At 47.1% G+C, this 57,671-nt stretch carries 50 protein-coding genes, 1 tRNA gene and 1 pseudogene (1 of these 52 running past the window's edge); 20 read left to right on the top strand and 32 right to left on the bottom strand.

The genetic code is table 11. The annotated features are described in order from the left end of the window. The 18 genes and pseudogenes from OEV79_05900 to OEV79_05815 all read right to left on the bottom strand — a co-directional run. Positions 1-1,896, bottom strand: the 5' portion of a protein-coding gene (locus OEV79_05900) for an FAD-dependent oxidoreductase (GenBank protein ID MDH4210962.1). Its footprint begins 1,353 nt before the window's first position; the window shows 1,896 of its 3,249 coding nt (coding positions 1-1,896); it begins with the start codon at positions 1,894-1,896; the stop codon falls past the left edge of the window. Further along, positions 1,889-5,068, bottom strand: coding sequence for an FAD-dependent oxidoreductase (locus tag OEV79_05895; protein ID MDH4210961.1), 3,180 nt, complete (start codon positions 5,066-5,068; stop codon positions 1,889-1,891). The genes OEV79_05900 and OEV79_05895 overlap by 8 nt, the downstream gene beginning before the upstream one ends. Positions 5,069-5,100: 32 nt before the next feature. After that, entirely contained in the window at positions 5,101-5,574 is a 474-nt protein-coding gene (nuoE, locus tag OEV79_05890; protein MDH4210960.1) for an NADH-quinone oxidoreductase subunit NuoE, read from the bottom strand. Between the two features lie 30 nt (positions 5,575-5,604). Further along, positions 5,605-5,982 (bottom strand): annotated as a pseudogene (locus OEV79_05885) (FAD-dependent oxidoreductase). Further along, positions 5,975-6,859 carry a CoB--CoM heterodisulfide reductase iron-sulfur subunit B family protein gene (locus tag OEV79_05880; GenBank protein ID MDH4210959.1) on the bottom strand — a complete coding sequence of 295 codons (885 nt, stop codon included), beginning with the start codon at positions 6,857-6,859 and terminating at the stop codon, positions 5,975-5,977. Before OEV79_05880 ends, OEV79_05885 begins: the two are co-directional and overlap by 8 nt. A 96-nt stretch (positions 6,860-6,955) precedes the next feature. Continuing rightward, complete coding sequence (locus OEV79_05875; GenBank protein MDH4210958.1) at positions 6,956-7,453, bottom strand: 4Fe-4S dicluster domain-containing protein; 498 nt, start codon at positions 7,451-7,453, stop codon at positions 6,956-6,958. A 1-nt stretch (position 7,454) separates the two neighbouring features. Then, complete coding sequence (locus OEV79_05870) at positions 7,455-8,252, bottom strand: response regulator (GenBank protein ID MDH4210957.1); 798 nt, start codon at positions 8,250-8,252, stop codon at positions 7,455-7,457. Continuing rightward, positions 8,252-9,361 carry a response regulator gene (locus tag OEV79_05865; GenBank protein MDH4210956.1) on the bottom strand — a complete coding sequence of 370 codons (1,110 nt, stop codon included), beginning with the start codon at positions 9,359-9,361 and terminating at the stop codon, positions 8,252-8,254. Before OEV79_05865 ends, OEV79_05870 begins: the two co-directional genes overlap by 1 nt. A gap of 243 nt (positions 9,362-9,604) precedes the next feature. Then, positions 9,605-10,291 carry an amino acid racemase gene (locus tag OEV79_05860; protein MDH4210955.1) on the bottom strand — a complete coding sequence of 229 codons (687 nt, stop codon included), beginning with the start codon at positions 10,289-10,291 and terminating at the stop codon, positions 9,605-9,607. Further along, positions 10,288-10,752: a GNAT family N-acetyltransferase gene (locus OEV79_05855; GenBank protein MDH4210954.1), complete on the bottom strand. Its 465-nt coding sequence runs from the start codon at positions 10,750-10,752 to the stop codon at positions 10,288-10,290. Before OEV79_05855 ends, OEV79_05860 begins: the two co-directional genes overlap by 4 nt. Continuing rightward, positions 10,730-11,659 carry a cation diffusion facilitator family transporter gene (locus OEV79_05850; GenBank protein ID MDH4210953.1) on the bottom strand — a complete coding sequence of 310 codons (930 nt, stop codon included), beginning with the start codon at positions 11,657-11,659 and terminating at the stop codon, positions 10,730-10,732. Before OEV79_05850 ends, OEV79_05855 begins: the two co-directional genes overlap by 23 nt. Positions 11,660-11,747: 88 nt before the next feature. Then, positions 11,748-12,482, bottom strand: coding sequence for a hypothetical protein (locus OEV79_05845; protein ID MDH4210952.1), 735 nt, complete (start codon positions 12,480-12,482; stop codon positions 11,748-11,750). Between the two features lie 336 nt (positions 12,483-12,818). Further along, positions 12,819-13,547, bottom strand: coding sequence for a polysaccharide deacetylase family protein (locus tag OEV79_05840; GenBank protein ID MDH4210951.1), 729 nt, complete (start codon positions 13,545-13,547; stop codon positions 12,819-12,821). Next, on the bottom strand, positions 13,510-14,865 hold the full coding sequence (locus tag OEV79_05835; GenBank protein ID MDH4210950.1) for an MFS transporter: 1,356 nt from the start codon (positions 14,863-14,865) through the stop codon (positions 13,510-13,512). The genes OEV79_05840 and OEV79_05835 overlap by 38 nt, the downstream gene beginning before the upstream one ends. Before the next feature lie 15 nt (positions 14,866-14,880). Continuing rightward, a complete protein-coding gene (locus OEV79_05830; GenBank protein ID MDH4210949.1) occupies positions 14,881-16,011 on the bottom strand; it encodes a glycosyltransferase family 4 protein in 1,131 nt (376 codons plus the stop codon). A gap of 54 nt (positions 16,012-16,065) precedes the next feature. Then, entirely contained in the window at positions 16,066-16,500 is a 435-nt protein-coding gene (gene dut / locus OEV79_05825; protein MDH4210948.1) for a dUTP diphosphatase, read from the bottom strand. After that, positions 16,497-17,354 carry a lysophospholipid acyltransferase family protein gene (locus OEV79_05820; protein ID MDH4210947.1) on the bottom strand — a complete coding sequence of 286 codons (858 nt, stop codon included), beginning with the start codon at positions 17,352-17,354 and terminating at the stop codon, positions 16,497-16,499. Before OEV79_05820 ends, dut begins: the two co-directional genes overlap by 4 nt. Positions 17,355-17,370: 16 nt before the next feature. Further along, positions 17,371-18,600: a pyridoxal phosphate-dependent aminotransferase gene (locus tag OEV79_05815; GenBank protein MDH4210946.1), complete on the bottom strand. Its 1,230-nt coding sequence runs from the start codon at positions 18,598-18,600 to the stop codon at positions 17,371-17,373. A 112-nt stretch (positions 18,601-18,712) separates the two neighbouring features. Here OEV79_05815 and OEV79_05810 point away from each other — a divergent pair, with 112 nt between their 5' ends. Next, a complete protein-coding gene (locus tag OEV79_05810) occupies positions 18,713-20,209 on the top strand; it encodes a leucyl aminopeptidase (protein ID MDH4210945.1) in 1,497 nt (498 codons plus the stop codon). A 51-nt stretch (positions 20,210-20,260) separates the two neighbouring features. Here the strand turns inward: OEV79_05810 and OEV79_05805 are convergent, their stop codons facing one another. The 9 genes from OEV79_05805 to OEV79_05765 all read right to left on the bottom strand — a co-directional run bounded on the left by OEV79_05805 (position 20,261) and on the right by OEV79_05765 (position 33,634). Next, complete coding sequence (locus OEV79_05805; GenBank protein ID MDH4210944.1) at positions 20,261-20,578, bottom strand: helix-hairpin-helix domain-containing protein; 318 nt, start codon at positions 20,576-20,578, stop codon at positions 20,261-20,263. An 8-nt stretch (positions 20,579-20,586) separates the two neighbouring features. Next, on the bottom strand, positions 20,587-21,411 hold the full coding sequence (locus OEV79_05800; GenBank protein MDH4210943.1) for a M28 family peptidase: 825 nt from the start codon (positions 21,409-21,411) through the stop codon (positions 20,587-20,589). Next, on the bottom strand, positions 21,390-26,780 hold the full coding sequence (locus tag OEV79_05795; GenBank protein MDH4210942.1) for a hypothetical protein: 5,391 nt from the start codon (positions 26,778-26,780) through the stop codon (positions 21,390-21,392). The genes OEV79_05800 and OEV79_05795 overlap by 22 nt, the downstream gene beginning before the upstream one ends. Next, complete coding sequence (gene dxs / locus OEV79_05790; protein MDH4210941.1) at positions 26,777-28,633, bottom strand: 1-deoxy-D-xylulose-5-phosphate synthase; 1,857 nt, start codon at positions 28,631-28,633, stop codon at positions 26,777-26,779. The genes OEV79_05795 and dxs overlap by 4 nt, the downstream gene beginning before the upstream one ends. 15 nt (positions 28,634-28,648) lie before the next feature. Continuing rightward, positions 28,649-29,491, bottom strand: a complete 843-nt coding sequence (locus OEV79_05785) for a polyprenyl synthetase family protein (GenBank protein MDH4210940.1) — start codon at positions 29,489-29,491, stop codon at positions 28,649-28,651. Positions 29,492-29,579: 88 nt separating this feature from the next. Beyond that, positions 29,580-30,644: a hypothetical protein gene (locus tag OEV79_05780; GenBank protein MDH4210939.1), complete on the bottom strand. Its 1,065-nt coding sequence runs from the start codon at positions 30,642-30,644 to the stop codon at positions 29,580-29,582. Positions 30,645-30,648: 4 nt separating this feature from the next. Further along, positions 30,649-32,079 carry a B12-binding domain-containing radical SAM protein gene (locus OEV79_05775; protein ID MDH4210938.1) on the bottom strand — a complete coding sequence of 477 codons (1,431 nt, stop codon included), beginning with the start codon at positions 32,077-32,079 and terminating at the stop codon, positions 30,649-30,651. A gap of 66 nt (positions 32,080-32,145) precedes the next feature. Then, positions 32,146-32,994, bottom strand: a complete 849-nt coding sequence (locus OEV79_05770; GenBank protein ID MDH4210937.1) for an NAD(P)-dependent oxidoreductase — start codon at positions 32,992-32,994, stop codon at positions 32,146-32,148. Positions 32,995-33,088: 94 nt separating this feature from the next. Further along, entirely contained in the window at positions 33,089-33,634 is a 546-nt protein-coding gene (locus OEV79_05765; protein MDH4210936.1) for a peptidylprolyl isomerase, read from the bottom strand. A 236-nt stretch (positions 33,635-33,870) separates the two neighbouring features. Between OEV79_05765 and OEV79_05760 the strand changes: the two genes are divergently transcribed. From OEV79_05760 to OEV79_05700, 13 genes are all read left to right on the top strand, one after another. Next, positions 33,871-35,535, top strand: coding sequence for a 30S ribosomal protein S1 (locus OEV79_05760; GenBank protein MDH4210935.1), 1,665 nt, complete (start codon positions 33,871-33,873; stop codon positions 35,533-35,535). Between the two features lie 11 nt (positions 35,536-35,546). Continuing rightward, positions 35,547-36,725 (top strand): MiaB/RimO family radical SAM methylthiotransferase, encoded by a 1,179-nt coding sequence (locus OEV79_05755; protein MDH4210934.1) that lies wholly within the window; start codon positions 35,547-35,549, stop codon positions 36,723-36,725. Continuing rightward, positions 36,722-38,011, top strand: a complete 1,290-nt coding sequence (gene miaB, locus OEV79_05750) for a tRNA (N6-isopentenyl adenosine(37)-C2)-methylthiotransferase MiaB (protein MDH4210933.1) — start codon at positions 36,722-36,724, stop codon at positions 38,009-38,011. Before OEV79_05755 ends, miaB begins: the two co-directional genes overlap by 4 nt. A gap of 442 nt (positions 38,012-38,453) precedes the next feature. After that, positions 38,454-39,029: a hypothetical protein gene (locus tag OEV79_05745; protein MDH4210932.1), complete on the top strand. Its 576-nt coding sequence runs from the start codon at positions 38,454-38,456 to the stop codon at positions 39,027-39,029. Between the two features lie 153 nt (positions 39,030-39,182). Continuing rightward, the gene (locus OEV79_05740; GenBank protein ID MDH4210931.1) at positions 39,183-39,689 is read left to right on the top strand and encodes a hypothetical protein; all 507 of its coding nucleotides are present in this window, start codon (positions 39,183-39,185) and stop codon (positions 39,687-39,689) included. Between the two features lie 63 nt (positions 39,690-39,752). Continuing rightward, complete coding sequence (locus OEV79_05735) at positions 39,753-40,322, top strand: hypothetical protein (protein ID MDH4210930.1); 570 nt, start codon at positions 39,753-39,755, stop codon at positions 40,320-40,322. Beyond that, complete coding sequence (locus OEV79_05730; protein ID MDH4210929.1) at positions 40,319-41,395, top strand: DUF362 domain-containing protein; 1,077 nt, start codon at positions 40,319-40,321, stop codon at positions 41,393-41,395. Before OEV79_05735 ends, OEV79_05730 begins: the two co-directional genes overlap by 4 nt. Before the next feature lie 225 nt (positions 41,396-41,620). Next, on the top strand, positions 41,621-41,833 hold the full coding sequence (locus tag OEV79_05725; protein ID MDH4210928.1) for a cold shock domain-containing protein: 213 nt from the start codon (positions 41,621-41,623) through the stop codon (positions 41,831-41,833). A gap of 104 nt (positions 41,834-41,937) precedes the next feature. Beyond that, entirely contained in the window at positions 41,938-42,945 is a 1,008-nt protein-coding gene (gene thiE / locus OEV79_05720) for a thiamine phosphate synthase (protein MDH4210927.1), read from the top strand. A 68-nt stretch (positions 42,946-43,013) separates the two neighbouring features. Next, complete coding sequence (raiA, locus tag OEV79_05715) at positions 43,014-43,331, top strand: ribosome-associated translation inhibitor RaiA (GenBank protein ID MDH4210926.1); 318 nt, start codon at positions 43,014-43,016, stop codon at positions 43,329-43,331. Continuing rightward, a complete protein-coding gene (gene hprK, locus OEV79_05710) occupies positions 43,328-44,308 on the top strand; it encodes an HPr(Ser) kinase/phosphatase (protein ID MDH4210925.1) in 981 nt (326 codons plus the stop codon). Before raiA ends, hprK begins: the two co-directional genes overlap by 4 nt. Next, positions 44,309-44,701 (top strand): hypothetical protein, encoded by a 393-nt coding sequence (locus tag OEV79_05705; protein MDH4210924.1) that lies wholly within the window; start codon positions 44,309-44,311, stop codon positions 44,699-44,701. After that, entirely contained in the window at positions 44,698-46,344 is a 1,647-nt protein-coding gene (locus OEV79_05700) for an AMP-binding protein (protein MDH4210923.1), read from the top strand. The genes OEV79_05705 and OEV79_05700 overlap by 4 nt, the downstream gene beginning before the upstream one ends. 361 nt (positions 46,345-46,705) lie before the next feature. On the opposite strand, the gene OEV79_05695 is transcribed toward OEV79_05700, so the two are convergent. Then, positions 46,706-46,960 carry a hypothetical protein gene (locus OEV79_05695; GenBank protein ID MDH4210922.1) on the bottom strand — a complete coding sequence of 85 codons (255 nt, stop codon included), beginning with the start codon at positions 46,958-46,960 and terminating at the stop codon, positions 46,706-46,708. Between the two features lie 480 nt (positions 46,961-47,440). On the opposite strand from OEV79_05695, the gene OEV79_05690 reads away from it, so the two are divergent. The 3 genes from OEV79_05690 to OEV79_05680 are packed head-to-tail and all read left to right on the top strand — an operon-like array spanning position 47,441 to position 50,292. After that, the gene (locus OEV79_05690; GenBank protein MDH4210921.1) at positions 47,441-47,683 is read left to right on the top strand and encodes a hypothetical protein; all 243 of its coding nucleotides are present in this window, start codon (positions 47,441-47,443) and stop codon (positions 47,681-47,683) included. Next, entirely contained in the window at positions 47,683-48,936 is a 1,254-nt protein-coding gene (gene thiC, locus OEV79_05685; protein MDH4210920.1) for a phosphomethylpyrimidine synthase ThiC, read from the top strand. Before OEV79_05690 ends, thiC begins: the two co-directional genes overlap by 1 nt. A 6-nt stretch (positions 48,937-48,942) precedes the next feature. Continuing rightward, on the top strand, positions 48,943-50,292 hold the full coding sequence (locus tag OEV79_05680; protein MDH4210919.1) for a sigma-54 dependent transcriptional regulator: 1,350 nt from the start codon (positions 48,943-48,945) through the stop codon (positions 50,290-50,292). A gap of 76 nt (positions 50,293-50,368) precedes the next feature. Here OEV79_05680 and OEV79_05675 read toward each other — a convergent pair whose 3' ends face one another. From OEV79_05675 to OEV79_05660, 4 genes are all read right to left on the bottom strand, one after another. Further along, entirely contained in the window at positions 50,369-50,695 is a 327-nt protein-coding gene (locus tag OEV79_05675; protein MDH4210918.1) for a four helix bundle protein, read from the bottom strand. A 97-nt stretch (positions 50,696-50,792) separates the two neighbouring features. Further along, positions 50,793-50,879, bottom strand: a tRNA-Leu gene (locus OEV79_05670). A 736-nt stretch (positions 50,880-51,615) separates the two neighbouring features. After that, complete coding sequence (locus tag OEV79_05665) at positions 51,616-52,584, bottom strand: glycosidase (protein MDH4210917.1); 969 nt, start codon at positions 52,582-52,584, stop codon at positions 51,616-51,618. Positions 52,585-52,587: 3 nt separating this feature from the next. Next, entirely contained in the window at positions 52,588-54,870 is a 2,283-nt protein-coding gene (locus OEV79_05660; protein ID MDH4210916.1) for a glycosyltransferase, read from the bottom strand. Positions 54,871-55,312: 442 nt separating this feature from the next. Here OEV79_05660 and OEV79_05655 point away from each other — a divergent pair, with 442 nt between their 5' ends. The 3 genes from OEV79_05655 to OEV79_05645 all read left to right on the top strand — a co-directional run. Beyond that, a complete protein-coding gene (locus tag OEV79_05655) occupies positions 55,313-56,308 on the top strand; it encodes an ATP-binding cassette domain-containing protein (protein ID MDH4210915.1) in 996 nt (331 codons plus the stop codon). Next, positions 56,308-57,057, top strand: coding sequence for an ABC transporter permease (locus OEV79_05650; GenBank protein MDH4210914.1), 750 nt, complete (start codon positions 56,308-56,310; stop codon positions 57,055-57,057). The genes OEV79_05655 and OEV79_05650 overlap by 1 nt, the downstream gene beginning before the upstream one ends. 274 nt (positions 57,058-57,331) lie before the next feature. Next, on the top strand, positions 57,332-57,671 hold a 340-nt coding region (locus tag OEV79_05645), incomplete at its 3' end, for a hypothetical protein (protein ID MDH4210913.1).

Raw genomic sequence — 57,671 nt, 5'->3', positions numbered from 1 at the left:
CGATGCTTGCTGCATGTGTATCCAGCTGCATTGGTCACGTATGTTCGCCATTTCAAAGAGATATGGATTCAAACCCGCCTCTCGAATTGTCTCCCTGAACAATGCTTCATGCGTTCGCGGCGTGCAAGATGCGACGACGACCCGGTTGACATGCTGTACCTTGATGATCTCGGCAATCTTTCTCTGCGTGTCCTCAGAACATGTGTATAGATTATGCTCCGCATACACGACGTTGGGAAGAGATCTGACGTATTCAACGACATGGGGGACATCAACATAACCACCAATGTTGATGCCACAGTGACAGACAAAAACACCAATACGAACCTCCTGCCCGCTGACATCCATTTCAGGTGGGTAGGATTTCATGACGGTAAGACTCTTGCGGGCTGAAGATAACAAGGACATGACTTTTGCGGCGGCCCCCGAGGCTTGCGTAACAGACTCAGGTATATCCTTGGGACCGGCTGCGGTACCGCACACGTATATTCCATCTCTGGTGGTGTCCATTGGCATGAACTCTGAACTCTTGAAAAAACCATATTCATTGCGGGCTATCCTTAGTTTTCTTGCTACCATATCGACATCAGATTTTGGCACCAGTCCAACTGAAAGCACTACCAGGTCGAATTCCTCCTTCATAATTTGGCCGTCCTCGTTTTCATAGTGCACAAGCAAATTCTTACTGTCCGGGACCTCGTCAATACTGGATATCCCTGCCCTCACAAAACGCACGCCGTATTCTTTCCTGGCACGTTCGTAATACGCTTCAAAACCCTTCCCAAAGGTTCTGATATCCATAAAGAATATCGTTGTATCTAACTCACCTCGTGCATGTTCTTTTGCGATAATTGCTTCCTTTATCGCATAAGTGCAGCAAACGGAAGAGCAATAACTGTTGCCTGATTTTGAATCTCTGGAACCTACACACTGAATGAAAGCTATTCTGCGTGGCTCAGCGTGATCGCTTGGTTTCGATACGTGACCCTCGTATGGACCTGAAGCTGACAAGATCCTCTCGAATTCCGTCGAAGTCACGATATTGGAATATTTGCCGTAGCCATATTCGCTTCTGCAAGTTGCATCATATTCATCGAAACCACAAGCAAGTATTATTGCACCAACGTTCAAATCCATGACTTCATCTCTCTGCTGGAAATCAATCGCCTTCGCCTCACAATATTCCTCACATACCCTACAACCATCACTTACCAAATGGATACACCGGTCTTTGTCAACGATTGCTACGTTGGGCACAGCCTGGGGAAAAGGAATATAAATAACCGATCGCGGCCGCAAACCTTCATCGAATTCATTTGGTATTTGCGCAGGTATTTTGTTCGTCAATTTGTTTAGCCTTTCTGCGGCAGTCGGACAAATGAACCTGCATGCACCACACGCCATGCAAATTTCCGAGTTGATATCGAACGGGGGGACTACTTTCCGGTTATCACCGCGATTGGCAAAACCCAAAACATTACGCCCCATACGCTCTCGGCACATGCGAACACAAAGACCGCAGAGAATACAGTCTTTGTTGAGCTTCACGAAGCGAGTCTCCTTGACACCCAGTGCCGATGCGATCTCTTTTACTTTCTTGGATTCTGGAGCACGCGCCATCAGCAGTTCGACAACCGTGCGCCGCATGTTCAACAATTCAGGAGTATCTGTTAGGACTTCGATACCTGGTTCTGCCTGGTAAGTGCATGAAGCCTGAATAGATTTCTTGCCTTGCCGGTTAATTTCCACGACACACAGCCGGCAAGCACCGTATGGACTAAGGGCTTTATCGTAGCATAGGGATGGAACAGGAATGTTATGCTTCCGGCAAACCTCGAGCAAGGTCTTGCCCGGTTCAAACTCCACAGAACGATTGTTTAACAACAACTCAACCATTCTTTTCCTTTCTTAACGCCTCAATGAATGCCCGTCCTTGTTCCGTATCCAAATCACATCGCAGACAACGACGTGCCTCCTTCATTGCCATTTCTGCCGAATAACCGAGCTCAATCTCACGAAAGTTGCCAATTCTTTCCTCAACACGCAGTCTCGGCATCTCGACATGTTCAAATGTACCTATCTCGTCATCGCTGATCTCAACCGGTGCAAGATATTCTGTCGGTCTGGTTATCTTGTATTCCACTTGCCAGACTTGTCCATTCAGGTAGTGATGTATGGATTCAGCAGCGTTCTTGCCATCAGCGATAGCTTCGATGGCCGTGCTCGGGCCCCTGACCGCATCTCCTCCTGCGAATATTCCTCGACGACTCGTCATTAGGTTGCGAGGGTCGACCTTAATCGTACCCCAGTCTGTCAATTCAACGTAACCGTTCAAAAACCCGACCCTTGGTCGCTCGCCGATAGCTGATATTATCGTATCAAAAGCCTCGACGAATTCAGACCCCTCAACTGGTATTGGGCGTCTCCTGCCAGACCGGTCAAAACTACCGAGTTGCATTCGCTGCACTTCGAGAAGTAACTCGCCATTCTGTGCCATAATCCTTTTAGGTGCGGCAAGGAGCACAAGTCTAATTCCCTCTTCGAGCGCACCATTTATCTCCTCGACGAATGCGGTCATCTCTGCTCTCGTACGTCTATAAAAGATGGTAACATCGCAACCCAACCGTCTGGCTACACGTGATGCGTCGATCGCTGAATTACCACCACCGATGACGCATACTCTTTTGCCCAAGTTGACATCCTTGCCGCTATGTACCTGGTCCAGGAATTTCATCGCCGGCAAAACATTTGGATGATTTTCTCCGGGTATTTTCATATTCATGCTATCATGAGCACCCACAGTAACGAATACGGCCTCGTACCCTTGTCCGAAAATCTCTTCAAGCGTGATGTCGCGACCCACCTCGGTATTTGTCTTTACATCAATCCCTGCCTTAATGATATTTTCGATATCATATTCAAGGATCGCTCTGGGTAACCTGTACTCAGGTACGCCAAGCCATAACATGCCGCCGGGTCGATCTTTCGCTTCGTAAACCGTAACTGCGTGGCCTTTTAGCCGGAGGTAATAACCAGCTGAAAGTCCCGCTGGTCCTGAACCGATCACCGCCACCTTCTTCCCAGTGGCTGGCAAAGGTTCAGTGGCATTCATCTCGATTCTATTGTCGCGCGCCCAATCTATGACGAAACGCTTGATGGCCCTGATGCCAATCGGTTCACCCAGCTCACTCGCCCGACACATTATCCGCTCACATGGATGATGGCAAATACGGCTTACCGTAGCGGGCATGGGATTTTCCTTGACTATGACCCTCAGGGCATCATGGAACTGATGCTGTGCAACGTACGTTATGTAGACCTGCGCCTCAGTGTTAATAGGACATGTATGCTGGCATGGCGACGAAATGATTTCCTTGCATACTACAGCAGGACAGCGCTTGTTCGAGATATGCGCATCATATTCTTCTCTAAAGTACCGGAGTGTCGAAAGAACAGGATTTGCTGCAGTCTTTCCTAATCCGCACAAGGAAACGGATTCGATTACAGTGCCGAGATTCTCCAGCAGATCAACATCACCTTGTTGGCCGTTACCTTCCGTGATTCTCTTGACAATCTCATACATCTGTAGAATGCCATCACGGCAAGAAGTACACTTGCCGCAAGACTCATCCTTGAGAAATTCAAGGAAATACTTCGCCACATCGACCATACATGTACGTTCATCCATGACGATCATACCACCTGAACCCATTATCGAACCAGCTTCTGCTAACTGTTCGTAATCAACCGGAAGATCAACCAACTCAAGTGGTATGCACCCGCCTGAAGGACCGCCTGTCTGAATTGCCTTGAACCGTCTTGACTGGAGTATCCCCCCGCCTATATCGATAATATCATTGAGCTTTATGCCCATTGGTACTTCAATTAGACCGGTATTTTTTATTTTACCAACCAACGAGAATACCTTTGTACCCTTGCTCTTTTCAGTGCCTATTTTTGAAAACCACTCACTGCCGCGCGCGATTATTACCGGGACATTAGCCCATGTCTCGACATTGTTAATGTTAGTGGGTTTACCTCGAAAACCAGATTCGGCAGGAAATGGGGGACGCAACCGGGGCTCTGGTGGTCTCCCTTCGATCGAAGCGATCAAAGAGGTTTCCTCGCCGCACACAAATGCACCGGCGCCTCGACAAATCGATAGTCTGAATGCGAAATCCGTACCGAACACATTCTGCCCTAACAAACCGTAAGCCTCAGCTTCACTTATCGCCCTCGCCAACCTTTCTATTGCTAATGGGTATTCGGCACGAACATAGATATGACCCTCGGATGCTCCAATAGCATAAGCACCGATCAACATACCTTCAATAACCGAGTGGGGGTCGCCCTCAAGAATGCTGCGATCCATATAGGCACCGGGGTCACCTTCGTCCGCATTGCATATAAGATATTTAGTTTCTCCCGGGGCGTTGCGGCATATCTCCCATTTCCTACCCGTTGGAAAACCAGCACCTCCCCTGCCGCGCAACCCCGATGCTTTCAATTCTTCTATCACATCGACCGGGCTCATCGCGCTGAGTGCTTTATACAGCGAATGATAACCACCGCGCGCAACGTACTCCTGGATATCCTCAGGATTGATATACCCGCAATTGCGCAAGGCGATCTTCAACTGTTTACTGAAGAAAGGAACATCCTCATATCTGGTGATTGCTTTTATATCATTATCCAAAGCCCCGTTGACCATGATCTTCTCTTCATCCAGAACTAACAAATTATCCCGGTCAGTTCGCCACGCGGCCGCTCCCATATCTAGTTTGCCCTTTGCTAAATCATAAAAAATAGTCTCCGTCCGGCTCTGATCCAACTGGGTGAACGTTACTCTCGGGCTACCGGGAATCAGAATATCAAGCAGTGGCTCCTGCTGACAAAATCCGATGCACCCGACCGGATTGACCACGAAATTTTTACCGTTGCCTCTTGTGGCCATGGTCAGGAAATCAAAGATCGGTCCAGCACCTGTGGCAATACCACATGTCGCCATACCCACGGTTATCCGTACCCTGTCGCGAGGATACAAGTGACCTTGTTTCTGCTGTCTCATTTTGACCAAATCATCATAATTATTCAATCGCATTATTTGTGTTTCCTCAAAATACTGGAGATTTGGTTGGGCCGAACATTGCCGTAGGTTTCGCGGTCTATGCGTACTGCGGGTGCAATGCTACAACAACCGATACACCGCACGTTCCTGATCGTGAATCGCAGATCATCTGTCGTTTCTCCGTCGATGATGCCAAGTTCCTGCTCGAGCCGATCCAGGATTCGCGCTGAACCACGGACATGGCACGCCGTGCCTCGACATACTGCTATCGTATGACGTCCCTTTGGTACAAGACTGAAGCTGTTATAGAAAGTAGCTATATTATAGACTTCGGACAGAGGCACATCGAGTTCAGTAGCCACACATCGTAATATGTCCTGTGGTAAATAGTTGTAATTCTCGTTGATCGTGTGCAATACGGACATAACGCTGCTGCGAGCCTTTTCATGACCCTTGAATATTTGCTCGACACGCTCTCGGTCATCAGGACTCAATTCCACCGCCATCTCTGCGCCGTCCATCTGCATCACCTGCCGTACCGGGCAGTTAGCCATACAAAGACCACAGCCGGTACATTTTGTTTCATCCACGAAACGTGGTTTTTTCCTGACCGTCACAAAGAAACTACCCGCCAAACCGCTCACTTTCTCAATTTCGGCATTCGTTACTATCTTGATATTCGGATGCCGCGCAACGCTCACTAATTTTGGAGCAAGAATACACATCGAACAATCATTTGTGGGAAAAGTCTTGTCCAGCTGTGCCATCACACCACCGATACTCGCGCTCTTCTCGAGCAGGTATACTTTATATCCAGCATCAGCCAAATCCAGGGCAGCCTGGATACCGCTGATACCGCTGCCAACAACCATGGCCGAGCCGACAACTTCGCTATTCCTGCTTGTATCAGACATAAGAAATTTTTTCCATAAGCTTCTTTGTTGAAACGCGGTTCATGCGTAAACCCAGCGCTTTTTCATCAATTCCTAAAGCTATCCCCAATAACTGCGGATAATACAAGACGGGCATGTTGTATTGCTCCTGAAATTTCTGTTCGATCTTCCTCTGATTATCGTCAAACATTATACTACAAAATGGACACACCACTACCAAGGCATCAACGGAATTTTGCGATAATTCCAGAAGTTTACTCCTGGCCATGGTGTACGCTAATTCTTCACTTATCGCCAAAACTCCGGCGCCACAGCATTTTGTCTTCTCACTGTAAGCAACAGATTCTGCTCCGGTCAGTCGTACGAGGTCATCAATTGAATGAGGGTTCTCTGGGTCTTCGGCACCATCATAGATATCGACCGGTTTCAAGTAGTGACAACCATAATGCACCGCAATTCTCAGCCCCAATAACTTCCTCGTTATCATTTTTCCTATGTTATCCAGGTCAAATTTCTCATAGAGTATCTTGGCAAAATGTTTAACCTCGATGGATTTGCTGAAATGAAAATCAAAGCCTTGCTTCCTAAGCGTTGCCACGACCTTTGCCTTCTCATCGAAGTGTTCGCCCAGATACTTGTTCACTTCAGTGAGCGAACCCGTGCACGCACTGCACAACGTACATATGTTTAAGCTTTGTTCTTCAGCAGCAAGTATATTATGGGCCGCCATGAGAACAAATGTGTCGTGGTGTATTGACTTAACCGGAAACCCGCAGCATTCGAAGTCGTCCAGATCAACGAATTCAATGCCAATCAATTTTCCAACCTGCCGTGCTGCCATCTCGTAGTTCCTTCCCCTACCAAGTACAGTGCAACCGGGAAAAATTGCATATCTCATGGACTGGACACTCCTTCTAGTACATGGCAGATGGAAAATCCCACGTCATATGTGTCAGACATGACGGCAAGGTGCCGGAAAATTGGAAAGCGCGCCTTATGCAGCATGGCCCTTTATCTTGTTAAGGATATCATCAAGACCGGTCAAGGCGCTGATCTTGGCAGTGAACATCTTTGCCTTAGCAACAACCGGCAGGCCAAGGGACGTCCTTTTGTTGTTATCGAACGAATCAATCTCGTAGAGCCGCCCAAATTTCTTTATGATACCTACCTGTAATAGATAGGCAGGATGAACAAAACCCGCCTTTACCGCAAGGTTCTTTATTGCGTTCATCACTTCAGTAAAACGTACGCCTTGAGGACACCGCTCGCTGCAAGCATAGCAGCTTGAGCATAACCAAATAAAATCGCTTTTCAATATACGATCTTTCATCCCCAAAAGGACCATACGGATTATTTTACGTGGATTATACCGGTTATCCACCTCCCGGATCGGACAACTGGCTGTGCATATGCCACAAGCAAAACACAACTTTATGTTCTCACCGCCCGGCTCGGTGGCAACCTCATACTTGAATCTCGGAACAAGTGGCATATTATCGCCCGTAGAATCTCAGATGCTTTTCGATCTTACGAATGAGCGTTTGCGTATCTACAGGTTTATCGATATAATCGTCGGCAAGGTGGTCAATGGCCATGTCCATTGCATACTCGGGTTTGGACAATTGTTGTCCAATCGCTGTCAGCATGATGATGGGTATCGGTCGTGTCTGTTCGACTTTTCTTAATTCGTAGCATACAGAATAACCATCCTTTCCAGGCATTATGACATCGAGCACAATCAAATCCGGCCTCTCGTATTTGGCCTTAGCAACACCCTCCTCCCCATCCTTGGCCGTTATGACTTCGTACCGATTCGCGACCAGTATATGACGAGTGGCTTCGAGAAAATCGGGGTCGTCATCAACGAGCAGAATCCGCGCCTTGGCCGACGGTGCCTTCGGCACAGGGGTAGTCTTGCTCAACAGCTCTTCAATCTTGGAAAGCAGCTGCTTTGCAGCGACAGGCTTCGCAAAGAATCCATCTGCCTTGTGCTCTTTAGCCATGTTAGCAAGGTAACTCTCGCCCGTTGTCCCGAGTGCGGTTACAACAAGAACCGGCATAACCTCATGCTTCACACTTTCCTTCAATTCACGACAGACAGATAAGCCATTTATATCGGGCAGCATTGCATCAAGAATGACCAGATCTGGATTTTCCTTACGGGCAGCTTCCAGCCCCTGCTTGCCGGTTTGTGCGATAATGACATCATAACCCGCTGCTTCTAGAATCTTCCTGTTGCTTTCGGCATATTCCAAATCACTATCGATGACTAGAATTCTTATATTCTTCATTATCGATCTCCTTTAATAGACGGTTCTATCTTAGGTAAGAAAACGCTGAACGTGCTTCCTTGATTCAGCACACTGGCAATTTCTAACTTTCCTTCATGAATATCTAGTATCTTCTTCACAATTGACAAACCGATACCGGTACCCGCCGCCACCCCTTCTCTCTTGACACGGTAAAACTCCTCAATCACATGAGGCAATTCACCTGCAGGAATACCAATACCGGTATCACGAATACTAATAACCCAGTGAACACCCTGCTCACCGATCGAAACGTCCACCTTTCCCCCGATGTGGTTGTATTTTACGCCATTGCCAATCAAATTCACAAGAACTTCCTTAATTAAATCACGGTCTCCCTTAATCGCAGCCTCAGAGGAGCAGGCATTGTATTCTACAGATACATTTTTTTCAGCAGCGATATTCTTGACAAGGTCAATTGCTTCGAGAATCACTGGCTCGATATCGAAGACTGCGAAATCTTCTTTCAACTTTAATTCCTCGAGCCGGGCAAGTTTTAACCACCGGTCGATCATCCTCAACAACTCAGTCATACGTACCTTCATCCGATCGATAATCTTACCCTGATCACCGGAAATGCTACCGGCAAAACTATTATTAAGTACCTCGAGGTATTGAATAACCGCAACAAGCGGTGTACGCAATTCATGCGACACCATCGAAATAAATCCCTGACGCATCTTCTCTTTCTCACATCTTAGGCGCTCAGCTTCAAGAGATGCCAGTCGCTTATCCAGTGCCCTTTCTGCAATAATTCTGAGCTGTGCAGGTGTAAAAGGTTTCGGTAGAAAGTCATAGGCACCTGCCTTCATTGATTCGACAGCCGAATCAATCGATGCATAACCAGTAATTACGATAGGCACTATGTCAGGATTCTTCTCTTTTATTGCCCGGATAACATCTATGCCGCTCATACCCGGCATCTTTAAATCGACAAAAACGATATCCGGTTTGAAGGCGTCAACTTTTTCCAGTCCTGTTTCACCATCATGGCTGGTCTGAACGTCATAGTGCTCCTGGGTCAGAACGGTCGAGCAAGCCTCACAGATCGCTTTTTCATCGTCGATGATCAAGACTCTTGGCTGCTCCATACGTTATCGCGCAATTATATGCCAGAACATCTAAATGTCAAGCAGAGCTATAAACACCAAGGCTGGTATGCCTTTCATGTCCTTGGCGTTGTCACCCTGAATTCCCTTACCTGTACGATATGTTTAGCAGCATCAATAACCACACACAAGATCGGTGGATGTGATTACAATATTCGCCGGCAACAAGAAGTCGGCTTTATTGTGCCTGATTCTCGACCCATTTGCGTAGGGATGGCACAAGGTCTACAGACCTGTCAGACAATAGCGGATGGCACTGAGTGCATGGATCCTCGTTGTGTTAAGGAACGGGATACCCAAATCATCATGGGTGAGTATGAGCGGTAACTCGGTGCATCCAAGAATTAGTGCCTCTATATCTTCATCGCTGATCATCCGCTCTGCTATTCCAAGCAAGCCATTCCTCGTTTCTTCACATATGTTGTTAAACATAAGTTCTGACGATATTTTATGATCAATATAGTCCTGTTCTTCTATTGATGGTACGACTAGCGCGATACCATAATTTTCGAAAACCCGCTGGTAAAAATCACTACTCATGGTTACCTTGGTACCAAAAAGCCCCACCCTGCCAACACCCAATGCCCTGACTGCCGTCCACGTTTCTTCCACAATGCTCAACAAAGGTAGCGGCGACAGAGGCTTTAGCTTATCAAATACAATATGCGGCGTGTTTGCAGAGATGATAGCAAAATGTGCCCCAGCACGGTGCAGCGCTTTGAGACCGTCTAATAACCATTTTACGACCGCATCTTCATTATCAATACTTGGAAAGTCCCTGAGGTTCAAACTGTAGAGGATGATCTCCGGAACGTCGCCTTGTGTTTGCTCACGGCATTCATTTATGATCGTACGATAGTAGTCTATTGTTGCTTCCGGGCCCAACCCCCCGATAATACCTATTTTCTTCATATGTAATCAACCTCCCGCTTTGTAAGATAGAATATGTCTTTGTGGCAAACATAACCCATCTTCTGGAAAAAACTTAGTGAATCTCTGTTCCATTCTTCAACAAGACAGGCAATTATGCCGATCCCCATTCTCGTGATGTGCTTTTCTATTTCTTCAACTAAATCGGCTGCGATGCCCTGCCTCCGGTGTGCAGGAAGAACAGCAACCCGGTTTATCCAACCCTTTCTCCCGTCGTGCGTGCCGAACGCAGAACCGATCAGACAACCGTCCTTCTCAGCCACGAGAAACACCGCATTAGGATGATTGATCTCCCGCGATATGTTCTCCCTAGTATCGCGACCTTTAGGCTTATGAGGTAATCCAGCATTGTCCCACAGTTCCAATAATGAATCGTAGTCTGCCATACGGAATTTTCTTATTGTGAAACCGTCGTGTGCCTTACGAATTTCTTCTGCCTTCATTGTAGGGTTCAAGGTGCACGGTAACTTCGGCACCCGGCACACAGCGCCTGATCGCCTCCTCAACCTCTGACGCTTTCAGATGCGCATCGTCCAGAAGAATATTGCTTTTCAATCTTACATGTATGGTAACCTCAAGTTGACCTCCATAATCATGGACATGGATATGATGCACATCGTTTACCCCGTCGCATTGCGCTGCCGTGTCCTTGATCCTATCGACCAAAAACGAAGACGGCGCCTGGCCGATTAAGAAATTACCCGATTCTATGATGATGGAGACACCGGCATATACAATTATCAGAGCAACCGCCATACCCATTAAGCCATCAAGACTGAACAGCCCAAAGCGAAAACATACAAACCCAATCAAGACGAGAACCGTTGAAATCGCGTCGGTTCGGTGATGAAAGGCATCTGCTTTAAGGCTGGCGGAATTGATCCTACGCCCCAGACGTAAAGATATCTGGTAAAGGAATTCCTTAATGAATATCGACCCCACAAGCATCGCGATCACCAGAGCATCTGACCTGATGGGAATCGGATTCCTGAATCGTTCAAAACCGCTCATGAAGAATTCAAAACCCACCACGATGAGCAAACAAGCAATAACTATCGAAACAATACGTTCCGCCCTTCCGTGCCCGAACGGATGTTCCTCATCTGGCGGCTTTGCCGAAATCTTAAAACCGAACACCACTATCACCGATGTGATGACATCAGAAAGCGAGTGAAGTGCGTCGGCGATCAACGAAACACTATTCAGTAACGTGCCAAAAACGAACTTGAGAGTAGATAGAACAACATTCAGTAAAATGCTCAGAAAACCCTCAAAGTATCCGTACTTCTTGAACCTGTTGCCTTTGTCAAGCCGGAACAGCATGACCAGTGTATCGACCATCTTTTCCATTTACGCTTTGTTTTCCTTTGTGACTATGAACGCCGGACTTCTGTCAGCGGTTATCTGTCATCAGATATCTGTTATCAGTTATCGGTTACTACTTGTCTTTGATCTCCTCCAGCAACTCTATCGCCTCCGGTTTGTCATCGAGGACGTGATCGGCTTCATAGGTTGGAGTTTCTATTTCGACTGCCCGACCCAGGTACCAGCGAGCCTTTTCATAATTCTTCTTTTTGATATATACTTTCGCCATATCGACGTAAAGCAAGGTGTAGTTTGAATCAAGAGCAATGGCCTTATCAAGAGACTCGATTGATTTGTTGAGGTTACCACCCAAAAGCCCAGGAAGCTCATAATACAGCATTGCCTGCGCATCCAGAGCACCGGTATGTTTTGGATCAAGTTCCAATACTGTGTTGATCTCCTCTCTCACCGTGGGTACCAAGACGAGTGAATTCAATACGCCCTTTGTTTGTCCCACTCTTCCAACATTTACCATATACCAAAAATGCGCATCGGGCGATTCCTCATCGAGTTCAATGGCACTCTCACCATAATCCCTGCCCTTGTAGAAGAGTTTCAGTTTCGCGTCCTTTTCCTCGGCCTCGTCGCCAAGAAAGAAACAGACTTTCGATAGCTCATAAAGCGCTCGAACATTCTTCGGATCACTCTCAACGATCCCTTCAAGTATCGAAGCACTCTTTGACAGGTTCGTATCATCGAGATGCCTTGTCTCGTACAATTCTACCGCATGGTCGATCAAAGAATCTGCACTCTGAGCCCATACCATGGCGACCAGCAACAATGCACAGACGATGCTTTTTCTAACCATTATTCCTCCCTTCCTTATTCACACTCTTTTATGCTATACGTATATAACCCATCAAAACTATCAATACCTATCGCCACTCAGCCGACGGTATCGAAAGGCGAATCGGAACCCGGCTTGGCCCCATATACAAAAACACAACGTTAATCTCGTTAATATCGCTAATATCGTTATTCCCGTTGGAAACTTGATGCTCGATTCACCATACTGAACACGCACTTCTGCAGCGTCTTTCATCTCAGGAAATAATACGAATACGACATACGAACCACGATTACGAAACAGTATCGCCTCTCCAAACAGCCCAACATCATCCGATCCTTATCCAGCATCTAAACCCTAACCCTTTGACTGTTTCTTCGCAAGCATCGTGGCTATCGTGAAGTAGTTTATGACCTGCTGCTTAGCCCTATCGTAACGGTATAGTAGTCGCGGACGCTCGCGTATTTTAACATTTAAGCTCCAGGGAGTATCAGTTATATATACTGCTTCTTTTTTTATGAGCAGGTCACTCTGTCCTGACCCGCCGAACCCGTATTGGTAGCCGGCCTGCCTGGCAAGACTGACAATCTGGTCATTCACTCGATTGAATGGGTAGGATACACATCGGACTTGTCCAATTCTGTCCTCAAGAATCCTTTTCGATTCTGACAGCTCATAAGAAATTTCATCCATATTGAGCGTCGTGAGATTACGGTGGTTCATTGTATGCGATCCGAATTCGATCCCCCACTCCTTCATTTCACAGATCTCATCCCATCCAAGGTGAACGCTTCTCTTACCCAGCAAAGTGATATCCCATAGATCGTCCTTACCTATATATTCGCCGATCAGAAACACAACTGCCTTCACACCGCACCGTTTGAGAATCGGAAATGCATGGTGATATACGCTCATATCCCCATCATCAAAGGTAATAACCAACCCGTCTCCTTCATCGCCGGGCAGCACCACCCTGAAATCACGCTGAATCGAACGTATGAAGCCCTCGAATTGCCCAGGGTGGTTCCAGGTACCACAGAACTGGACCTTAGGTGTGACTCTGTGAAACTGAATTGCTTTTACCACGTGCTAATATCAACCAACCGAGCGTTGCCAAAGAGGCAACGCATATCCCAAATATCACGAAAAGATAATCCTTGTTAATAACCGCAGACAAGAAACCTACTAACGCAGCGCCGATGGCGAATAACCCGTTGAGTATCCAATCCCTTATCGAAAAAATCCTGCCACGGACCAGTTCATCAGCATAATGGTGTATTAAGGTATCCTGGCCAATGAAGACGGGTGAAATAGCTGTCCCGCAAACGAAACACACCAGTGCAAAAACGAGAAAACTGTTCAGGATTGGAAAAAGTAACAATGCTCCGCCTATGATGATAAAACTCGCCAGCATCAAAATCTTCATATCGAAGTGATGGCCGAAGATACCAGTCAGGTATGCACCGAGCAATAATCCAATGGCGCCGATTGCCGCCAGAAAACCTACGCCACTGGTGCCCCATGCCATCTCCTGCTGTACTGTCGGTATCACCAGGATGTAGATCGCACTCCCCGCGATAACCATCAATACGATTGTTGCCATTACAAACGCAAGATTCTTCTCACGGACAATCATCTTCAGAGCGTATACCAACTCGTGCCACATCTTGGACAATCCCCCTTTCAGCAACATGAAAAATCCCCTGGGTTTCAAGTGTTCAACCTTCTTGGGAATTTCCGGCAATCTGACCTTCATTATGTACAAAAGAAATGCTGATACGGCAAAAGTAACACTATCCAGAATAAAGGCCGCTGTCCAGCCAGCTATGCCGAACGCTTTATGCCATATCTGCCAATCAACGATGATTCCACCCACGAGCATGCCCATGAAAGTCGCACCGCGCGAAACAAAATTCACAACTGAATTCGCAGTCAAAATACGCTCCCTGGACACGAGGTTAGGTATGATAGCACTACGTGCCGCGTTGAAGAACAAAGCGAGTAGGAACATGAAAAACACAGCAGCAAAAACCGGATAGATACTGCGCGTGGCCAGAAAAAGTATTGGGATCATAATTGCACAAACAGTACGCAGCGCGTCACAGATAACCATAACGGTTTTTTTATGCCAGCGGTCGACAAGAATACCCGCGATCGGCCCGAATATCAATACAGGGAGCGTTATGAATATCATCATCTGAGAAAGCAACAGCGGCGCTTGTTCCTTCGGGAACAAACCAATGATTGCTACCAGGGCGATGTAATCCAGTTTGTCCCCGAATTGACTCACGGTCTGCGCAAAAGTGAATATCGAGAAATCCCTAACCTTCAGTATATTCCAGAAATTCGCCCTCTTAATGCAGCACCCCCATTGCAGTACTGCGAGAAATGTTTGCTTTATCAAAAAGAATCATCGCGTTCACCCGGTGTCATTTCTTCTGAGTCTCTCATAGAGATGTTCAACGTCTACGGCCACTTTCCTCCACGAGTATGCCAGCGCTTTCTTCCTTCCTGCTTTACCCATTTGTTCTGCAAGGCCCGGGTCTTTAAGAATCTTTATTGTCGCCGCCGCCAGCGCCTTGTCATCCTTCGAAGGGAAGAATAATCCTTCTTTTCCGTGTTCCAGCACGTGTATGAACCCATCAATGTGTGAGGCGACTACTGGTTTTGCACAAGCCATCGCCTCCAAAAGTACTATGCCGAAACTCTCATGGCCGATGGATGGTGCGCAGAATATATCACAACTTCGGTAGTAGGACGCCCTTAACGAAACCGGTCTCCCGGGAATCTTACCAACAAATACTACATTATCCATTATGGTATCGTCAACCATATCCCTGTAGTACTTGGCGAACGGCCCTGACCCAGCCACTATGAGCAGAACGTCTGGGATCTCCCGCTTTATGTGGTACAAAGCCCGCAAAAGATGCGGTAATCCCTTTTTTGGTTCGAGGCGGTTCATGTACAAAATCTTTTTTCGGTTATTCGCAAATTGCTCGATGAACGGGCCTTTCGGATTGAAACCATCCGTATCGATACCATTAGGTATTATCTTGTAATCACCGCTGAAATACTTGCTCATCGCAAATTCGGCTGTCTTGGAAACAGCAACCAGACGGTCGAATTTCCTGAAATAAGGCATGAGCAGTGGTCGAAAGAGCATGTAACCAATTGATTTTCTATGCCCGGCATGAAATGTGGCGATAGTCTTTGCTTTTGAATGCCTGATAGCCAGAATCGGTAACATCGGTGCCAGGGAACCATGAACGTGTATGACATCGGGTTGATAATCCTCCAGGAACTGCTTCACCTTATTCGAAGGTCTCCAACCAAGGGTAAGCCGCGCAAAAGATTTATTGGCGCGAATCGGTATCCCCCGCCCGATTCTTACAATATCCTCGTCGGTTGCTTGATGATCCCAGCCGAAGCGAGCGGTAAGGATTTTGACCACGTGTCCGCGTTCCCGCAACTCGTCGGCAAGATGCGAGATATGATCGGGGATGCCGCCTATCAAGGGATAATATGTCTCCGTGACCATCAATATCTTCATCGATACCGATCCACCCCTTCCGAATCGTCGCATTTCAGCATAACCGGTCTCAAATCATTGCCTCCCGGTGTGGCCAAATCCACCTTCCTGCCTTCCCGTTCTCTCAAGATCCTCTACTATTTCAAACGAAACATGCTCGATCTTGTTGAACACCAATTGAGCAATGCGATCTCTGTTCTTTATCCTGAACGGCATTTTGCCAAAGTTGAATAATATCACCTTTATTTCGCCTCGGTAGTCAGCGTCAATTGTACCCGGCGTATTCAAAATGCCAATGCCGTGAGCTGACGCGAGGCCGCTTCTCGGCCTGACCTGAGCCTCATAGCCTTCGGGAATTTCTACTTTTATGCCGGTCGGGATGGTACAATATTCCTGTGGCTTTATCACGACATCCTCAGCTATACAGGCGTGAAGGTCGCAACCCGCCGCCTGTTCGCTTTGATACTGTGGAACAAAATCACCTGTTATCTTCACCACTATTTTGCTCATGCCCTCATCTCGTCCACCCATTCGGGGTGAAAAACAATCCACTGGTCAGGATACAGTCTGATAAATTCTTCAAATTTCCTCACAATATGTCTGTTGAATTCCTCAACCCCACCAGCAAAAAAAACCGGCGGCTCGATGAGCCCCAGGTAGCGCCGCTTCCTGAGGGGATGAAAAACCATGTAACCGAACACGACCGGCAGTTGCTTCTTGATAATTATCTCGCCAAGGCCCCTGGGTACCTTCCGCACACCCGAAAAGAACGGCACAGGGATGCCATTTCCCACCACGTCACGATCGCCGAGTATTGCCATGATACGGTTGCTTCTGATCGTATTGACGAATGCGAAGGCCGACCTCGAAACAGGAAAAGTCTTCATCCCAGTTCGCTCGCGATGTTCCGTATATAGATCTAACATAGCCGGGTCGATGTCTTCGACCAGTGCAGAAATCGGAAGGCCACGCGTTGCAAGGTAGGCGCCTGCGTAATCCCAGTTACCGAGATGCAGGGTCAGTAAAGCACAGCCCCGGTTCAGCTTTAAGGCCTCAAAGGCATTTTCGATACCAATCATCTCGACACTAAAGTCTTCCCCGCTCATGAACCCAAGCCGGAGAAAGTCGACCATATGACGTCCATAGTTCACAAATGTATTCCTGACATACCTGTTGAATTGCTTAGGCTCAACAGGCTTATCGAAAAAAATGTGACGTAAATTGTGTTCAATGTAACGACGCCTTTGTTTCAAGATGCAATAGAACAAAAAGCCGAGCAGGGTGGCAATGCTGTCAGCAAAACTTAGAGGGATTATTCTTAACGCAGAAACGCCAAACCTGCGCAGTTGGAGCTGCAAATTCATCTAAATCTAAAAGGGATCAATCCTTGTAAGATCCAAGGGCAACGTTGAGGACGTCAAGCGCATCTTTCAAATCAGCTTCTTTGAGCACGTAGGCAATGCGGACCTCATTAACTCCCTTGTTAGCAGAAGAATAAAATCCATTCGCCGGGGCAAGCATCACTGTCTTCTTCTTATAGTGAAAATCACTAAGTAACCAGTTGCAGAACCTATCGGCATCCTTCACAGGCAATCTCAACACCGTATAGAAGGCACCCTCTGGTTTGTGCCCGTAGACTCCCTTTATTCCCTGTAACCCTTTGAAAAGAAAATCCCTGCGATGTTCATACTCAACGATTACCGGTTTAATGTATTGGTCAAAATTCCTGTAGGCGGCAATCGCACCCACCTGCTCGATAGTCGGTGGACAGAGTCTTGCCTGATTGAATTTTATTATCTCATCCATTACCTTCTTGCTGCGATTGATGATACAACCAACGCGGGCACCGCAGGCTGAAAAACGCTTGGATATGGAATCGAGCACAATAACCTGGTCCTGTATTTCAGGCAGCGACAAAGCGCTTATCTGGATACGTCCATCATACACAAATTCGCGGTAAACCTCATCCGAAAGCAGGAAGAGACCGTGTTTCTTGCATATTTTGTACAGGATATACATCTCCTCCTCGGTCAGCACGGTTCCGGTGGGGTTATTCGGCGTGTTGATCAATATCGCCCGTGTCTTTCGCGTGATCTTCGCCTCAATCCGCGATTGTGTGGGAAGATGGAACCCGTTTTCGACCTTGGTCGTCAAAGGAACAAGCTTGACCTGGGCCATCGTCGCCAGTCCATTGTAATTTGTGTAGAAGGGCTCAAAGACAATGACCTCATCTCCTGGGTCACACACGGACATCAATGTGAACAGAATCGCTTCGCTACCACCGGTCGTGATCCAGACACTATCCAGATCGATATCGATGCCAACCCTTCGATAGTAATCCGCAACGGCAAGCCGCAAATCGAGTAACCCGCCTGATGGTCCATAACTCAACACCTTCTCTCTGAATTTGGCGATTGCATCGAACATCTCTATTGGTGTCTCAATGTCCGGCTGACCAATGTTCAGGTGGAATACGTGAATTCCCTTCTTTTTCGCTTCATCGGCCAATGGCGTTAGTTTGCGAATCGGAGAAAAAGGCATAGCATACGCGCGTTTCGACAATTTTGGTTTCGGCGCGCGGGATCCCTTTACTTTTTTCGCTGATTTCATAGTGAAATTATATATATTTAGCCAACAAAGTCAACATACCCTTCCTCACCCTGATGTTCTTGCCAGGGCTTTCCAGACTTGACTTTGCGGTCGATTACAGTATACTATGAGCATGAAAATAAGCATACTTACCAAATCAATTATTGATTTCAAAGGTGATGCCATTATCCTCAGTATTTTTGAAGGTAAGAAATCACCACATGGCACAACAGGCGCCGTGGATAAAACACTTAAAGGATTGATATCGAGACTCATCACAGACCGTGAACTGACCGGCCAGGTTGGTGAGGTGACGGTACTGCATGAATGCCCTAAACTTCACGCGAGGAAAATAATCCTCGTCGGGATTGGCAAGCCAGAAGAACTCACTTACGAGACCATTAGAAGAGCAGCCGGAGCCGCGGCTAAAAAAGCAAGAAAAATCAACGCTAAGCGTATCGGAACGGTCGTTCATGGCGCTGGTATCGGTGGCATGGATATATCGAGAGCGGCACAGTCACTGGTTGAAGGAACATGCCTTGCACTATACAATTTCAGCGCGTATAAGGAATCCTCAGATCGACATCAGATAAAAGATTTTGTGATCGCAGAGGAAGATCCATCAAATGCAAAGCAAATAAAGAGTACAATCAAGTCGGGACAAATCCTTGCCAATGCCCAAAACGCCGCCCGCGACCTGATCAATGAACCGGCAAACGTCCTCACGCCGGAGAAAATGCACGAGTCCATTCAGAAACTGATAAGGGATTGGGGACTCGGAGGGATAATAAAGTGCCAGTGCCTGGACAAAACCGCGATGCGGAAAATGGGCATGGGCGCCCTGCTGGCGGTTGGACAAGGCAGCTCACATGAACCCCGATTCATCGTTTTAAGGATTGCTTCTGCACGCAAACCATTGGTTACATTGATCGGAAAGACGGTCACATTTGATTCCGGTGGAATATCCATAAAACAATCAGGGGGAATGGGCGCGATGAAAAGCGACATGGCAGGTGGCGCCGTGGTTGTTGGCACTACCCTCGCCCTTGCGAAGCTGGGCACGAGCACTAACCTGATGACGATCATTCCGGCAGTCGAGAATATGCCCTCGGGCTCGGCCTTTCGTCCGGGCGATGTGGTTCGTGCAATGAACGGTAAGACGGTAGAAATCGTCAGTACTGATGCCGAAGGCAGATTGACTCTCGCCGATGCTCTCGTCTACGCTGAAAGGAAAAAGGCAAAGCTCATTATCGATATAGCGACCCTGACAGGAGGATGTGTGGTCGCGTTGGGTGAAAAAATTGCCGGTTTGATGGGTAACAACAAAGCGATGAGCGATAAACTAATCAGAGTCTCCGAGCGAACCGGTGAACCGCTGTGGCCTTTGCCGCTTTATGAAGGCTACGTCGAATTGCTGAAGAGCGATGTCGCCGATCTCAAAAATTCAGGCGGTCGTTATGCCTCGGCCATAACCGCTGGAATATTCCTCAAAGCCTTTGTGGAAAAAGCTAAATGGCTGCATATAGATGTTGCTGGGACAGAGCTTACAGACAAAGAGAGCGATTATACACCGCCCGGAGGGACTGGGTTTGGCGTCCGCACGCTTTACGAATTTCTCGCCAGCATGTAAAGCTATACACACAAACGAACACGGCGTTCACTGAAAGTCGATTTGCGCCAGTTACAGTTTCAGGTAGGGATAGACTTTCTGATATAGCTTATCTCCGATACCATTGACCTGTTTTAGCTCCTCGAGGGACTTGAATCTCCCGATCTGATCACGGTAATCGATTATACGCCTGGCAAGGACGCGACCGATGCCTGGCAGACTCTCTAATTCACCAGCTCCAATATCATTGATCGCCAGTTTGATCTTACCGCGCTCGATGAGTACGGAGTAAGTTTCCTTCAATCTCTCTTTTCTGCAGTAATTGTACACATTAATGGCAACCAGAGAAACGATAAAAAGTAACAGAACAATAATTTCGCTTTTTTTCATACCTTTCATCAATATACAGAACGCTCGTAAATCAGATGCAATACAAAATGGTAGATCGTGTCGAGACTTTGCTGGTTGCATTTATCCACCGTATCATCCGCCGTATCCCAGTAAGGATAATCAAAATCGATCACATCGATCGACCTGATGCCGTACTTAATGAGAGAAATATGGTCGTCGACGATGTAATACTTCACGAGCGGAATGAAGATGTCCGGCGCAAGCAACTGCCCTATCTCCCATATCGAATCCACAAAGGCTGGAAAGAATTTCTTTGAATTACCTTCCTGGAATACCTGCAGGTCCTTATCGCCGACCATATCGAGCACTATGACGTAGTCATAGTTGACAATACAACTGGCGGCAAAGTGTTTTGAGCCAAGTAGTTCGGCCGCTTCCACATCTTCACCGTCGAAGAAGAGAAGGTCAACACCGTGTCCCGGCCGATCCTTTGCCAGAGTATCGGCCAGGCTGAGTAGTATTGCCACACCCGAGCCACCGTCATTGGCACCCGGACACCCTACGTCAGAATCCCAGTGAGCGGCGAAAGCGATACGGGGACCATTTCCAAGAAACCGCTTGTAGATATTGAAGTAATCTGTGCCTAACACCCGGAATGTATCGACCTCCGGATTCTTCAAATTTCCGATAATGAAATCCCGCGCCCTGATATGACCAGCAGTCCCAGGCGCACGTTCACCTATGCTACAGAATGCGGTGAAATGGTCGTAAGGATGCTTTGCATGAACATAAAAGAGAGGTAAAACCTGTAACAAACCAATCAACAGCAGATGACAGCGAGCAACTCGTATCAGAAATTTATGTTCGTCCATATGTTAACACCAACTCTTTTCGTATCCTGATCGCGCACCTTCTCTTTGTTCTGCGAGTAAGAAAAATTCGCACCGCCCGTGATGCTTGAGGAGAAGTTGTAGGACAAACCCAGATCGCCCTGCATAACACTCGAATCGTAGATTGGCTCAGTGAGGTTTGTAGAATAGTTTGTGCTTCGGTTGTAACTGAGTCCCAAGCTCAGCGCGAGGTTGGACGAGAAGCGAATGCCTTTTAGGAACGGTAGGCCGAGACCTTTGGGCGCGCTGAATGTATAGCCCAAACTCACTGAAGCACCTCGGTTCAGCGTTTTTGACGGCACGATGTACGCACCCTGATAATCTCTTGACGCCGTCTCCGAATACGAGATGTCTATTGTCGAAGAAATTCCTTTCACCCATTGCACCTGCCAACCGACCAGGGGGCTAAAACTAATACTCTTCGAATCCGACTGCAGGACGGTATCCTGGAAACGACGTTCAAATGTCTGGTTGAACATCATATTGATAGATGATGAATGTGTATATTTCTTCAGGAACGGCAGGACTTCAAGTTTTGCCACCCTCACATTGGCATTTGGATAGGACGTAGTATGCGTACGTGTCTCTATGTTGCCAAAAGCGTACGTCCTGTTGATATTTTCGTTATAGACACCGTTCAGAGTAATGAAGTTCAGGTTCAATCCTGATGTTGCCTTGTATGAATCGGTCATGCCCCTGCCCGGATAACTGTTCGGCGAAACATCATCGGATGGGATTGAATCCACGAGGCCAAACTGGTATTCAAAATCAGGACGTCTCTTGACACTGAGGTAGTTGGAGTTCTTCAGACGCGACCAGCTCAGCGAAGGATTCTGCAATCGTTCAATGAAATATTCTACCTGCTTGGCGAGCCAGGCCGGTGTCCCAACCGTGAGGAGCGTGTCTTTTGTTTCGTCCCGCAGGCGTGTAATGAACTTGACGATCCGCTGGACATCCACCGTTCCATCGACTCCGTATCTAGCACTATTCGAGACATTCCGCAGGTCTTCATCCTGGCGAATCTCGAAGCGATAGTCTTCGTTATACGAGGCATTGAAACTCAACCTGGGCCTGAAAAGCTTGAAATCCTCCGTGAATGTTGCGTTAAGCGTCTGGTTCCTGGCCACTTCCTCGCCGAATTGTCCGCGTGTTGAGACCGAATCGCGGTTCTGAGTGAAATCAAAATTCGTACTCAATGTTCGGTGGGGTGAATAGGCCACGCTGAAACTAGGGTTCATGGTCTTGCGGTGTTGCGAACCTGAAGCCGAGTAACGCAAAGTGTCATCAGGGTCTAGACGATAATAGTAGCGCACAAGGTTATCGGCATACAACACGTTGAACGATATGTTCTGTGGCATAACCGAAAATGCCTGCCCGAGCAGCTTGAAAGACACCCGCGGATCGAGCCGATATGTCCCACGGTAACTCTTGGTGATTGAAGTATCGACATTGAGCGCGTTATGGGTATTCGTCTTGGAACGGCTATGCTCGAATGACAACGCATCCAGGGTGTTCTTGATGAGCCAGTTTTTTGAACCTGATTTTGAAAGACTGATCGTATACGAGTTAACGATATTTGTCGATTTCTGTTTATCCAATTCATCACCCGTGATTTCTAAATCATCGGCGAAATATGAGAAACGCGGTTTCTGGAGAGTATTCCTATAATTGAGGACCAAGGGCATATTGAATCCCCATTTCTCGAGTAAGAATTTGTGAAGCGCAATGCTCGAATTTATTGCATAGTTGCGGCCAGCACTGTTGGTCGATATGGTCTTGGACTCCGAAAGACGTTTGAAACGGCCATTTGATTCATCAAAAGAAACCGTCACAGAAGCAAGATCGGCAAGATTCAGTGAACCTGTTGCTCTGATGATACGTCCGATTTCAGTTTGTGGCGAGATTAATCTGATATCGTTAAACCATATTGTATCGGTCAAAGGAGTAGTATTCTGATTCGTAATTGCGATTTCGAAAAATTGATTGACCGACAACGAAGGGTTGCCAACGACCGCATATTCAGAGTCTCTCGCCACACCCTCGCCCTGTGTGATCTGCTTCAAGTCAAGAAGATGCTCCGTTGAAACAGTGAACGTACGCCAGCCATTGCCACCGGCCACAGCTACCCCATTATCGAATTCGGTCTTATATTCATAATAATTTACAGAATCGCTGCCGATACGCATTGATACGATCGGATTTGAATGCAGGGCGTTCAGATAGAAGGTCAGCGTATCATATGCACGATAGTCCTCGTTGGCGTCGGTCTGCCGGTGCGCAATGCATGTATGACCCTCCCTGATATTCTCAAGTCTCAATTCCAGCGCGCCCTCACTCTTCACCTGACCGGTCAGAGGATCACGTTCTTCAACAAAGGGGGACTCGTAGTAGGAGTGTGTTCTGGTGTTGACCGGGGTCAGTGTAAACACTTCTGTTGAGTCCCACGTCGAAAGATCTCCATTGACACCATAATTCTTCCATCTGCTGCCCGTGGCAAAAAGACGATATATTTCAAGTGTTTCGGCAGAAGAGAAATTCTCCAGCCAGATACGTACATACCTGATGGTACGCCAATCCGGTTGCCCCAATACAGTGTCAAAAGCCATCGTGTCTTTGATCGGGATGCGAAACATCGTCCAACCTTCCTGAAGACCTGCATTTTCGACCATGAATTCTGTGGAATCCAGATTGACTACATAACTGTAATAAATGTTGTCGACGTTCAGAATTCCATTACGGTTGATATCTTCCGTATTCCATAGATGATTACTCTCACTGCCATTTATACCTCCGGTATAGTCACTTTCGGTATAGTCATCATTTGCGTCATCGCCGGCCACGTTCTCCTCATCAACACCAAAGACACCATCATATCCGGTATCCTCACTGCTTTCGTTCCATGAACCATTGTGGTCGCGGTCCTCATCATCCAGAACACCGACACCGACCAGTATTCCAGTGCTATTGCGCCGTAATTGGTCCTCGGCCATTTCCTGACCCAGGTCAACATGGATACGACCACCATTGCCCCTTACGATAAACTCGAGATTTTCGCAATCATCGAAATTCGCGCTGTACATATACTGCATTAAGCCAGCGAACGACGACAGGTCGTCAGGATTGAATACAAGTCTCAAAACATGAGCAGTTTCATTTGGATCAAGCGGGTCTAGATAGATATCTCCGGCAGTAAGAACCTCAGCACCTCGCGGATTATACCAGAGTATTCTTTCGATAGCTAGATCATCTTGTAGCATGCCTACTGGCCTTGATGATTGAACCCAATCACTGTACGTGATCGAAATCTCATTAGTCACTATCGTTGATGATTCCAGGTCGTCGAGATACACTTCACCCTTGGAATTCAAATCGGAGATCGAATAAGCAGTTTCGACATTCAAATTGATTTTCGATTCGGCTTCGGTCTGGACCAAGGGAAGCCAGTCAACGGCTCTTGTAAGGAACGGCAGTTTCTGTGGTAAAGACATATCCGCTTCCCAAACCATGCGATTAAAAGGCTCCTCCCGCAGCCGCACGCGATCCGTTGGATAAGACTCGGTCCGATAGAAGAAAGAAGAACCGAGTGACGCATCACCAAAGGACTTCATGCTTGCTCTCACGCCGATAAGCGATTTTTGAGCCGCCGAGAAGAACGGTGCATATTCAACGTGTATCTTGACGCGCGCGGTAGGCGGTATGACTTTCTTGAACTCGAGTTCCCCGAGATCAAGATTGACGTAATAATCCACGCCTTCAGTCTGTTCGTAACCGTCGACGTATACCGTCACATCAACAACATTCGGTGGCAGTGAAAATACGGGACGGGATTCAACTGTCTTCTTGTATAGATAATACTTTCCGCGCCCCTGCATGTAATATGGATTCTCGTAGATTTCAAGATCGGGGTCGTCCAGCGTGTCGGATGCAAAGGGTAGTGAATCTCTGAAAATCAGAAGACCACGGCCTGCGTCAAACCCGTACTCGCCAAAATAATCATCGACCCTTCCATCCTTGTTATCGTCGAGTCCCAGAATTTCAAGATATGTATCACCGACATCATTGCGGTCTCTGTGCTGTCCACCAGGTGTGATATAGAAGATCTTCAATGAATCAAGCCGCGACCCAGGAGCCACTATCTGATAGTAATTCCTCAACTCATACTGCCAGGTGACCGATGTACTATCCGGGCTCTTCGGGCATACAAGTTTCAGCACCACTGTATCCTGCACTATGCCGCCAACATTTACTATCTGTCCATTACGCAGAAGACTATATTTTACGCCGAGAACCTCAGCGTCCTTCTGAAGACCTTGCTTGAGTTCAACGATATTGTTACCCGGGATGAATATGTAATCCTGCTCAAGGTATTTCAAAGTGAAATAGCCAACTTCAGACTGCAGGGTATCATCGGGAATAATATCATCGCCATTAACATCAACATAAGCCGTCCCGTAGAGGGTGATGCCGCCGGCTACATTGTTGTTCTGAAAATTGTTATCATCAATGTACACCTGCAGAGATTCTGGGATTATTGTTTCGTTGGTACCCAGCCAAAAGAATCTGCGTTTCTGATACTCGCGGTCCCATATCGTATCGGCCTGTGCCTGCACACTACCTTCGATATCGATTTCCTGATGTTGGGTTTGCTCATTAGAGGCGATTGCCACAAGATCCACCGGTCCAAATTTGGCGCTTGATTTTATGCCAAAAAGACCACGGTGCGAAGGGATGTCTCCGGTATAGGTCGTGGTCGGGATTTTCAACTCAGTGTCGCCGCCCTGGATTTCCTGTATAACTTCATCTTCGCGCCCCTGGTAAGTCACGGTGATCTTATTCTGGCTCTCATTGATCCGTTCGGAATTATGGTCAATGAATACCCTCACCCGGTCGCCGACCTGGCCGTCGAGATTGATAGCCATTTCCTGATTCATCTCCAACTCAGGCCAGAGTGATGGACCGACCAATCCGGGCACGTTAGAAACAAAAGTCTCACTGCCGCCGAGGGTAATCTTGACATAGCCACCGACATCAAGTTTTCCTGTTTCGCCCATGAAATCGCTGAAGCCGCCCTTTGGTAGGGGAATCTCGAAAGTTCCGAACAGCCCCTTATTTGCGTAACCTCCGCTCTCTGCCATGTCCTGCTTCAACTCTCTGAGCAACAGTCCCTGGTTGCGCGTATAGAAACCAGAGGATATGTAATCCTCGATCGTCTTTACAGTATCGATACTGACCAGGGTTCCTTGAAAATACCGGGCGTATATAACGAATTCACCGTAGGCATCGATGTACAATCTCTCATCAAAGGGAGTGGTAAATTGTGCTAATATCGCAAGAGAAAATAGAAAGATCATAAAATTGAAAGAATTCTTTCTGCAATACCCTCCGCGTTAAGCTGTGTGATTTTCAGCAATATCTGCCTGGCGCCGTGTTCGACATAACTGTTTGGTAAACCGATACAGCGAACTCTTACCCTGGCATTCCTCTCGCCGCAATATTCGGAAACAAGACTACCCAAGCCACCGTGACACACATTCTCCTCGACCGTTACGATAGTCTTGTTCTTCTTCATCAGATTATCGAGCAACGCGCCGTCGAGAGGCTTTATAAAACGTGCATTGACAAGGCTCGGACGTAAGCGCTTTCTCTTCAATATTGTGAGAGCACCCTGCGCCTCTTCGACCATGGAACCTGTGGCTACGATGACCAAATTCCTGCCATCACATATGGTTTCCCATGTTCCGATCGACAGCGGGGCAGGATCTTCGTCATCCAACACGCAGGATGATCTTGGATATCGTATCACAAAAGGTCCTTGCCGGTATTGCACCGCCGTCTTAAGCAGCGCAATAAGCTCTGTCCCGTTTCGGGGTGACGAAACAACGATATTCGGAATGCAACTGAAATAAGACAGGTCAAACGGACCGTGGTGCGTCGGGCCGTCTTCTCCCACGAGTCCAGCCCGGTCAACAGCAAAGATGACTGGCGCTTTCTGTAAACTCACATCGTGGATGATTTGATCGTAAGCACGCTGCAGGAAAGTAGAGTATATCGCACATACCGGAATGTAACCATCGAGGGCGAGTGCAGCAGCCATTGTAACGGCATGCTGCTCAGTAATGCCAACATCGAAAAATCTTCCGGGGATCTCCTGACTGAATTTTTTTAGACCGGTACCGAGGGTCATCCCCGCACTGATGGCCACGATCTTATCGTTCTGCTTGGCCAATCGCACTATTGCGTCACCGAAAACCTTGGTGTATGAAGTGGATTTCTTCTTCACCTCACCGGTTTCCACACAGTACTGACCGATTCCGTGAAATACCTCAGGGCATTTTTCGGCATGCTCGTAGCCCTTACCTTTTTTGGTTACGACATGTACAAACCATGGACCGCGAACCTCTTTTAGTCTTGAGAGAGTATCTATCAACTGCCCAAGTTTATGACCGTTCAGTGGCCCGATATATCTGAATCCCAGCTCTTCAAATATGATCGATGGCGCATAAAGTCCTTTGAGACCTTCTTGCATCCTCTTTGCCACATTCCTTCCCCGGTCACGGAAATAAGGTGGAAACCGTCCGAGAAATTTCCAAAGATCATCTCGAAAACGATTATAGGTTCTCGTCGTTATGACCTTATTAAGATACTGGGAGAGCGCGCCTACACTCTCTCCAATCGAATGTTCGTTATCATTAAGAACAACGATTATGTCTTTTTTCAAATGACCGATGTGATTGAGAGCTTCAAAAGCCATACCCGCACCAAGTGAGCCGTCGCCTATTACACTCACGATCTTGTAATTATCACCCCGAAAATCGCGAGCCAGGGCAAACCCGGTTGCCGCGGAAAGGGAAGTTGAAGAATGTCCTGTATCGAAAACATCGTACTTTGACTCGCTGCGTTTGGGAAAACCGCTAATTCCATGATACGTTCGCAGAGTCTTGAACCTTTTCGCCCGGCCTGTGATCAGTTTTTGCGTGTAGGTCTGATGTCCAACGTCCCAGATGATCTTATCGCGCTCGGCATCGAAAACTGCATAAAGGGCAAGTGTTAATTCCACAACACCCAATGAAGGCGCGACATGTCCGCCGGTATTCGCGCATGTGTTGACTATCTCGGCACGTATTTCTTTGGCCAATGATTCTAGTTGCTCAAGCGTCAGACCCTTGAGGTCTTTTGGTTCTTTGATCTTTGTCAGTAATGACATCTTCTCCTTATATGACTAAAACGAACGATTCAACACAAAATCTGTCATCTGACAGAAAAACTCAAATTCGTTTCCGAGCTCTCTGAATTGAACCTTTGCACGATCGGCGTAACGCTGCGCCCTGAATCGTGCACCTTCGAGACCGTAAACAGCAGGTGCAGTCAGCTTACCGCTCGCCTCATCTTTTCCCGGCGTCTTGCCAAGGGCGTTTTTATCTCCAACTACATCCAATATGTCGTCGGTGTATTGAAAGAGCATCCCCAAACAGATACCCGCACCGTGCAATTTTTCGATCACCGTCCTTGATGCACCCGCCATTATTGCTCCGACCTTGATTGCCACCGCAAGGAACTTGGCAGTCTTGTTCAGGTGTATGCTTCTCAAAACCTTCGGCTGCTGTTCCATATCGCATATATCGAGCATTTGCCCATGCACTACACCCTGCGGGCCGACAGCTTCACTGACTACTCTGATCACTTCCAATTTCTCGGGCGCATAGTCGTTACCGCTGCTGAACAACTCAAAGGCATAGGCAAATAGAGCATCACCGGAAAGGATCGCTGTCGCTTCGTTGAACTTCCGATGGGCCGATGCTTTGCCTCTTCGAAAATCATCATTGTCCATTGCCGGCAGGTCGTCATGGATCAGAGAATAGGTATGGATCAACTCAAGACCACATGCAATGGGCATTATCGCGCCGGTATCACTGCCACCGCATGCCTCGTATCCTGCAATCGCAAGTATGGGTCTTATCCGTTTGCCGCCATCAACCGAATAGTACATGATGTCAAACAGCGCATTCTTCTGCGAAAAAAATTTCTTCAGATCCGCATCCACCAGATTTTTCTGACACGCCAAATATTCATCAAAAGCAAATTTCTGCATGATATTTCAAGAACGTAATTCTAATGCAAAATACATATTTGTCAATATGCAATTGGTATATTCAATGAATCCAACCTATTCTGCGATATTCCTTGTATATTTCTGAGATTATCCGTCTCGGATGCGGGAATTCATGTACCCACTCTAAACCTTCCTTACGTTTCTTTTCACGTAATTGATGGTCGCGCAACAATTTCGAAAGTACTTCTTCGAAATCCCTTTTTGTAGCTTTGACAAATGGATGACCGGGTAGCAGTCTCTCGTATTCATCCGGAATTTCCGTAATCGTGGGTGCCCCGAGCGCGAGAAATTCCAATCCGCTGCGGCCGTATCCGGTTCCGGCGTAGTTGCCGATCTGATCGATACCAATATCACAGATAGCCTTCAATTCCATGCATTTATTATGGGATACACCCTCAATGAGCAGAAACTCGAAGTTCAGATGCTTCTTTATTCGGTTCACCGCTTCAATAATATCTCCAGTACCTTTCGCGGTCCTGCGTGTCGGCGAATGCCCGACACGTAACACCTTGTTCTCGCGCGTGCGGGCTTTGATATTACCAACTTCGTAAGGAATAGGCACGAAGAAAAGCGTTGGATCTATCTTTGTATGGTCTAACTCCGAAGTGAACCTCAGGTGGGCGTGTTCGTGCAAAAAGGAATTCATACCCCATTTTCTGAGCTCGCTTCCAAAGAAGTGCGTGACGAGCTTCTTCCCTTTTAGCTTCTTCAGGATCCGGTCACCGTAAATGAAAGGAACATCCCCGTCAAAATGGTAGATATCAAAACTGTCCAGCTCATAGCGGCGCCACGCGCGGCTCAATCTATAGAGCCAGGTGTAATCCCGGGCTTTGAAATACAACCTTTCTAAAGGATTTTCGCCTTTCACTTTAAGCCTCAACTCGGTTTCCATTACATTGACGTTGTACCGACCCAAAATCCTCGAAAGGCTACTTGGAAACCCGGAATCGAGAAACGGGTAATGCAAACAAATTCCGTTTGGAAAACCAAGCCGGGAACGGACCATCGTCGTCAAGCAACCCTTGTCGCCAAAATAGCTGTGACTTCTACTCAACAAACCAGGCACGTCCTGGAAGTTCTCAAATGAAAGGTGCAAGATACGCACGTAACTAATCCCTCCCCGATAAGAAATTTCTCATTTTTATCCTCAGCAGCCGTGAGAGTTTCTTTAGCTTATTCCAATCAGTTACCTTTTTCACACCATGTTTGAATCCCTTCCAACCTCTGAACTTCCGTGAGTATACCTGTAGCGCAATACTTTCCAGTTCATCATAGCCAAGTTGCGGTTGGACCAGCACTGGTATCGACCGTGTCTGCATAATGTTGTCAAGTCGCGGGTCATCATAGGGTAAACTCCACTCAAAATCGCTGGGTAAAAAACTATTCTTGAAGGCATATTCTTCCAGATAAGTTCCCGGATAGACACGCACACCAGCACCGCTGGCCACGGTCGATATCTCACCGGCATGCTCGTCGATGAACTCGAAAGTCTTCTCCACGTCATCCATTGTTTCGCCAATATGTCCGAACGAGAAAAATACCTTGGTACGCAGACCTACACTGTTGCACAGATTCAGCAGTTCGACTGCCTGCTCGACTCTAATAGCTTTACGCATCAGATCAAGGACGCGCTGGCTTGCGGACTCAACACCGAAATTGACATAGTAACATCCTGAATCTCTCATCTTCTCAAGCATTTCAAGATCGACCGAGCCGATTCTTATCTCACATTCCCACGGGAAATTGAGTTTGCGTTTCGTTATCTCATCACAGAATTCATAAACATGTTCTTTCTTCATGGTAAAGGTGCTATCAAAAATCTTCAGACCCTCGTACCCGTAGCTACTGAAAAGAAATTCAACATCATCGAGCATACGTTGAGCAGAATGAGTCGTCACCTTATGTCCGAACATCCTACTGGCAGAGCAAAAACTGCATTTTGCATAACAACCCCGTGAGGTCAGAAGGGAAATCGCTCTACGACCCAGAAAATCCATTTCTACTGAATACTGTTCCATATTCAGCAGTTGATATGCTGGTTTGGGTAGACTATCGAGCGGGTTGACGCGCGGTGCCGGACGCGTCTGTACGATGTCCTCACCTTTTCGATAGCATATACCACAAACATCTTCGGGTTCTTCACTAGCGCATAGTTTATCAAGCAGCGCTACGATTGTATCTTCACCTTCACCACATACAACATAGTCGATTTCGGTTATCCGCCGAAGGGTATTGACGCCGGTGAAAGTGGCATGCACGCCTCCATAAATAGTCACAATCTCCGGTGAATAAGCCTTTGCTTCATTTGCCAATCGAAACGACTCAAAGCGAGTATGACTGGTGCCAGAAATGCCAAGATATTTTGGCTGAAACAAATCCAGCCAGTACGTTAACGGGCGTCTATCTACTTCAAAATCCACGATTTTTACGGAGTAGCCACGGGTCTGGAGTTTTCCAGCGATGTATGCAAGACCCAGAGGCGGCATTCGTTCAAAGAACGCTCCTGCCTCTTTTGGATTAACCAGTAACAGATCAGTCATAAATGTCTATATATGTCAAATTTAATTACAGAGGAAAAACAGCAGGCCATACATGAAACAGTTGCGCTATTTCATATGCACAAATGCGCGCTCCAGAGCATCATCAATTGAGGTTTCCACATAACCAAGTTTCTCTCTGGCAAGTCTGGCGTTCCCGGTCAGTTCGTTCTCTTCTACCGTTATTTTGCTGGGTTCTTTTCCTATTATCTGTCTTATCTTCTCGACAATCGTTTCAACTTTTATCGGGCTACCACATAAGTTGTAAACACCAACCTGTTTGCGGTCGTGGATCTTCAACAGGGGAGCAACAATATCGTCGCCAAACGTGGGGCTGATCTGATCATACGTCGATTCCACAGGATTCCCGGATTTGACGGCACGTGCGAGGTCGAAGAGAAAACCCTGTTCAACACCACTACCAAAAGGAAAGAATAAGCGGACTGTACTTATCCTGAGTGCCCGCTGATAGTATTTGAAGAACATCTCTGCCTGGTATTTCGTAGTCGCATAGAACCCATGTGGTTCGAGAGCAGCCTCCTCAGTCAGGTCTTTGCCTCTGCCATAGACTTCTCCGCTCGAGAGATGTGTGAAACTCTCAGCGCCAACGTTCTTGGCCCAGTCCAACAGCAGCAGCGTGGCCAGTGTATTGGCTTTGAATACTTTCGAAAACCTGCCGCCGTACATATCAAAGATATGGAAAATGTGCTTGACCCTTCTGGGTAATGTTTTTTCAAGAATCGGGTCATGCTCGAATTTCAAGAAACCATATTTTATGTTCTTCTTGCCAAGAAAAGACATCGGTACGTCTTTTGGGGTCGGGTAAATTGCATAAACACTCTCCCCTCTCTGCAGCAGTTCGAGTATCAACTTCTCGGCGAAACCAAAAGCGCTGGTTAAAAGATTATCAAATTCCATTGTGTATTATACCTTACGTCCTTCTCACCGTCAATAATTGTCGTGTAACAATACTTCCAGCAAGCACATTTGGACGAAAAGCAGAGCGTTGAGGCTATTTTTCGATCCAGACTCTTTCCATTACAACATCGGCCAATGGCTTGTCATACTGCCCGGTCCCCACATTGCCTATGCGGTCCACAACGTCCATGCCCTGTACGACCCGACCGATGATCGTATACCGACCATCGAGTCTGGGCTGAGGCTCTAAACATATGTAGAACTGAGATCCGTTTGTATTTGGACCCCGATTCGCCATCGCCACTGTGCCTTTCAGGTGTTTCTCCTGCGGCGAGATTTCATCCTCGATCTCATACCCAGGGTCGCCCGTGCCATCGCCGTTCGGACACCCGCCCTGAATAACAAAACCTTTTATGACCCTATGGAAAATCAGATTGTTGTAGAAACCTTTATCTGTCAGTTCAATGATATTTTTGACGTTTTTCGGCGCTGCATCCGGCAGCAGCTCGATCACAACGGTACCATAGTCCTTTACCGCAATGTTCATGTAAGGAACGCCGGTCTTTTTGACGACCATATCACTGTCCTTCTGAACACCGCATGCAAAGAAAAGCATAGCGGCCATGCACAAATATCTCATCAAATCCTCCTTTGGCAAATTGAAACATATTATATTCATTTATGGGCAAAAGTCAAATGAGCCTTTGTGCGTCAGCCTGTATGCAGTCCTGATTGCTGATACGACAAGCTTCGCGTTCAAGGCGGTTCGTCAACCGTTCGGAGCAGGAACTAATGCCTGAAAACGATTGACAACCGTCGAAAAATCAGTATAATCACGTGAATGGCAAAACTATTCAAAGGAGGATTTATAGCCAAATGAAAGAAATTGCTCAAGAGGATTTGAACAAACTGTTGGAAGAATCATTTGTCACACCTAAAGAGGGTGATATTGTAAAAGCGACGGTCATCAAAAGAACGAAGAACGGTGTTCTGCTCAATCTTGGCCTTAAGGCCGAGGGATTTCTGCCCCTCGAAGAATTCGGTGCTCCTGAAGATGCCGAAGAAGGAAAAACGATATATGTTTTTCTCGAAGCCTTTGAAGATCGGGAAGGATTTCCCGTAATATCGAAGAAAAAAGCGGATTTTCAGCTCGCCTGGGACAAAATAAAACATATATATGAGAACGGCGAGACTGCTTCATGCACGATAAAAAAGCGAATCAAGGGCGGGTATTCGGTCGATCTCATGGGGGTTGAAGCATTTCTGCCCAGTTCACAGATCGACTACAAGGCACAAGCTGACGGCGAATCTCTGATCGGTCAGAAATCCGAAGTCAAGATCGTAAAGATCAACATGCTGCGCAAGAACATCGTGGTTTCGAGAAAAATGGCGGTCGAAGAAGAACAAGCAAAAGCGCGCAAGCGCATATTCAGCAAGATGAAAGTTGGCGATATCATTGACGGCACCGTGCGTAATCTCACAGATTTTGGAGCCTTTATTGATATCGGAGGCATCGACGCCCTGCTTCATATCACGGATATTTCCTGGCTGAAAATAACCCATCCGGCCGAGGTCGTAAAAGTCAATGACAAGATCAAGGTCAAGGTGCTTATCATGGATCGCGAAACCGGCAGGATTGCTGTTGGCTTGAAGCAACTGACCGAGCATCCCTGGGAAGCCATCGAGAAAAAGTATCCGGTCGGCACCAGGGTTAAAGGAAAAGTGACCAGTGTCGTCGACTATGGAGCATTTGTTGAGCTTGAAAAAGGCATAGAAGGACTCATCCACGTGTCTGAGATGTCCTGGACAAAAGACGTAAAGGATCCATCGTCACTTCTCAAGGTTGGCGACGCGGTTGAAGCTGTTGTCCTATCAATCGACCGCAATGAACAAAGGATTTCTCTCGGGATGAAACAGACAAAACCAGATCCCTGGTCAACAGTTGATGAAAAACTCGAAGTCGGCCAAAAGGCAGTCGTCAAGGTGACTAATCTCAAGGACTTCGGTGCTTTCGTGCAGATAATCGACGGTGTCGAAGGCCTTATCCACGTCAATGATTTTTTCTGGGACAAAAAGGTCAAGAAGGCTTCTGACTATCTGCGTAAAGGACAGAAAGTCGAAGCGGTCATCTGCACGATCGACCGTAAGAACCGAAGAATATCACTGAGCATCAAACACTGTAAAGAGGATCCATTCACCAAGTTTGTTGAAACCTTTCCTGAAGGTTCAAAGATAACAGGCAAGATCAGTGATATTTTGCCAAAAGGGATCCGGCTGGTGCTCGAAGGTGGAGTTGAGGAATTCATACCGGCAAATTATCTGGCAAGGCGCGGGAAGAAACCAAAAGACCTATACACGCTCGGTGAGGAGATTGAGGTAACGGTGCGGAAGATCAATTCGAGGTTGCGAAGAATAATCCTCAGCGAGAAGGAAATCTTCAAGGCCCCGCTAAAGAAAAAAGAAGCGCCGAAACCAGCGCCTGATAAATTCACCATCGGTGATATCCTTGATTCTCAGAAACAAGCGGAGCAAAAAGAGTAGCATAATCCGGCTTGCAAAAACTAATCAATCTAGGCTGTAAGCTCAATCAGTACGAAGGCTACTGTCTGCTGGAAGTATTCAGCGACGTAGAAGATCTGGTCATCGTCAATACCTGTTGCGTGACCAGAGAAGCGGAGCTGAATTCTCACAAAAAATTCCGCCAGGCGCTGAGAAAATTCCCCCAAGCCACGATCATCGCAACCGGATGTGCTTGTCGCACTGACCCGGACAGATACGCGAAGGCAACCTACCTGATCGACAACGTCGATCGAAATACAACGATCAAGGATATCTTGCCCAGACCAGACAAGACACGCTATTTCCTGAAGATACAGGACGGCTGCGATATGAAGTGCTCGTATTGCATCGTGGCAAAGGTACGGTCAACGGTTGAGAGTAAAACGATAGAGGAAATCGAGAGAGAAGTGCGGTGGGCGATATCGCTAAACTACAAGGAAATCGTCCTCGTGGGAGCAAACATTGGCCTCTACGGAAGGGATGCAAACACTTCACTCGATGAACTGCTCGTTGCTTTACACAAAATACCCGGATGCCCCCGGGTCCGGATATCATCGATAGAGCCGTTTTTTATTACTCCCCGATTAGTAGATACCATGAGAGAAACCTCGGCGTGCCGTCACTTCCACATTCCTATCCAGAGCGCCGACAATACAATACTTGAGAAAATGAACCGCTCATACGATAAAGAACACCTTGAAAAGGTGATCCGCCTGATCAAGGGGAAGTTTCAGGATGTCGCAATAGGAGCAGATGTAATCGTCGGGTTTCCTGGTGAAGGCGAACAGGAGTTCAGGAATACATATGAATTCATACACGAACAGCCGTTCACTCACGTGCATGTGTTCCCCTTTTCACCCAGGTATGGCACCGACGCTTTCAAGTTAGGCGACCCGGTATCTAAGATCGAGAAGAAGAATCGACTCTGGGAACTCAAGAAATTGATAGGACAAAAGAATTACGAATTCCGCAGGCAACTTATCAACAAGAAATTCGAGGTCGCTGTCGAGTACAAAAATGGGCATTGCCTGGGACTTACAGACAATTACATCAAGGTCCACATTGACGAACAATGCCCAAAGAATGAACTTGTCGAGGTCATGATCGATAACGTAACCGAGGACATCACCCATGCAATACCCTGTACTGTAAAAAACCAGACAATACATTGAAAAAGAGATTCTTCATTAAAACCTTTGGCTGCCAGATGAACAAGAATGACTCTTTTCTCATGAGTAAAATTCTCACCGATCAGGGTTTTAAGTCGGTTGATAACCCGGTAACTGCAGACATATTTATCGTAAATACATGCACGGTAAGAGCACACGCCGCAAACCGAGCACTCGCCTACACGTCTGGTCTAAAAAACTGGCGAAAGGAAGGTGAGCGGGTTCTGGCTGTTGTCGGCTGTCTTGCGAAAAGCAATGCTGACGATATCACAAGAAAACTCAATCACGTTGATCTTATTCTGGGGCCGGATTCCTACCGGGAGATTGGCAACTATATAGCACAAATAATGGAAACAAAGGTGAGGATCATCGATACAAAGCTCTCGGCCGAGACGTACTGCGGCATATACCACTCGCCGAATGCGATCACTGATTTCGTTTCAATAATGCGCGGCTGTAATAATTACTGTTCGTATTGTGTAGTGCCTTATGTTCGGGGACATGCGCGGTCGCGTCCTTTCGTTGACATATGTAGCGAGGTCAGCCACCTCGTGAAACACGGGGTCAAGGATATTACGCTGCTGGGACAAAACGTCAACGAATACCACCATGAGGATATGAATTTCGCGGGGCTACTTGAACGTATCGCGCGGATTCCCGGTGCATTCAGAATACGTTTTCTGACCTCTCATCCAAAAGACTTTAGCAAAGAAACCGTTCAGGTTATAAAGAGTCACCATAACATATGCGAATGGTTTCACCTTCCGCTCCAATCAGGCAGTAACCGAATCCTGCGGCTGATGAACCGCAAATACACGACAGAACATTATCTCGCCCTCGTGGACTATATCCGCCAGGAGATCCCTAACCCTACCATAACTACCGACATCATCGTCGGTTTTCCCACTGAAACCCAGGAGGAATTTCTCGAGACTATTTCCGTGTTAAAACAAATCGGATTCGGCTATGCCTACATGTACCGTTACTCAAAGAGGGCGGGAACAGAAGCAAGCAACATGCAATCACTGGATGAGAATACGATCAAGCGACGCCTAAGCGAGTTGATCAGAGTCCAGAATGAGATCGTCAAAGAGAAGACATCCGGGATGATTGGCAGAGAGTATGAAGTGCTGTTCGAGAGTGCTGCCAGAGGAAAAGCTTCACGCGGCAAGACACGCGGTAACAAAGATGTCATTGTGCAAACGCAGATAAAGCCGGGAGAGGTTAGAAACGTTGTCATAAAAGAAATGAAAGGTCACACGCCGATAGGCGAACTGATCGACGAATAACGCCACACGCATCACGCCTGACGCTTCACGTATTCTCGTTACTATCGTTAGGTTCGGTAATGTCGATGCAGAGGCATAGAGTAGATACGTAGCAACTCACTATGTTCTCGATGCGTTCCTTGTGTCACTTACCAGAACAATAATGCCTTATTCTTCGAGCTTGTCGAGAAGCAAATTCTCCAACGAGGCAACTCTTTCAGTGCTTTCAATGTTTATTGATCTAGCATATTCAGCGCTTGTTGTATTCGTTTATGCTATGTTCAGTATTTCAAGCGAAGCGTGTCTTCAGCCGAAGGCATGACTCCAGTGAAACATAGCTTCAGTCCGTTGTGCGGACATGTCTTCAACTACCGTTGTTTCGTTCCCAGCTTCTCACCTTCTCATCTTCATAACTTCTAAGGGCGTTCTGTTGACTCTCCCTGCAACGGGACTATAATGTCATGTGTTGTCCGGTCCCATCTGGCTGATGCAGCCGATCCCTTATTTTGGCGAAAAAATACGAGGCGGTTGGATATATGAACCGAAGATCGACGGATGGCGCATGCAAATAATCTGCTACAAAGGTGGCAAATTAGAATGCTGGGGAAGGCGGCTCGAACGCAAGCCGAACTGGTCGGCCAAATTAGGTTATTTGCTCGAAAAATTGCTTGGTATGCTTCCAGAAAATACTCTACTCGATTGTGAGTTGTGTTCCAGCGGCGGCAGACGTCTCATTCCATCACTATTCGTCAAGGAACCAAAGGTTGATCCAATCGTCTATGTTTTCGATATGATATACTACAACGGTATGGATATCAGCAAGAAAACATTAAAGCAGCGAAAGAGATTGCTGGGCAGAATGAGTTTCAACCCACCCTTTTACTATGTACCAGACAAGAAGCTGACGGATTTGAAAAGTAGTTATCTGTCAGAAGTGAAGAAAGGACATGAAGGCATTGTTATCAAGAAGCTAAGCTCGCTGTATCTCCTCGGTAAAGAAAGTCCCATAGCCACGCAGGATTGGAGGAAAATAAAATGACCAGACGTACTGAGCAGTATCGTAAAGCTCGCAGTATCATTTCACTCGCCGAAGCGCAGCGTTCATAAGCTATGAATATTCAGGTATCCTGGTCCATTTTTAGGCAGATTTAGGTCTTTCGTATTTGTCTGCTCCGAAGACAAAGGAGGATGTATGTCAGTTGGCAGATTTCAAGTAATGGCGACATTACAGGCAGCTCGGGCGTATGTCCTGGGAATGCCGGTCGCTTCAGCGAAGTCATTCGGGCTGAACCGCGCGATATTCTACGCGGCCGCAAAGCGCGGTTTTAAAGGCAAGGGAGGCGTGAAACCACCAGGCAAATTCAAATCAAAGGGGAAAGAATACAATGAAAGTGAAGTAAGGAAAATGCAGAAATCATTCACCATGACGAGTATTGGAGACGAAGCGGCCTACAGTGTGAAGATCGCGGGTAAACAATTCTTCGTCATGGGAAGCGAGGTCCAGTCACCGGACGATTTCAAGCGGCAGATCGCCAAACGCTTCGGCAAGAATTTCAGCACAGCGTGGAAGGAGGCCGTTAAAATCTGCAAAGAGCACGATAAAGCCGTACTAAAATCTCAGCGCTACTTCTATGAGACCATATATAAACCACGCCGAGACGAGCTCGCCAAAAAATGGACTGAGAAGTACGCGACGTAGTCGGAAGAGCATACGTGCATTGACTTTGCACGTCACAGCAGTATAATGATTGAAGGAGCTATCATGAAATACGAAGTCCACTATTGGGACAAGCCAGGCAGAGATAATACAGAAGATACACTTGACGCAGCCTTGAAACGGGCCAGGGAAACTGGCATAAAATACATCATCGTTGCGTCGTGTGTCGGCTACACGACGAAGCTGCTTTGTGAGAAGGCTGAAGATCTGAATATCATCTCGGTGGCGCACCAGGCTGGGTTCCGTGACCCGGGGAAATGCGAACTTTCAGAAGAAACTGAAACAGAACTGATCAGCAAAGGTGTTAAGGTATACACCGGCACTCACTTCTTTGGCGGGCTGGGCCGGGCAGTTAGAATGAAATTTGGTGGTCTGGAAGTCGATGAACTTACGGCAAATACCCTGCGTATCTTCGGCCAGGGAACCAAGGTCGCAATCGAGATCGCGATAATGGCTATTGATGCAGGGCTTATACCATATGACCAGGAGGTCATCGCTATCGGAGGGAGCGGGCAGGGTGCCGACACCGCAATCGTATGCCTTCCGAGACACGGAAAAGATTTCTTCTCGTTCGAAGTGCGTGAAATAATCTGCAAGCCGCGATTGATAAAATGAAATCCAGGGTCGCCGTCGTCAAAACGAATCCAGGTAAAGTCCTCGAAGACATACAGCGTTTGATGGAGCTTGCCGGCGTCCGGTACCATCTCAAGAGTAACTTGCCCACAATCCTCAAGGTGAACATAACCTGGCATTTCTATTATCCGGCATGTTCAACCACACCCTGGCAACTTGATGGTGTTGTGTCCGCACTCAGCAAGTTCGGATACCGTGATCTCATACCAGCGCAGAATCGTACCGTCGTAATCAATCCAGAGATCGGCGCGGATAATAATCACCTGACATCGGTAATGAAGAAGCACAATCTGAAATTCGTATATCTCTACAAACCTGACGTTGAATGGATACACTTCAAACCAAAATCAAGAATGCTGGTTCTGGATAGAGTATACGCCGATGGTATCCAAATACCAAAATTATTCATTGGCAAAAACGCCTTCCACCTTCCGACCATGAAAACGCATGTCTTTACTACGATAACCGGCGCAATGAAAAACGCATTCGGCGGACTGCTTAATGACAACCGCCACTGGACTCACTCGGTCATCCACGAAACGCTCGTAGATCTGCTCCAGATACAGAAAGAAATACACCCCGGAATATTTTGCGTGACAGATGGCACGGTCGCGGGAGATGGTGCGGGCCCCCGTCTCATGCATCCGCATGTCAAGAATTACATGCTGGCGAGCGGAGATTCAGTAGCTATAGATGCTGTCACTGCCAAAATGATGGGTTTTGACCCGCTTGACCTGAAGTTTCTCTACCTTGCGCATCAGATGGGATTGGGTAATGCAGATCCTCACGAGATAGAGATCGTAGGCGAGGATATCCGAAACGTCAATTTTCATTTCCAGATGAAGGATACTTTTGCATCCCGGGGGCAGAAAGCCATATACTGGGGGCCTCTTAAACCCCTTGAAAATCTGTTGCTCCGGACCCCGATCGTGCCATGGTCATTCATAGCCTCAAGATTCTACCACGACTATTACTGGTATAACATCCACGGCAAGAAGATCGCACAGAAATTCCTGCGAACGGACTGGGGTAAGCTGTTCAATTCTTACAAATAACTCCCGAAAATGAAGCGTTTTCTCCAGAAAACTGGTACTCTTACCAACCGGCACTCTTCTCAAGTCTGCGGTATTGCAGAACAAAGCTACAGATGGCCAGCGCGAATAGATAATTGACATCCTCCATCGATTTTATATAATTTTTAAGGTTTAACCGTAGCGGTTGACCAAATTCGTAATCCTCTCTGGATGGGAATATGGTATCAAAGCTCGAAAGGAGGAAATTTGCAGGTCTACGGTAAGGTAAAGTGGTTCGATGGCAAAAAGGGATACGGGTTTATCGAGAATGAAGACGGGTCCGGTGATGTCTTTGTGCACTATGCTGATATTACTGGTGAAGGTTATCGGGTCCTTCGTGAAGGCGAGCGAGTTAAGTTCGAAATAAGTCAAACACCCAAGGGTTCAAAGGCAATAAAGGTCGAACGCACTAACGAATAAGCAACAGGCACGCATGTGTTTCAGGGGGCGAATCTCGTGTTTGCCCCCTTTTTTTGCTGCTATCGCCACCTTGACACCTGAGTGGATTATTGTTATACTTTAGTGTGCCTTTTTTGCGCATCATAGACGTAAACCTCAATCGGTTGGATGAATCCCTCAAGCTCATAGAAGATATCGCACGATTCCATATCTATGACCGGAACCTCCTGTCCCAGACGAGGAATATCAGAAATGCCTTCCGTGATTTCAAAAAATCATTGCCCTTGAAAAAAGTCATCCAGTCTCGCCTGAGCAGTGAAGACCCCGGGCGCCCGGCAAAATTCGACACCATAACAACCAAAACAAGCACCATAGTAATCTTGTCCAATATAACCCGCGCCAAGGAGGCATCGAGAATACTTGAAGAAACGTGCAAGACTTTTGACACAAAACTGAGCGGATCAATGAAAGAAATACGATTCAAGATTTACGACCTCGAAAAAGATTTTGTAAGACACATCGATAAGCGTTTCGACCCTTACCTTCACGTGATCATCGATGAACAGTACCTGCCTTCCTGTAATGTCGAAGAAGTAACCAGAATCCTCATGAAAAACGGCGCCACGATGATTCAGCTGAGGATCACATCACTGAACGATCGCGCTTTCTTGAAATACGCCCATAAAATACGCAAAACAATAGGCGAGAAAGATGTGAAATTCATAGTCAACAATCGTGCGGATATTGCGATAGCATGTAATGCACACGGCATACACTTAGGGCAAAAGGATATACCCGTGAGTATTGTACGGAGAATCATGGGCGATACGGCGATCATCGGAGCCTCAGCCCGTACTATAAAAGAAGCCGTGAAGGCGGAGTCTGATGGAGTCGATTATCTGGGAGTCGGTGCGATCTACCCCACGAAGACAAAAACGGATGCCCGCAAATGCACGATCAGCACCTTGAGGTCAATATGCCGGTCTGTGAAGATTCCCGTCATCGGTATTGGCGGCGTGAATGACAAGAACTACAAATCTATTCTGCACGCAGGAGCATCCGGCATTGCAGTTGCGTCCTTCGTCTTCGGAGGCAATATGAAAAACAGATTGCGTTCATTGACACGCAAATAGAATATGCATATAATTACCATATCTATGCCCTTAGTTTTCTCCCCGTTGTACGCACATCAGGAGGTTATATGAAACTAAACATCACGGCCAGGAACTTTGAAGTATCTGATGCAATTAAAGACTACGTAACAAAAAAACTTAAAAAATTGAAACATTTTGAACACTATGTCATAGACTCCAAAATGATTATGGAAAAGGACAAGGGAACGAGTATCATCGAGCTTACCCTGTCAGTAAAGCACTCATCGATTACCAGCCGCGTGAGCAATCCAGACATTTATATAGGCATTAACGATGTTGTGAGAAAGGTTGAACGCCAGCTCGATAAATACGAAGGAAAATTCCGCGAAAGAAAGAGATTGGCGCAGAAAACAAGAAGAAAATGAAATCCATAAACCTCAAGACGCTGTATGAAGAAAAAAAGGACGAGTTGTCTCTCGAAGTAATAACAGGCAAAGAATATCTTGAGAAGAAAGAAATAACCAGTTACGATATCTTTCGTCCTGGCCTCGCGCTCGCTGGTTATACCGGCTATTTCCTGAGCGATCGGATCATGATCATCGGTAAAACTGAAACATTTTACCTGAAGACCCTCAAAAAAGAGATCAAGAACCGCCGCATTGCCACCGTTATGAGACTTGGCACGCCGGTCGTCATAGTGACCAAGAAGCTTGCCATCGACAAGAAATTCATCGATGAAGCAAAACGCCGGAAAATTCCCATTCTGCGTACACCTAACTCAACAACACCCTTTATACATAGTCTCACCGCATACCTTGATTTCAAACTTGCCCCAACCGAATTCCTGCAGGGAACCCTCGTTGACATCTATGGAGTCGGGGTATTGTTCATGGGCAAGCCGGGTACAGGCAAGAGCGAATGCGCGCTCGATCTCGTTGAACGCGGACATCGCTTTGTGGCCGATGACTTGATCACGATAATCAGAAGGGGCGACATACTCATCGGGGCCGGCGCCGAGAAAAGCGACCGCCTCAAGCATCACATAGAAATCAGAGGTGTCGGTATCGTTGATATCTACAGGATATTCGGTGTAAAATCAGTTCGCCTCAAGAAGAGGATAGAGATAATAATCGAACTCGTTCTATGGGATGAAATAAAAGGTAATTTTGACCGTCTTGGTATTGAGAAAAAGAAAATGGAGATACTAGGCGTTGGGGTACCGCAAATCGTCATACCACTAAGTCCGGGAAAGAATATTTCGGTAATTGCTGAAGTAATTGCGATGAACTACCTTCTCGACCTGCGCGGGATCAGACCGGCGGAGGAGTATGATAGAGAACTCAAGAGAATCTTATCCGAACGCGAAATGCCTAGTGTTACCTTTGACGAGGATATAGAGTAAATGACGGTGATCAGAGGTATTATAGTAGGACACGGTAGTTTTTCTGAAACTATGCTCAAAACCGCCGAACAGATAGTCGGTAAGCAGGATCTTATGGAAGTGGTCTCCAACGCCGGGATGTCGTGTACTCTTCTGGACGAAAAGCTCGACAAAGTCGTTGGGCAAACTAACAAACACGAGACAATTGTTTTCGTCGATTTACCAGGGGGTAGCTGCACGATCAGCTGCTACAGTTTATTAAAGAATAGAGAAAACCTGAATGTCATATGTGGCATCAACCTTCCGATTCTCATTGAATTCTTCATGCTGAGAGAAAAATATCCAGCTGAGCAGCTGGTGCCCATCCTGGTCAAAAAAGGAAAAGAGAGCATATTTAAACTGGAGAAGAAATGAACGGAGAAAGAGAACTTTTAGGTGATGTTTTTGAACGAGCGGTGAGCAACTGGCCGGATAAACTTGCCTTGAAGAAAGGCGAAACGAGCTACACATACAGGCAACTGAAAGATGCCGTAGTCAGAATGAAGAACTACCTTCTTGAACTTGGTCTGCAGAAGGGTGATAAGTTCGCGGTCATGGGTGAAAACTCACCAGAATGGGCGATTGGATATCTAGGGATCGTAAGGGCTGGTTTGATCACGGTCCCGGTCGACCGTATGTCACAGGATGCCGAAATAATACACATTCTCACACGCAGTGAGTCAAAAGGTATAATAGTGTCCGAGACATATCTCGAAAAGATAAACGAGCTCAAAGGAGAGATAAAGAATATCAAACACATTATACCGATGGCCGATATAAAGAGGATATCACCCAAAAAGGACATCCAGGTGAAGGGCATTGACCCCAAAGGCCTGGCGGTCCTGATATTCACATCAGGCACAACAGGTACATCAAAAGCGGTCATGCTGAGCCACTATAATATAATGTGTAACATGAAATCGGTCGAGCGCTTCATCGAAATTAATGAGAAAGACACCCTTTGCTCGATCATCCCCATGCATCACACGTTTGAGGGAACAGCCGGTTTCCTCTTCCCGATTTTCCGCGGCGCAGCCATTTATTACCCGCCGAGTCTGAAACCAACCGATATTCTGGCTACGATGAAGGAATCCAATGTGAGCTGTCTCATAGCCGTGCCATTGCTCTTCGAGAAATTCGTCGGCGCACTTTACCGGAAGGTCGGCAGCGCATCTCTTACGAAGAAAATCATGTTCAACGCAATAAGCGGCATCGGGTCAGTAGTACCCTTCTTGCGCAAACCACTCTTTGCTAGCGTACGTAAAGAGATGGGACTCGGTAACCTGAGAATTGCGTGCGCTGGAGGCGCGGCGCTGACCGACAAAGTCGCCAAGGCATTACAGTTGCTCGCGGTCCCCATTCTACAGGGCTACGGTTTGACCGAATCGTCACCTGTGCTGTCGGTGAGTCCGTTGGAGAAACCAAACGTGAAATCAGTCGGCGTGGCGATACCGGATGTAGAGATCAAGATCGACGAACCGGACGAGAATGGCATCGGCGAGATAATCGCGCGCGGACCTAACATAATGCTCGGCTACTATAAAAACAAAGAAGCGACTGACGAAGTGTTGAAAAACGGGTGGCTGTATACCGGCGATCTGGGTTACATGGACGATGAAGGTTATATTTACATCACCGGCAGGAAAAAAAGTCTTATCGTGACGCAGACCGGCAAGAATATTCAGCCCGAAGAGATAGAAGCGAAATTGATAAAGAGTGAATGGATAACAGAAGTACTGGTCATACCCAGGATCGATCAGAAGACAAAGAAAGAACAGATATGCGCTCTCATCTTCCCGGACTACGAACGGTTGGAACAACACGGCATTGAAAAAGGAGTGGAGATGAGCGAACTGGATGTCGAGAATATATACAAGGAAATCGTACGCGAGGTCAATGAACAACTGCCCATCTACAAGAAGGTTACCGAGTTTGAAATCCGCGACGAAGAATTCCCGAAGACGAGTACGCAGAAGATCAAACGACATCTGTTCGTCGACCGCGGGGTACGCGTATAATTTAATAACAATATGAGTTAGAAGTAAAAAGTTGACGCAGTAACGGCCTGACTACAACCTTATCGCTGTAATCTATTTGTCATCACCGTCATCTATGCCGGGAGGCAGTCATTGCGAGGATTCGTGAGCTAGGCGAACGACAACGAAGCAGTCTTTATTTTAATTATTCGTGCTTTGATATTTGAATTTGTTCACCCTGCGGGCATTCTCGCACATACAATCAAATCAAAGATTCGAGTATCTGCGGAATAGAATTTCGTGCTTAGGATTTAGGATTTGGTCACTGAGAGGATTACAGAAAAGTCAACTATTGTTTCAAATGCATTAAAGAGAAGAACTTATGTACAATTAGAAGTGACCGCTACTCAGTGACCAGAAACACCTGGTCGTGTTCGTGTACGGGTGATTCGACTTTTATTCCTATGGCATCGCCCTTTTTTGCCTTTTCAATAGGATTGTGTTCGAGTTGTATAGATGTCACCTGCTGGGTGAAATCGCTTGTATGACCCTTTATATGTATTGTATCACCTACATTTAATTCACCGTCTGTTATTTCAATGATGCCTACACTGATCTTATTGAAATAATGTGTGATCTTGCCAATCAACTTCTCCATTTTTCCTCCTTCTACCCCATTTTAATTAACCGTTATTACATGTCAAGAACCAGAAACGCTATACGTCTTCCCCGCTGTTAAGTAATGGCTATTCTTCGAGCAAAGGAGGCGCAGCCGACTGCGTCGAGAAGCCGACCGCTCGACGCTGCACGCTGAACGCCTCATGCCCAACACCAACCAGAACTTAGCCATCCTCCCGGTCATTGCGAGTTCGCAGTGGGCGGACGCGGGGATCTCACCCACTCCGCCGTCATTGTGAGGAATGGAATGACGAAGCAATCTCCGCTTAAAAGGCAATCATCATAATCTTTTTTTTCATCGCTGTCATCGACGGCACGCCAACGGCGTGCAAGTAAATATAAACATCGCTGTAATCTTCTTTTGAATCAATATAATCAAAAGCCCTGCGGAAGAAGCTTCCACATGGCTTAATTGACAAAAACTCAAATACGACTATAATTACGCAGGAAAGGAGCGTATATGATTTTTGTCTCTATGTTGGACGTAATACCAGGCAAGGTGGATGAATTAAGGAAAATAATAAACACGATAAAAGTGCCAAAAGACATCAAAATACGCGAGTTTTTGAGTCTTTTTGGAAAACCTGATTATATTTTAACATTTGAAGCACCCAGTGAGGAAAAAGCGCTGTCGTTTATCCTCAAATTCGTATCGGTTGCAGTGCCTAAGACTTCACTCGGGATGCCGGTGGAAAGAAAATAATGCCAGATATCTACGGACAAATTGCCAAACGAGAAGGTATATCGGTTAAATACCTGAAGCAGGGTATCAAACGGGGACGCATCGTCCTCTTGAAAAACAAAATGCACAAGATCAAGCCCCTGGCAGTCGGCGAGGGCCTTACCACTAAAGTAAATGCGAATATCGGCACTTCGCCCGATGTCGCTGATCTTAAGGTCGAACTGAAGAAACTGGCAGCGTCAATAGAAGCCGGAGCTGATACTGTCATGGACCTTTCTACTGGGGGTGACATCGACAAGATCAGGCGGGCAATTATCAAGCGCTCAACAGTTCCCATCGGAACCGTACCTATCTACCAGGTAGCGATCGAAGCGCGGAAGAAACACAAGCCGTTCACCCAGGCATCGGTCGACGAGATATTCGAAGTCATTGAACGACATCTGGCTGACGGCGTCGATTTCATAACGGTGCACTGTGGTGTCACCAGAGAGAGTATCAAGGGAATGGACAGAAAACGGCGTGTGTGCGGCGTCGTGAGCCGCGGCGGCTCGATGATGATAGAATGGATGCAGCATAACAAGAAAGAGAACCCCTTATATGAATATTATGATCGGCTGCTAAATATCACCGAGAAATTCGATGCGACCTTGAGCCTCGGTGACGGGCTGAGACCCGGCGCGATCGCCGATGCAACCGATGAATACCAGATAAGGGAACTCATGGTCATCGGAGAATTGGTGAAAAGGGCCAAAAAAGCCAGAGTGAGCGTCATGGTTGAAGGACCCGGACATATACCGATAAACGAGATCGAAGCAAACATGCTACTCGAGAAGAATGTATGCGAAGGAGCACCTTTCTACGTCCTCGGGCCACTAGTGACCGACATTGGCGCCGGTTATGACCATATTGTTGCAGCGATCGGTGGAGCCCTTGCAGCATATCACGGCGCAGATTTTCTATGCTATGTCACGCCTTCGGAGCATTTGGGGCTGCCAAATATCGAGGAAGTAAAAGACGGTGTGATAGCGACCAAGCTTGCCGGACATGCGGCCGACATTGCCAGAGGCCTCAAACATGCTAAGAAGATCGACCTCGCAGTTTCCAGAGCAAGATACGATCTTAACTGGAAGAAATTGCTCACACTCCTGGCCGCGCCGGAAAAGGCTAAGAAGATCTACAAGCGCTCGCGCTCCAAGCTAAAAGATACGTGCACGATGTGCGGAGAATTCTGCGCGATGAAGAAAACGCGCGAAGTCTTGCGCAGGTCTCGTTAACACAAAATGGCTGACATTCTCATAGTCGAGGATAAAGAAAGCTTTGGGAAAATGCTCAAAGCCAGTCTGGAGGATGCCGGCATATCGGTCAACCTGGCAAAGGATGGCCGCCAGGCAATGCGTTTGTTCAAGAAGGAAAAATTCGAGATAGGCATCATCGACCTGAGACTTCCTGACATCGACGGTATTGACCTCCTGCGGGAACTTAAGAAATCAGATACCGACACGAAATTTTTGATCATGACCGCATTCGGTACGATCGAGCGCGCGGTCGAAGCCATGAAGCTCGGCGCTTATGATTTTCTGACTAAGCCATTTGACGTGGAACAGTTCATCGCTCTTATTCAAAGGATACTTGAAGAACAGCGGCGATACTATGAAAACATCTTGCTCAGGGATGAAACATCAAGGATACACGGCGCACCGGAAATAATCGGTAAGGGACCAGCGATCAAACACGTCGCACAACTACTCCAAAAAGCCGCGCCAACCGACACGACGGTAATGATCGTGGGCGAGTCTGGTACGGGTAAAGAATTATTTGCGCGCGCGTGTCACATGCTGTCGCCGCGAAAGGACAATCCTTTTGTCGCGATCAATTGCGCGGCAATACCACACCAGCTGATCGAGAACGAACTCTTTGGATCGGAAAAAGGCGCGTTCACCGGAGCTGTCTCCAAAAAAATAGGTAAATTTGAACTCGCCAACAAGGGAACGATATTTCTGGATGAAATAGGTGACCTTGATTTAGACCTACAGGCGAAACTCCTGCGTGTTCTTCAGGAGAGGAGTTTTGAAAGACTTGGCGGTGCCTATCTAATAAGCGTTGATGTCCGCATAATAGCCGCAACGAACCGTGATCTGATGAATCTGGTAAAAGAAAAGAAATTCCGTGAAGACCTCTATTATCGTCTGAGCGTTTTTCCTATTCGCGTTCCTCCGTTGCGTGAAAGAAAAGAAGACCTGAGGCTCCTGGTCGATCACATATTCAAGAAATTGCGGTCGGCTAAAAACATCTCACCCAGCGCAATCGAGAAATTGAAACGCTACGATTGGCCGGGTAATATCCGGGAACTCGAAAATACTATCGAACGTGCAAACATAATCGCAAAAAAAATAATACAGGCGGAAGATATATTACTTCCGGAAAGAAGAGTAACGCTGAGCAAGAAGGAATTGCCTAAGACCTTAAAGGCGGCGGCAAGTGCTGGACGCGCACTTGCCGAGGTAGAAGTAATAAAAAAAACCCTCGAGAAAACGCGTAACAACAAATCCGAAGCCGCTCGCCGCATCGGGGTGTCGTACAAGACACTGCTGAACAGGATCAAGAAATACCGCAAGAAGGGTTTGCTTTGAACAGACCCTTCAAATCCGAAATCCTAAACTCTAAACACTAAACAAATCTAAAATTCAAATTCTAAATGTTCCAAACTTATTTGGATTTTTCGATAATCGAACCAAAGATCTTCATCAACTCGGTAGCCTCCGCAATCAGAGATTCGCGTTCTCTTTCGTCTTCTCGTTTAGGCTGAACTAACTTCAGCCAATACCGTGATTCTTTTGATTCCTTGCGGCATATTTTTATCCGTACGACAAAATCCTTCCGGCTCAATGATTCATTAGCCTCGATGTAGTTGGCCCCTACGGACCCAGATGACCTCACAAGCTGTCTGCCTATTTCAATATTTGGTAACGTCTTTGGCAACCGATTAACCAGTGCAATGACGCGTTTCGCGAATAGCAACGTCCTTTCTTCCAAGTCGTAATGTTTTGAATTTCGCATTTTTGTCATTTGAAATTGTCTAGTATTTAGATATTAGTATTTAGAGTTTGTTTTCATGGCTTTGCCATGAAAATGCCGGGAGCCGGACTCGAACCGGCACTCTCATTGCTGAGAAGCGGATTTTAAGTCCGCTGCGTCTACCAAGTTCCGCCATCCCGGCTTATCAACAACAACAACTGCACAGCTAACATCATAATATCGCCTTACGGCGATCGGATTTCCCCTACGCTCCGCTCCGGGATGTACCATAAGTCCGCTATGTCTACCAGATTCCATCATCCCGGCTGACCAACCCCTCTCTCCTCTCCCTTGAAGCTGTGTCCGCCTCAGGAGGAGGAGAGAAATAAGGTGAGGGTGAAATCTTACACAATCAATACCTGCGTCAGATTATACAAGAAAATACGGAGCTGTCAACAAACCACCGCACGTCATTGCGAGGAGTCCCGTAATTTTTTCTTAGATAAAATGCGGGGTGACGCGGCAACCTCCGCTGCCAGCAAGTCATAATACTGAGATTGCTTCGTCCACCTGCGGCGTCCTCGCAATGACGTGAGACGGTAGTTTATATTTGCTGCCTTGCTCACAAATGATAGAGGTTTTTATGAGATTCATTGGGCCATTCTTGTCAATTTCGCAATTCGCAATCCCAATTTCGAAATGCTCCTAACGGCGTGTCATTCCCCGGCTTGCCTGTCCTCTGATTCATTCAGGGGAATCGGGGAATCCAGAGCATCTTTATACTTCTGGATCGTCCGGTCACGCCGGACGATGACAAAACCATGTAAGTCTATCTTCTCAGCTTCTTAACGTCTCAATTTCTTAGTTAGAAGAGAGGGCCGACCCCAAAATACTACGAGTTCAGGGATTTGACCCCACGTCACTGCATATTACATCTATTATTCCGGAGATTTCCCAGGAGCACTACCGTTTTCTTGTAACCAGTCTAACAGCGATTTTATGCTGGCTTTTGCAAGAGCAATGCTGCTATCCGCACATCCGTAGTATAGATTGAGCGTATCGCCATCCGGCAAAACCGTACACCCGCAGGAAAATGTTACGTTCGGCACATCTCCCTCGCGTTCATAGGGTGTTTCGGGTCCAAGGACCCATGTATTACCTCGCAGCAGGCATCGTTCTGGTTTATCAAGGTCAAAAAGGGCAAGACCCGATCGATACAAGCTTCCGCTTGCAGTTTGCCTTACACCATGATAAATCATGAGCCAACCTTTTGGCGTCTCGATCAGGGGTGGTGAAAGACCGATCTTGTCAGCATCCCACCAGGCACCACGCCGCGCCTTGAGAATTAACTGATGCCTGCCCCAGTGATAGAGGTCAGGTGAATAAGAAAGCCAGATATGATTCCCATATGTAGTCATCGGTCGGTGGATCAATAACCAATGACCATCAATTCGTCGTGGAAGGAGTGCCGCGTCTTTATCCGGAGGAAGCATGATGAAACCATATCGTTCGAATTGCTGAAAATTTCTTGTCAGAGCCAGCGAAACACCAGGCCCGCCTTTCGAATACGACGTGTAGGCAATTACATACTTATTCAATTCAGGGACATAGGTTATGCGCGGATCTTCGATACCCCAGATTTCCTCCGGATATTTCTCAGGGTCAGGCAGTAAAGTAGGTTGAGAATCGATCTGCCAGCAATCCATACCATTCTTCGAACGGGCAACGCAGAGGTGCGAATGTCCGCTTCGATCCTCAACGCGACACAGCAACAGCGTGATACCATCGGGCAATAGTATCGCCCCGGGATTGAAAACGCTGTTAACAGGATATGGCCAGTCCCGGGCAACGAGAATCGGGTTTTTGGGGTATCGCTGAAAAAGCATTTCGGTTTGGTTATGTGTCATAGTTCACTCCTGGTTTGGAATAGCCAAAAGATGTTCTGCCTGACGCATTTCGAGAAGCGATAGCAGAAAAGCCAAAGTTGACTCCGCGCCCTGGTTTTCATTGACCCGGTCCGAATGCAAGCTGTCGCAGCACCCGCCCGTCGTCGTATCGTATATTGGCAGACGGCCGTTATTACGACCCAGGAACCATTCAAAGGCGCGCTCCGCTTCTTTGTACCAGCGCTCATCGCCCGTGACCCGGTAGGCTTCGAGACAAGCAAGAATCATTCCGTAGGCTTCGATCGGTTGCTGGTCAAAGTGAGCTCGTTCACCACCGCGACGGTAGAAGCCGTTACTGCCAATGGGTTCGAAGTAACCTTCCCCGGACTGCTGGACTGTTGTCAGCCAATCAAGGGCTTTGAGTGCCACATCCTTCATGTCTTTATTCAACAGCCTATGTCCGCACAAAAACAAAGCATGAGGTATCTTGGCATTGGAGTAGGACAGGATGTCTTCAAACCATGGCCAATCCGGGGTGCTGTTGCGCTTGTACAAGTCCATAAGTTTTTCGACAAGAATCGCTTCGATATTTTGGGCCGTCCGATCTCCGGAAAACCGCTGCAGGTATTCATTGATGCCTATCAAGGTAAAAGCCCAGGCCCGCGGGCTGCTGAATTTTGATGATGCGGGTAGGGCGATGCTGAACAATTGACCAGCCACACTGCGCAGCTTCCGGGATTTCGAACGGGCTAATACTGACCCCAATGCCCATAGCGCACGTCCATGGCTGTCTTCGGAACCACAATCCTCCAACCAGCGGCGGTCGTAAGAAAGAAAGTTGCGAAACCGCCCAAGTCCTGGATTGAACGCATACATGAGGAAAGCCAGATAGCGGATAGCGAGTTTGTCAATCTTCGACTCGGTGTCTTGCATGATTTCTTCAAGCATTGTCGTCAGGACCAAAGCCCGGGCATTATCATCGGTCGTGTAGCCCTCATTATAATTGGGCACAATGGAGACAGAATGCTGGAGTATACCTGTATCATCCGTTAAAGCGAACAGATGGCTAAGGTTCAAAAGGGGCAAGTCGGGTGGTCGTTGACTCAATGTCTTGGCCACGAAAATGGCGTGCCGGCGCCGCATTCTCTCTTCATATGCACTCTCGAAGCATTTCAAATAACCTTTGGCAACTACCGGCCAGATCATTTCCCGCCCAAGGAGATAGCACCGTTTGCGCATCGCATGCCGTTGGACGCTGTTCTCAAGCAGGAAAATTACCTGAGCCGCAATCGCTTCGAAATCATTGAAAGGAACGAGCACACCCCGGTTATCATCGAGTAATTCCTGGGCATACCAGTAGGGAGTCGAGATTACCGGTTTCCCCGCTCCCACAACGTAAGCCAAAGTCCCCGAGACAATCTGTTCCGGGTTGACATAGGGTGTGATGTAGATATCGGTCGTACAGATGAACTTTACAAGTTCATCCAAACTCACGAAACGATTATGGAAGATGATTCCTTTTTTGACACCGCATTCTTCGGCCAGAAGTTCCAAAGAAAGGCGATAGGATTCACCCTCGTGTTTAAGGGTATGCGGATGCGTCACACCGACCACGACATAAACGATGTTGGGATACCGTTCTAGAACCGCCGGCAAAGCCTTGATCATATTTTCGATACCCTTGTTAGGAGACAGCAGTCCGAATGTAAGCAAAACAATCTTCCCCTCGACGCCAAATTGGTCTTTGTAGAAATTCGAGTCGACAAATGGAATATCCGGAATACCATGGGGGATTATCTCGATTTTCTCCTGAGGTGCTTTGTAGACGTCATGTAGAAACTCCGCGGCTTTCTGACTCATGACCACCAGCCGGTCAGACAGGCGAATCAATTCCAGCATCACCTTGCGCTGGTTCGGATCGGGCTTGCGGAGAACAGTATGGAGGGTTGTCACCAACGGCATACGCAATTCACGTAAGAGCGTGAGTATGTGACTCCCGGCAATACCCCCGAAGATGCCATACTCATGCTGCAGCGAGACAAGATCTATGTTATTAATGTTGAGGAAATCCGCAGTGCGCCGGTAAGAAACGATGTCGTTTTGGTTCACTTCAAAACGGACGCGCGGCGGATAGCTATACCCCCCTTCCACATCGTTAACTGCCAGGGCAAAGCATGTTAGTTTAGTAAATTCAGATGCGATCGATTCGCAAAGGTCAGTAGTGAAAGTTGCAATACCGCACTGACGCGGCAGATAGTTACCGATAAAGGCAATTCGCTTGAGACGTTTTCTTGCGGTTGACTTCACAGTAGCCTTCGGATCATCTTCGTCTCTGTTTTAGAGAACCTTCATGGAGAGCTGGTTGCAGTATGGCCAATCCTACAGACAATCTCTCTTCTGATGTACACGGAGAGGCCAAAAGGGTTTTCATGATGTATCAAGCGGAGCCACTACATCGGCGCTTGTGCAATTTTTTATTCATATCTCTTTATCAATATACTCATATCTACCACCCTGTCAATGGGAATCCTTGGGGACACGCATGCACTTTCGCACTTCCTGCTGGACAGATCCTAAAGACAAACACAGACTATTGAAATCTCCGTATGAACATAACAAGAATGAGTATCTCTTAGATTATGTACTGTGCAGTACAAATCCCTAATTCGACGTAATTTGGACATACACACGAACAAAAGTTTAAAAATTTATGCCTGTCCCCTTGATTTACCACTGTCTACAGCATATAATGAGTCTAACCAAGCAAAACATTATGATCAGAGTCGAGGAATTAGCCAGGAATTATAACGGCCTTTGGGCTGTGGACGGTGTCTCGTTCGATGTCAGAGAGAGCGAGATCTTTGGCTTCCTGGGACCCAACGGCGCCGGCAAAACAACGACCATCAAGATACTCTGCACGCTGATCAAACCTTCAAGAGGACAGGCATGGATCGCTGGTTTCAATGTACTCAAACAACCCACCGAGGTCCGTCGTTCGCTCGGCATTATATTCCAAGATCCAAGCCTTGATGACCGGCTGACCGCCTATGAAAATCTGAAATTTCACGCAATAATCTACAAGGTTCCGCGCAAAGAGAGACTTGCGCGCATCGATAGAGTGCTGCAGATGACCGAATTGGACGACCGGCGCAATGATCTTGTCCGGTATTTTTCAGGTGGAATGAAACGACGGCTGGAGATCGCAAGAGGATTGCTACACGAACCAAAGGTCTTGTTTCTGGACGAACCTACCCTGGGTCTTGACCCTCAAACCAGGAACAGGATCTGGCGGTATCTGCACGATTTGCGTCGCAGCAAGAAGATCACACTCTTCCTTACCACGCACTACATGGATGAAGCTGAAAATTGTGACCGCATCGCAGTGATCGATCATGGAAAGATCATCGCCCTGGATACGCCAGAGAAGCTTAAGCGGACGGTCAAAGGTGACATAGTAACCGTGCGCACGCAGGATGATAACCTTGCCGAAAAAGAACTGGGCGAGAAATATAGCGTTGTTATCAAACGCGATTCCTCGGGTCTGCACTTCGAAATGGATAGAGGTGAAGAATTCATTCCACAGCTGGTTAAGAATTTCAGAATTCCTATCACCGCCGTCAGCGTGCGCAGACCTACGCTGGACGATGTTTTCCTGAAACTCACCGGACGTGAGATAAGAGAAGAAACCGCTTCAGAGAAAGACCGGATGCGACAGCGAGTGAAACGGGTTGGAGGAATGCGCTGATGGACTGGAGCACGATCTACATGATATGGCTACGTGATTTAATAAGGTACGTGCGTCAGCGCAGCAGGCTTTACAGCTCAATAGCCCGCCCCATACTATGGCTTTTCATCCTGGGCAGTGGATTGCGCCCTTCTTTCGGAGCAATTCAAGGCTTCAACTACACGCAGTTTATTTTTCCGGGTATCATTGCCATGGCCCTCATATTCACTGCAATACAATCGGCGATCTCCATTATTTGGGACCGTGAGTTTGGATTTTTGAAAGAAATCCTGGTTGCGCCGGTTCCGCGCACTGCAATCGCACTGGGCAAGGCGCTTGCCGGCAGCACGCTATCAGTTATCCAGGGAACATTGATCCTTGTCTTCGCGCCGCTCGTTAAGGTGCCCATTGCCTGGTACAATATTCTACTGCTTATTCCCGCGATGTTCTTGATATCCTTTGCCCTGGTGGGCATCGGCATAATCATCGCAAGCCGCATGACTTCATTTGAAGGTTTTGGCACAATCATGAATTTTCTCGTGATGCCCATGTTCTTCCTCAGCGGCGCGATGTTCCCGGTGTCTGGCTTGCCTGCGTGGTTGAAGATCGTTGTATACATAAACCCTTTGACCTACGGTGTTGATCTCTTGCGTAAAATCGTACTCGGTATTGCCACCTTTCCGGCAGGACTGGACTGCGGTGTTCTTTGCCTGTTCGGCATCGCCGTCATATTCTTCGCCGTCCTGTTTTTCAACCGGGGCGAATACTAAACTCCTCCCCGGGGACAGGCATACACTTTTTACACTTTTCGTGGAGAAAGCCCGAAGAAGAACACAAACCGCCGATATCAGCACAAATGCAATCAGAATGAGTGTCTGTTAGATCAGTTAATACGTTATACAAAACCAAATTGCGCCGTAATTTGCACGCATATAGGCTCAAAAGTGTTAAAAGTGTATGCCTGTCCCTCATGAATAGACTTAAGCCTTGACAATTTGTTGAATTTTTGCTAATATCTTATAAACACATGTGAAAGGAGCTATTATGTCAAAATATACAATGTTTTTGATATGCATTATTGTGCCAGTGACCATGTTTGCTGGCATAATTGACAATAATTCCTATGTTAGTAATGGCGAGCTTATATTCGAGGTGCACAATGGATATGACCACGTTTCGATTCCGAATTACACCCATCTCGAAGAGCCGGGCCATCCGAAATTACCGGTGAAGTACTTATCGTTCGTGATCCCACCTGGTTCCAAGTTCGACCGTATAGAGATCCTTCGGGAAGAAGGCAAGTATCTGCCAGGCACGTTCAACATCTTCCCTTCCCAAGAACCGCAACCGATATCGGCTTCTCAACCCGGTGAATACACCCTAC

This window comes from candidate division WOR-3 bacterium (assembly GCA_029858255.1).
Taxonomy (GTDB): Bacteria; Hydrothermota; Tepidihabitantia; order SM23-42; family SM23-42; genus SM23-42.
This window is presented reverse-complemented; position numbering and strand designations above follow the sequence as displayed.

Bases quoted from the DNA above. Each gene is read 5' to 3' on its own strand.
- OEV79_05775 (MDH4210938.1), bottom strand. From the start codon at position 32,079: ATGACTGATCTGTTACTGGTTAATCCAAAAGAGGCAGGAGCGTTCTTT.
- hprK (MDH4210925.1), top strand. From the start codon at position 43,328: ATGAAATCCATAAACCTCAAGACGCTGTATGAAGAAAAAAAGGACGAG.
- OEV79_05795 (MDH4210942.1), bottom strand. From the start codon at position 26,780: ATGATCTTTCTATTTTCTCTTGCGATATTAGCACAATTTACCACTCCC.
- dut (MDH4210948.1), bottom strand. From the start codon at position 16,500: ATGAGCAAAATAGTGGTGAAGATAACAGGTGATTTTGTTCCACAGTAT.
- OEV79_05770 (MDH4210937.1), bottom strand. From the start codon at position 32,994: ATGGAATTTGATAATCTTTTAACCAGCGCTTTTGGTTTCGCCGAGAAG.
- OEV79_05690 (MDH4210921.1), top strand. From the start codon at position 47,441: ATGATTTTTGTCTCTATGTTGGACGTAATACCAGGCAAGGTGGATGAA.
- OEV79_05650 (MDH4210914.1), top strand. From the start codon at position 56,308: ATGGACTGGAGCACGATCTACATGATATGGCTACGTGATTTAATAAGG.
- raiA (MDH4210926.1), top strand. From the start codon at position 43,014: ATGAAACTAAACATCACGGCCAGGAACTTTGAAGTATCTGATGCAATT.
- OEV79_05695 (MDH4210922.1), bottom strand. From the start codon at position 46,960: ATGGAGAAGTTGATTGGCAAGATCACACATTATTTCAATAAGATCAGT.
- OEV79_05800 (MDH4210943.1), bottom strand. From the start codon at position 21,411: ATGGACGAACATAAATTTCTGATACGAGTTGCTCGCTGTCATCTGCTG.
- OEV79_05860 (MDH4210955.1), bottom strand. From the start codon at position 10,291: ATGAAGAAAATAGGTATTATCGGGGGGTTGGGCCCGGAAGCAACAATA.
- OEV79_05880 (MDH4210959.1), bottom strand. From the start codon at position 6,859: ATGAGATATGCAATTTTTCCCGGTTGCACTGTACTTGGTAGGGGAAGG.
- OEV79_05655 (MDH4210915.1), top strand. From the start codon at position 55,313: ATGAGTCTAACCAAGCAAAACATTATGATCAGAGTCGAGGAATTAGCC.
- OEV79_05665 (MDH4210917.1), bottom strand. From the start codon at position 52,584: ATGACACATAACCAAACCGAAATGCTTTTTCAGCGATACCCCAAAAAC.
- OEV79_05845 (MDH4210952.1), bottom strand. From the start codon at position 12,482: ATGGTTAGAAAAAGCATCGTCTGTGCATTGTTGCTGGTCGCCATGGTA.
- OEV79_05740 (MDH4210931.1), top strand. From the start codon at position 39,183: ATGTCAGTTGGCAGATTTCAAGTAATGGCGACATTACAGGCAGCTCGG.
- OEV79_05730 (MDH4210929.1), top strand. From the start codon at position 40,319: ATGAAATCCAGGGTCGCCGTCGTCAAAACGAATCCAGGTAAAGTCCTC.
- OEV79_05735 (MDH4210930.1), top strand. From the start codon at position 39,753: ATGAAATACGAAGTCCACTATTGGGACAAGCCAGGCAGAGATAATACA.
- nuoE (MDH4210960.1), bottom strand. From the start codon at position 5,574: ATGGCGGTGGAATTGAGTCCTGATGACCGAGAGCGTGTCGAGCAAATA.
- OEV79_05765 (MDH4210936.1), bottom strand. From the start codon at position 33,634: ATGAGATATTTGTGCATGGCCGCTATGCTTTTCTTTGCATGCGGTGTT.
- OEV79_05680 (MDH4210919.1), top strand. From the start codon at position 48,943: ATGGCTGACATTCTCATAGTCGAGGATAAAGAAAGCTTTGGGAAAATG.
- OEV79_05875 (MDH4210958.1), bottom strand. From the start codon at position 7,453: ATGCCACTTGTTCCGAGATTCAAGTATGAGGTTGCCACCGAGCCGGGC.
- OEV79_05830 (MDH4210949.1), bottom strand. From the start codon at position 16,011: ATGAAGATATTGATGGTCACGGAGACATATTATCCCTTGATAGGCGGC.
- OEV79_05820 (MDH4210947.1), bottom strand. From the start codon at position 17,354: ATGAATTTGCAGCTCCAACTGCGCAGGTTTGGCGTTTCTGCGTTAAGA.
- OEV79_05870 (MDH4210957.1), bottom strand. From the start codon at position 8,252: ATGAAGAATATAAGAATTCTAGTCATCGATAGTGATTTGGAATATGCC.
- OEV79_05850 (MDH4210953.1), bottom strand. From the start codon at position 11,659: ATGGAAAAGATGGTCGATACACTGGTCATGCTGTTCCGGCTTGACAAA.
- dxs (MDH4210941.1), bottom strand. From the start codon at position 28,633: ATGTCATTACTGACAAAGATCAAAGAACCAAAAGACCTCAAGGGTCTG.
- OEV79_05810 (MDH4210945.1), top strand. From the start codon at position 18,713: ATGAAAATAAGCATACTTACCAAATCAATTATTGATTTCAAAGGTGAT.
- OEV79_05705 (MDH4210924.1), top strand. From the start codon at position 44,309: ATGACGGTGATCAGAGGTATTATAGTAGGACACGGTAGTTTTTCTGAA.
- thiC (MDH4210920.1), top strand. From the start codon at position 47,683: ATGCCAGATATCTACGGACAAATTGCCAAACGAGAAGGTATATCGGTT.
- OEV79_05805 (MDH4210944.1), bottom strand. From the start codon at position 20,578: ATGAAAAAAAGCGAAATTATTGTTCTGTTACTTTTTATCGTTTCTCTG.
- OEV79_05700 (MDH4210923.1), top strand. From the start codon at position 44,698: ATGAACGGAGAAAGAGAACTTTTAGGTGATGTTTTTGAACGAGCGGTG.
- OEV79_05865 (MDH4210956.1), bottom strand. From the start codon at position 9,361: ATGGAGCAGCCAAGAGTCTTGATCATCGACGATGAAAAAGCGATCTGT.
- OEV79_05895 (MDH4210961.1), bottom strand. From the start codon at position 5,068: ATGAGACAGCAGAAACAAGGTCACTTGTATCCTCGCGACAGGGTACGG.
- OEV79_05855 (MDH4210954.1), bottom strand. From the start codon at position 10,752: ATGAAGGCAGAAGAAATTCGTAAGGCACACGACGGTTTCACAATAAGA.
- OEV79_05760 (MDH4210935.1), top strand. From the start codon at position 33,871: ATGAAAGAAATTGCTCAAGAGGATTTGAACAAACTGTTGGAAGAATCA.
- OEV79_05815 (MDH4210946.1), bottom strand. From the start codon at position 18,600: ATGAAATCAGCGAAAAAAGTAAAGGGATCCCGCGCGCCGAAACCAAAA.